The 57,671-nt window shown below is 70.6% G+C and carries 38 protein-coding genes (1 of these 38 running past the window's edge); 17 read left to right on the top strand and 21 right to left on the bottom strand.

The features are described 5' to 3' along the window. Both NR810_RS32550 and NR810_RS32545 read right to left on the bottom strand, forming a co-directional pair. A protein-coding gene (locus tag NR810_RS32550; RefSeq protein WP_257458330.1) for a pyridoxal-dependent decarboxylase crosses the window boundary here: on the bottom strand, positions 1 to 1,183 show its 5' portion. 329 nt of this gene lie to the left of the window's left edge; the window shows 1,183 of its 1,512 coding nt (coding positions 1-1,183); the start codon lies at positions 1,181 to 1,183; its stop codon lies off the left edge, out of view. A gap of 78 nt (positions 1,184 to 1,261) precedes the next feature. Next, positions 1,262 to 2,197 carry a polysaccharide lyase gene (locus NR810_RS32545; RefSeq protein WP_257458329.1) on the bottom strand — a complete coding sequence of 312 codons (936 nt, stop codon included), beginning with the start codon at positions 2,195 to 2,197 and terminating at the stop codon, positions 1,262 to 1,264. Between the two features lie 308 nt (positions 2,198 to 2,505). Between NR810_RS32545 and NR810_RS32540 the strand changes: the two genes are divergently transcribed. Next, positions 2,506 to 3,531: an arginine N-succinyltransferase gene (locus NR810_RS32540; RefSeq protein WP_204225147.1), complete on the top strand. Its 1,026-nt coding sequence runs from the start codon at positions 2,506 to 2,508 to the stop codon at positions 3,529 to 3,531. Here the strand turns inward: NR810_RS32540 and NR810_RS32535 are convergent. Beyond that, on the bottom strand, positions 3,515 to 4,489 hold the full coding sequence (locus tag NR810_RS32535) for a transglutaminase domain-containing protein (protein ID WP_407653863.1): 975 nt from the start codon (positions 4,487 to 4,489) through the stop codon (positions 3,515 to 3,517). The genes NR810_RS32540 and NR810_RS32535 overlap by 17 nt on opposite strands. A gap of 115 nt (positions 4,490 to 4,604) precedes the next feature. Here NR810_RS32535 and NR810_RS32530 point away from each other — a divergent pair, with 115 nt between their 5' ends. After that, a complete protein-coding gene (locus tag NR810_RS32530) occupies positions 4,605 to 7,772 on the top strand; it encodes an ABC transporter substrate-binding protein (protein ID WP_257458328.1) in 3,168 nt (1,055 codons plus the stop codon). 10 nt (positions 7,773 to 7,782) lie between these two features. On the opposite strand, the gene NR810_RS32525 is transcribed toward NR810_RS32530, so the two are convergent. From NR810_RS32525 to NR810_RS32500, 6 genes are all read right to left on the bottom strand, one after another. After that, on the bottom strand, positions 7,783 to 9,798 hold the full coding sequence (locus tag NR810_RS32525) for a hypothetical protein (protein ID WP_257458327.1): 2,016 nt from the start codon (positions 9,796 to 9,798) through the stop codon (positions 7,783 to 7,785). 100 nt (positions 9,799 to 9,898) lie between these two features. Beyond that, a complete protein-coding gene (locus NR810_RS32520; RefSeq protein WP_257458326.1) occupies positions 9,899 to 10,519 on the bottom strand; it encodes a DedA family protein in 621 nt (206 codons plus the stop codon). 11 nt (positions 10,520 to 10,530) lie between these two features. Next, positions 10,531 to 11,598, bottom strand: coding sequence for a radical SAM protein (locus NR810_RS32515; protein ID WP_257458325.1), 1,068 nt, complete (start codon positions 11,596 to 11,598; stop codon positions 10,531 to 10,533). Next, positions 11,595 to 11,834 (bottom strand): anti-sigma factor family protein, encoded by a 240-nt coding sequence (locus NR810_RS32510; RefSeq protein WP_257458324.1) that lies wholly within the window; start codon positions 11,832 to 11,834, stop codon positions 11,595 to 11,597. Before NR810_RS32510 ends, NR810_RS32515 begins: the two co-directional genes overlap by 4 nt. 60 nt (positions 11,835 to 11,894) lie before the next feature. After that, a complete protein-coding gene (locus NR810_RS32505) occupies positions 11,895 to 12,509 on the bottom strand; it encodes an RNA polymerase sigma factor (RefSeq protein WP_257458323.1) in 615 nt (204 codons plus the stop codon). Between the two features lie 35 nt (positions 12,510 to 12,544). Further along, a complete protein-coding gene (locus NR810_RS32500; protein ID WP_257458322.1) occupies positions 12,545 to 13,126 on the bottom strand; it encodes a DNA-3-methyladenine glycosylase in 582 nt (193 codons plus the stop codon). Positions 13,127 to 13,284: 158 nt separating this feature from the next. Here NR810_RS32500 and NR810_RS32495 point away from each other — a divergent pair, with 158 nt between their 5' ends. Together NR810_RS32495 and NR810_RS32490 are read left to right on the top strand one after the other, a co-directional pair. Then, positions 13,285 to 14,832: a 4-alpha-glucanotransferase gene (locus NR810_RS32495; protein ID WP_257458321.1), complete on the top strand. Its 1,548-nt coding sequence runs from the start codon at positions 13,285 to 13,287 to the stop codon at positions 14,830 to 14,832. 61 nt (positions 14,833 to 14,893) lie between these two features. Further along, positions 14,894 to 15,286, top strand: a complete 393-nt coding sequence (locus NR810_RS32490) for a hypothetical protein (protein WP_257458320.1) — start codon at positions 14,894 to 14,896, stop codon at positions 15,284 to 15,286. A gap of 1 nt (position 15,287) precedes the next feature. Here NR810_RS32490 and NR810_RS32485 read toward each other — a convergent pair whose 3' ends face one another. Further along, positions 15,288 to 15,608: a hypothetical protein gene (locus NR810_RS32485; RefSeq protein ID WP_257458319.1), complete on the bottom strand. Its 321-nt coding sequence runs from the start codon at positions 15,606 to 15,608 to the stop codon at positions 15,288 to 15,290. Positions 15,609 to 15,772: 164 nt separating this feature from the next. Here NR810_RS32485 and NR810_RS32480 point away from each other — a divergent pair, with 164 nt between their 5' ends. Together NR810_RS32480 and NR810_RS32475 are read left to right on the top strand one after the other, a co-directional pair. Continuing rightward, complete coding sequence (locus tag NR810_RS32480) at positions 15,773 to 18,004, top strand: BamA/TamA family outer membrane protein (RefSeq protein ID WP_326522527.1); 2,232 nt, start codon at positions 15,773 to 15,775, stop codon at positions 18,002 to 18,004. Then, on the top strand, positions 18,001 to 22,698 hold the full coding sequence (locus NR810_RS32475) for a translocation/assembly module TamB domain-containing protein (RefSeq protein ID WP_257458318.1): 4,698 nt from the start codon (positions 18,001 to 18,003) through the stop codon (positions 22,696 to 22,698). Before NR810_RS32480 ends, NR810_RS32475 begins: the two co-directional genes overlap by 4 nt. Before the next feature lie 4 nt (positions 22,699 to 22,702). On the opposite strand, the gene NR810_RS32470 is transcribed toward NR810_RS32475, so the two are convergent. Together NR810_RS32470 and NR810_RS32465 are read right to left on the bottom strand one after the other, a co-directional pair. Further along, on the bottom strand, positions 22,703 to 23,134 hold the full coding sequence (locus NR810_RS32470) for a DUF1634 domain-containing protein (protein ID WP_257458317.1): 432 nt from the start codon (positions 23,132 to 23,134) through the stop codon (positions 22,703 to 22,705). Beyond that, a complete protein-coding gene (locus tag NR810_RS32465; protein WP_257458316.1) occupies positions 23,131 to 23,976 on the bottom strand; it encodes a sulfite exporter TauE/SafE family protein in 846 nt (281 codons plus the stop codon). Before NR810_RS32465 ends, NR810_RS32470 begins: the two co-directional genes overlap by 4 nt. A gap of 249 nt (positions 23,977 to 24,225) precedes the next feature. Between NR810_RS32465 and NR810_RS32460 the strand changes: the two genes are divergently transcribed. From NR810_RS32460 to NR810_RS32450, 3 genes are read left to right on the top strand one after another with little or no spacing between them, the layout of a single operon-like run. After that, positions 24,226 to 25,080, top strand: a complete 855-nt coding sequence (locus NR810_RS32460) for a DUF2381 family protein (protein ID WP_257458315.1) — start codon at positions 24,226 to 24,228, stop codon at positions 25,078 to 25,080. 12 nt (positions 25,081 to 25,092) lie between these two features. Beyond that, positions 25,093 to 26,853: a serine/threonine protein kinase gene (locus NR810_RS32455; protein WP_257458314.1), complete on the top strand. Its 1,761-nt coding sequence runs from the start codon at positions 25,093 to 25,095 to the stop codon at positions 26,851 to 26,853. Between the two features lie 45 nt (positions 26,854 to 26,898). After that, the gene (locus NR810_RS32450; RefSeq protein ID WP_257458313.1) at positions 26,899 to 27,861 is read left to right on the top strand and encodes a DUF3396 domain-containing protein; all 963 of its coding nucleotides are present in this window, start codon (positions 26,899 to 26,901) and stop codon (positions 27,859 to 27,861) included. Between the two features lie 157 nt (positions 27,862 to 28,018). Here NR810_RS32450 and NR810_RS32445 read toward each other — a convergent pair whose 3' ends face one another. From NR810_RS32445 to NR810_RS32435, 3 genes are all read right to left on the bottom strand, one after another. Then, entirely contained in the window at positions 28,019 to 30,601 is a 2,583-nt protein-coding gene (locus tag NR810_RS32445; RefSeq protein ID WP_257458312.1) for a fused MFS/spermidine synthase, read from the bottom strand. A 38-nt stretch (positions 30,602 to 30,639) separates the two neighbouring features. Further along, the gene (locus NR810_RS32440) at positions 30,640 to 32,694 is read right to left on the bottom strand and encodes a HEAT repeat domain-containing protein (RefSeq protein ID WP_257458311.1); all 2,055 of its coding nucleotides are present in this window, start codon (positions 32,692 to 32,694) and stop codon (positions 30,640 to 30,642) included. 81 nt (positions 32,695 to 32,775) lie between these two features. After that, on the bottom strand, positions 32,776 to 33,201 hold the full coding sequence (locus NR810_RS32435) for a response regulator (RefSeq protein ID WP_257458447.1): 426 nt from the start codon (positions 33,199 to 33,201) through the stop codon (positions 32,776 to 32,778). Positions 33,202 to 33,395: 194 nt separating this feature from the next. Here NR810_RS32435 and NR810_RS32430 point away from each other — a divergent pair, with 194 nt between their 5' ends. Genes NR810_RS32430 through NR810_RS32420 form a run of 3 tightly spaced genes read left to right on the top strand, consistent with a single transcriptional unit; the run spans position 33,396 to position 37,509 of the window. Beyond that, positions 33,396 to 34,859, top strand: a complete 1,464-nt coding sequence (locus NR810_RS32430; RefSeq protein ID WP_257458310.1) for a sensor histidine kinase — start codon at positions 33,396 to 33,398, stop codon at positions 34,857 to 34,859. Then, complete coding sequence (locus NR810_RS32425) at positions 34,856 to 36,256, top strand: sigma-54-dependent transcriptional regulator (protein WP_257458309.1); 1,401 nt, start codon at positions 34,856 to 34,858, stop codon at positions 36,254 to 36,256. The genes NR810_RS32430 and NR810_RS32425 overlap by 4 nt, the downstream gene beginning before the upstream one ends. 41 nt (positions 36,257 to 36,297) lie before the next feature. Then, positions 36,298 to 37,509: a cytochrome P450 family protein gene (locus NR810_RS32420; RefSeq protein WP_257458308.1), complete on the top strand. Its 1,212-nt coding sequence runs from the start codon at positions 36,298 to 36,300 to the stop codon at positions 37,507 to 37,509. A 19-nt stretch (positions 37,510 to 37,528) separates the two neighbouring features. Here the strand turns inward: NR810_RS32420 and NR810_RS32415 are convergent, their stop codons facing one another. After that, entirely contained in the window at positions 37,529 to 39,727 is a 2,199-nt protein-coding gene (locus tag NR810_RS32415; protein WP_257458307.1) for an RCC1 domain-containing protein, read from the bottom strand. Between the two features lie 192 nt (positions 39,728 to 39,919). Here NR810_RS32415 and NR810_RS32410 point away from each other — a divergent pair, with 192 nt between their 5' ends. Next, entirely contained in the window at positions 39,920 to 40,795 is an 876-nt protein-coding gene (locus tag NR810_RS32410) for a YIP1 family protein (protein ID WP_257458306.1), read from the top strand. A gap of 1 nt (position 40,796) precedes the next feature. On the opposite strand, the gene NR810_RS32405 is transcribed toward NR810_RS32410, so the two are convergent. The 5 genes from NR810_RS32405 to NR810_RS32385 all read right to left on the bottom strand — a co-directional run bounded on the left by NR810_RS32405 (position 40,797) and on the right by NR810_RS32385 (position 48,310). Beyond that, a complete protein-coding gene (locus NR810_RS32405; protein ID WP_257458305.1) occupies positions 40,797 to 41,846 on the bottom strand; it encodes a hypothetical protein in 1,050 nt (349 codons plus the stop codon). Positions 41,847 to 41,987: 141 nt separating this feature from the next. Beyond that, positions 41,988 to 43,229 carry a hypothetical protein gene (locus NR810_RS32400; RefSeq protein ID WP_257458304.1) on the bottom strand — a complete coding sequence of 414 codons (1,242 nt, stop codon included), beginning with the start codon at positions 43,227 to 43,229 and terminating at the stop codon, positions 41,988 to 41,990. Then, positions 43,226 to 43,636 (bottom strand): hypothetical protein, encoded by a 411-nt coding sequence (locus NR810_RS32395; RefSeq protein ID WP_257458303.1) that lies wholly within the window; start codon positions 43,634 to 43,636, stop codon positions 43,226 to 43,228. Before NR810_RS32395 ends, NR810_RS32400 begins: the two co-directional genes overlap by 4 nt. A gap of 64 nt (positions 43,637 to 43,700) precedes the next feature. Beyond that, positions 43,701 to 46,412, bottom strand: a complete 2,712-nt coding sequence (locus NR810_RS32390; RefSeq protein WP_257458302.1) for a VWA domain-containing protein — start codon at positions 46,410 to 46,412, stop codon at positions 43,701 to 43,703. Between the two features lie 146 nt (positions 46,413 to 46,558). Next, a complete protein-coding gene (locus NR810_RS32385; protein WP_257458301.1) occupies positions 46,559 to 48,310 on the bottom strand; it encodes a sigma-54-dependent transcriptional regulator in 1,752 nt (583 codons plus the stop codon). Positions 48,311 to 48,495: 185 nt separating this feature from the next. On the opposite strand from NR810_RS32385, the gene NR810_RS32380 reads away from it, so the two are divergent. From NR810_RS32380 to NR810_RS32365, 4 genes are read left to right on the top strand one after another with little or no spacing between them, the layout of a single operon-like run. Further along, positions 48,496 to 52,470: a serine/threonine-protein kinase gene (locus NR810_RS32380; protein ID WP_257458300.1), complete on the top strand. Its 3,975-nt coding sequence runs from the start codon at positions 48,496 to 48,498 to the stop codon at positions 52,468 to 52,470. Between the two features lie 54 nt (positions 52,471 to 52,524). Then, positions 52,525 to 53,397: a phytanoyl-CoA dioxygenase family protein gene (locus NR810_RS32375; protein WP_257458299.1), complete on the top strand. Its 873-nt coding sequence runs from the start codon at positions 52,525 to 52,527 to the stop codon at positions 53,395 to 53,397. Further along, on the top strand, positions 53,394 to 56,402 hold the full coding sequence (locus NR810_RS32370; protein WP_257458446.1) for a non-ribosomal peptide synthetase: 3,009 nt from the start codon (positions 53,394 to 53,396) through the stop codon (positions 56,400 to 56,402). The genes NR810_RS32375 and NR810_RS32370 overlap by 4 nt, the downstream gene beginning before the upstream one ends. After that, positions 56,399 to 57,421, top strand: a complete 1,023-nt coding sequence (locus tag NR810_RS32365; protein ID WP_257458298.1) for an AAA family ATPase — start codon at positions 56,399 to 56,401, stop codon at positions 57,419 to 57,421. Before NR810_RS32370 ends, NR810_RS32365 begins: the two co-directional genes overlap by 4 nt. The last annotated feature ends 250 nt before the right edge of the window (positions 57,422 to 57,671 follow it).

Raw genomic sequence — 57,671 nt, 5'->3', positions numbered from 1 at the left:
TGTAGGACCGCAGCCCCTTCGCGCCATAGTGGCGCAGCACGAACCACAGCTTCAGCGCGCGGAAGCGGCGGCCCAGCGGAACCTGCCAGTCGCGGTAGTCGATGACCGCGCCGCTCGCGGTGGCCGCGTTGCGCAGGTACTCCGGCATGACGCTCAGCGCGTCCAGCAGGGACTTGCGGTCGCGCGTGTAGAAGGCGTTGCAGTCGAAGTTGGTGAGCAGCCACTTGTGCGGGTTGAAGGCGAAGGAGTCCACGTCCTCCAGCCCCCGCAGCATGTCGCGGTGCTCGGGGCAGACGAGCGCGGAGCCCGCCCAGGCCGCGTCCACGTGCAGCCAGCCGCCCGCGCCGGTGAAGCCCGTCCGCTCCAGCACCCCTCGGAGGGCGGGCAGCGGATCCATGGCCCCCGAGGAGGTGGTGCCCAGCGACGCGCACACGAAGAAGGGCTGGCGGCCCGCGGACAGGTCCTCGCGGATGGCCTTCTCCAGCAGCTCCGGGCTCAGCGCGTACCGCTCATCCGTTCCCAGCGAGCGCAGGTGCACGCCGTCCGACACGCCACGCACCACGCCGCACAGCATGGCCGCCTTCAGCACGGACGAGTGCGCCTGCGTGGAGGTGTAGGCCACCAGCTCCGCCTCCCGGCCGAGCCTGGCGCGCACCCGCTCGCGCGCCGCCACCATGGCCACCAGGGTGGCCTCGCTCGCCGTCCCCTGGATGACGCCACCGCCAGTGCCAGAGTCCGAGCGGAAGGAGGCCGGCAACGCCGTCAGCTCGGCCAGCCAGTCCAGCACGCGCGTCTCCATCTCGGTGGCGGCGGGGCTGGTGGACCAGAGCATGCCCTGCACGCCCAGGCCGGCGGACAGCAGCTCGCCGAGCACCGCGGGCCCGGAGGCATTCGCGGGGAAGTAGGCGAAGAAGGAGGGTGACTGCCAATGCGTGACGCCGGGCAGCACCACGTTCTCCAGGTCGCGGAAGACGGACTCCCAACCCGCCTCACCGCCCAGCCCCTCCTCGGGTGGGTGCTCGGGGAGCTTCGCCATCACCTCGCCCGGCGCCACCGCCGAGCGCACCGGGAAGGACTCCAGCCGGGACCAGTAGTCGGCGATCCAATCCACCATCCGGTGGCCCAGGCGCCGGAACTCCTCGGGGCTCAGGTGGGGCACCGCCCCTTCGCGCGCGTCGCTCATCTCGGTGTCTCCTCTTGGGGGTCCGCGCCCCTCATACGACGGCCCCCCGCGCGACGGGTAGCGTCGATTACCGGGGGACTACCGGCGCCGCATGCGCCGCAGCAGGCCACCAAGCCCCAGCAGCGCCACCGCCCAGAGCGTTCCGCCCGCGCTCGAGCAGCCGGCGTGCGGGGGATCATCGGGGAAGGTCGAAGGGGTGGGGCTGTCAGGCCACGGAGAGGTGGGGACGACGGGGGGCGGCTCTTCATCTCCAGGCGAAGTGCCCGCGTCCGGCGCCGGAGTTGGAGTGCCCGCGTCGGGTGCGGGCGCGGGAGCGGGCGGCAGCACATCGTCCAGCCGCGTCGCCTGCACGAAACCGTCATGGTACACGACCCCCACCTGCTGCACGGTGTCGCTGCGGTAGAGCCCCAGCTTCAGGTAGATGCCATCGCCCGCGTACATCGTCGCGTGCATGTACCGGGGCAGCACCCGCCGGCCGTTGTGCCACAGCTCGACGAAGCCCACGCTCGGATCCGGCGACCACTTCACGTGGAAGATGAAGTCGTGCCAGACGCCGCGATCCAGCTTCGTCGTCCAGGGGGTAACGCTGTCGGTGAGCGTGAGGCGGAGCTCCTCACCGTAGACGAAGAACTCCACCGGGGGAGAGCCGCAACAGCCGTTGTGGTGCCACTGGGTGAAGACCTGCCACGTCTTCACGCTGGGGTAGTCCGGCGCGAACATCACCTGCCAGCGGTAGTAGTACTCCGAGCCCTCCTGCTCACGGCCCTTGTAGATGAGCTCGTTGCGGTTGCCGCTGGAGTTGATGGGGTCATCCCCCTGCCGCACCGTGGCCTTGAGCGCGTAACGCCCCTGGAACGCCGGAGACTGCACCACCTGGAGCCGGTCGGTGCTCACCTGCTGGACGCTCGAGTACTGGCCGAGGTTTCCCGTCTCGAAGTCGCCCTTCCAGACGACTCCGGCCCACGACAGGCCCGGCATCAGCACGGCGAGAAGTGAAACCAGGAGTTCTCTCAAGGGCTCCCTCGCTAATGTTTTGCACCCGACGGCGAGGGCCTACGGTCCCACGTTCCTCCTTTATTTCAAGCGACTGTTATTTCTTTTGCCTTGACAGCAGAGCAGGCGTCCAGGAGGGCGTCTGCCTCCTGGAGATTGTCTTTTCAGAGACACACCGCCGTCACGAACCCGGCGGCCAGCCGGGCGAGCCGGGGCCAACGCGGCGCGTCGACACAGGAGGACATCCAGGCGGCTGACGGGATGCTGGGCTGGTGTATGGTGCGCTCCCTCTGTGGTGCCTCCATGCGAGGAGACACCCGGGTGCTCCCATGCTCGTCCTGCGCGATGTCCAGAAGACCGACCTGCCCGGCCTGAAGCGGCTCGCCGCGGTGCTCAACACCGTCAACCTGCCCAACAACGAGGAGACGCTCGAGGCCATCATCGACAAGTCCGTGAAGAGCTTCGCGGGCAAGGTGAAGAACCCCTTCGAGCGCGAGTACCTCTTCGTCCTGGAAGACGTGCGCAACGAGCTCATCATCGGCACGTCGATGATCATCGCGCAGCACGGCACCTACGAGTCGCCGCACATCTACTACGACGTGTCCGAGCGCGAGCACTACTCGGCCAGCATCGGCCGGCACTTCCGGCACAAGGTGCTCTCCATCGGCTACAACTACGAGGGCCCCACGGAGATTGGCGGCCTGGTGGTGGACCCGCCCTACCGCGCCACGCCGGACAAGCCCGGCAAGCAGCTGTCCTACGTGCGCTTCCTCTTCATGGCCATGCACCGGCGCATCTTCCGCCCGCGCGTGCTGGCCGAGCTGCTGCCGCCGCTGCTGCCGGATGGGCGCAGCCTCCTCTGGGAGGCGTGCGGCAAGAAGTTCACCGGCCTCACCTATCAGGAGGCGGACCGCCTCAGCCGGCAGAACAAGGAGTTCATCAAGGAGCTCTTCCCCTCCTCGGACATCTACGCGTCGCTCTTCCCGGACCGCGTGCAGAAGGTGCTCGGCGAGGTGGGCCCCAACACCCAGGGCGTGCAGCGGATGTTGGAGCGCGTGGGGTTCCGCTACGTGGAGCGGATCGATCCGTTCGACGGCGGCCCCCACTTCGAGGCCAACCTCGCGGACATCACCCTGGTGCGCCGCTACCGCTCGGTGAAGCTGGCCGAGCAGGACTTCGAGATGGAGGGAGACGACGTGCTCGTCTCCTTCGAGCGCGAGTCGGGGCGAAACCGCTTCCGCGCGGTGCGCACCACGGCCCGGTTGGACGACAAGAACGCGTACCTCCCGGCGCGGGCCAAGGAGCTGCTGGACGCGCCCGCGGGCGCGAAGCTGTCCGTCATTCCCTTCGACTGAGGCGCACCACGCGGTGCTCGCCGCGCAGCAGCGCCAGCCACCGCTCCCCGGCCTCCACCGAGGGAGCCCCCGGCCGAGCCACCGCGAGCGGCAGGTGCGTCTCGGAAGTGACGGGATCCAACGAAGTGGGATCCAGGTCCAACGTGCCGCCCCCCACCAGGCCCACGCGCACCCAGGCATGAGGCCGTGCGGGGCCGCCATCCACGACGAGCAACCCGTGCACCAGCGCCACCCGCTGCCCGCGCGCCGCCGCCTGGGCCGCGAAGCGCGACGCATGCGCCAGGCACCCGCCTGCCTCGCCCTCACCCTCCTCGTGGAAGTCCGCGGCGCCCGGACCCTTCTCCGGAAAGGCCGCGTGCACCTCCGCCGCGAGCGCCCGCGCCTCCACCGCCCGCCAGGCCGTCAGCCACCCCGGGCGCGGCGCGACAGGCCACGCGGGCGAGAAGGCGAGCGGACCGGACTCCCCCTCCACGGGCAGGCCGTCCGCGAAGAGCTCCGGCGGAGGTTTCAACCGCTGTCCTGGTGGCACGGCGGTGAAGCGTGACTGCCCCACCTCCAGCGCCACCATCCGTCCGTGCTCGTCATGGCGCGCGGTAAAGGGCTGGCCGAGCAATGTGCCCTCCACCTGGGCGCCCCGGATGGCGGTGACGCAGTGCGGCCCCTCGCGGCCAGAGAGCTCCTCCCGCCCCGTCACGCACCCGAGGACAGGGGGGCCTCGCCACAACCACAGGGCCTGCGGAACACTCGTGCGCCCCACCACCGTGCCCCCCGGTTGCACTTCCAAGGAGACCTCCCGTACGCGCTCCCCGACGTGCTCCCCTCGGGTGTGCAGGTGGCGAGAGGTGTAGGTGAAACGTCCTGCCTGGGAGTCGAGGGAGAGGCTAACGGTCCCCACGGGGATCCCCCTCCACGCGAAGACGAAGCGGGCGCTCTCCACCGGGGAGGGGGCGGATGGCACTCCCCCCGCGGGAAGAGCGAGCAGGAGCAAGGGGGCGAGCGCGAGCACCCCCCCAGTCTGTGCCGAATTGAGGACCCGAGCGAGAATGCAGGCTACGGTACGAAACCGTACACACATGGCCGCCAAAAAGTATCTCTTCGCCTTCATGGTCGTCGGAGGGCTCACGCTGGCCCTCGTTCTCGGCGGACTGCTGCACTTCTTCACTGGCCACCCCAATGACTGGGTGGGCTGGACGGTGCTGCTCGCGGGTTCGCCGGCGGTGCTGCTGCTGACGAGCTACGGCTTCTGGATGCTCTGGGTAGCGGAGCGTGCGCAGGACCGCAGCAGCCTGCTCACCCGGCTCGCCGAAGGTGACCTCACCAGCATGTCCTACGGGGGTGCCGGGGGGATCGGGGACCAGCGCGACGTGCGCCGGCTCCTGTACTCCCTGCGCCGCGCGCTCACCCAGGTGCAACGGGTGACGGGTAACGTGCACCGCACCTGCCAGGGGGTCTCCGAGGAGGTGCGCATGCTCCTGGATGCCGCGCGCCGCCAGGGCGGAGCGGTGGAACGCTCGCAGGAGTCGGTGGACAGCATGGGCCAGAGTCTCCAGGCCGCGGGCAAGCGCGTGTCGCAGCTGGAGAGCTTCGCCCAGGAGACGAACGGCTCGCTGGTGGAGATGACCGAGCGGCTGGGGCAGGTGGCCGAGGCGCTGCTGGCGCTGGACGAGTTCTCGCACCGCACCACGCAGCAGGTGCAGGCCATGAGCGAGCGGCTGCACCACATCGCGTCCTCGGGCGACGAGCTGGCGCGCTTCGCCAGCGAGGCGGAGGCCTTCGTTCAGATGGTGCAGACGGGCATCGACGCCGTGCGCCATCGCGCCTCGGAGACGAACCAGCTGGCGCACGCGGTGACGGCCACCGCCGAGCGCGGCGAGGTACTCGTCAACGACTGCGTCCAGGGCATGTACCGGGTGGAGGAGACGGTCCGCAAGGCCGCGGAGCTGGTGGACTCGCTGGGCGTACGCTCCACGCAGATCGGCCGCATCGTGGACGTCATCCAGGAGATCGCCGACCAGACGAACCTGCTGGCGCTCAACGCCGCCATCATCGCCGCGCAGGCGGGCGAGCAGGGCCGGCCCTTCGGCGTGGTGGCGGACGAAATCCGCAGCCTGGCCGAGCGCACCGCGCGCTCCACGCGGGAGATCGCCACCATCGTGGGCGGCGTGCGCCGGGAGGTGGACACGGCGGTCTCGCTGGTGAAGGAGGGCCGCGAGCAGGCCGGCACGGGCGTGCTCCTGGGAGACCGGGCGGCCGAGGCGCTGATGGAGATCCGCACCATCACCCAGCGCACCTTCACGGCGGTGGAGGCCACGGTGGCGGAGACGAAGCGGCTGGAGGCCCAGGGCTCCACGGTGGTGGAGGCCAGCCGCCGGGTGGCACGGCGCGTGGACGACGTGACGCGGGCGGCCATCGAGCAGGCGGGGCACGGGCGCGAGCTGGTGCACCAGACGCAGCAGATGGCCAAGCTGGCGCAGGAGGCCTCGCACAAGGCGGAGGGCCAGGCGCGCACGGGCCGCGACCTGTCCAACGCGGTGGTGCGGCTGAGCACGGCCATCGAGGAGATTCGCGCGGCGCACGACGTGCTGATGCGCGGGGACTCGGCCATCGGCGAGGAGGTGGCGCGGGTGCGCGAGGACGCGCTCCAGGTCATCCGGATCGGCGACGGACTGAGCCGTTCGGTGGAGCAGCTGGCGCACGAGGCGGCCAGCCTGGATGGAGAGGTGTTCCGCTTCCGGTTGCCAGCGCCGAACCCGGGCGGCACGCTCCACGTCGGCATCCACCAGACGGCCTTCGTCCGGGTGCAGGGCGGGTTGGATCCGCTCTTCGCCGTGGAGAACCAGCTGCTGGAGATGTGCGCCTGTGTCTTCTCGGGCCTGTTGCGGATGGACGATGGCGTGCTGGTGCCGGACCTGGCCGAGCGCTGGGAGGCGGATCCCTCGGCATGCCGCTACCGCTTCCACCTGCGGCCGGGCGTCAACTTCCACGATGGGATGCCGCTGAACGCGCGCGACGTGAAGCGCCACTTCGAGCGGATGTTGGATCCGACGGTGAAGTCGCCGGACAGGAGCCTGCTGGAGGACGTGGAGGGCGCCAAGGCGTTCGCCGCGGGCCAGGCCCGCGAGGTGACCGGCATCGAGGTGCTGGACGAGCTCACGCTGGAGATCCGGCTCGAGGAGCCCAAGGCCTTCTTCCTCCAGCTGATGACCCTGCCTCGCGCGGCGGTGGCCCGGCTGGGTCCAGGCGGCCAGGCGGTGGGCACGGGCCCCTTCCGGCAGGTGGGCTTCGACTCGAGCCTCATCACGCTCGAGCGCAACCCCACCTACTGGCGCAAGGAACAGCCCCTGCTGGATCGGCTCGAGTTCCACCTGTTGGAGTCGCGCGAGCAGGCCGTGGCCGAGCTGCGGGAAGGGACGGTGGACATCGTCTCCCACCTGTTCGCCCGGCACGTGGAGACGCTCGAGCGGGACGGGCAACAGGTGGTCGCCAGCACCACGCCCTCCACGTCGTTCCTCGGCTTCAGCCTGCGGGAGGCGCCGTACAACGACGTGCGGGTCCGCAAGGCCCTCCGGGCGGGCATGGACATCCAGGGGCTGGTGGACCACTTCCACAAGGGCGCGCGCGTGGCCCGCTCGATGACGCCCCCGGAGCTGCTGGACGACGAGGGGTTGATGCCCGAGCCGCGCCTGGACATCGGCCAGGCCGAACGCCTGCTGCGCGAGGCCGGAGTGCGGATGCTGCCACTGACCATCTACCACGCGGTGGGACGCGACACCTCGGAGGAGGATGCCGTCCTGTTCCGGCCCCTGGTGGAGGCGGGGCTCGTGGAGCTCAGGCACCAGGAGCTGCGCGCGGAGGAGTTCGGGGAGCGGCGGCGCGAGGGACGGCTGCCGGTCTTCCGGGTGGGGTGGATCGCCGACTACCCGGATCCGGACAACTTCCTCTTCTTCCACCTCAACTCGAAGGCGCAGCTGATCTACTCGATGGGCTACCGCAACGAGGAGCTGGACAGGCTCACCACGCAGGCGCGCGTCACCATCGACCCGGAGCAGCGCAAGCAGCTCTACCGGCTCGCGGAGCGGCTCGTCTACGAGGACTGCCCCACCATCCCGCTCTTCCACCACCGCGTGCACGCGGCGGCGAGCGGCCGGGTACAGGGGCTGCGGCTGCACCAGACGCCTCCGCAGGTGCGCTTCGAGGACCTGTGGTTGGACCAGCAGGACCTGGAGCAGCTGAAGAACTGAGAACCGGGCCTCAGGGGCGCTCGCGCCGCGACCCGAGGTCGAACGCCTCCAGCCGCCAGGTGCCCTCGCGCTCGAGCGTGACGTAGACGAAGCGTCCCATGTAGGCGGCACCGGCCACACGCGGTGAGCCGGACAGCGGGCACTGCATGAGTTGCTGGCCCCCGGCGAACACCTGCACGTGTGATTGGGTGCCTCCATCGAGCCGCACGCTCGTCACCGTGCTCACCGCGCCGCCCTGGACCAGCGCGGCCTCGTGAAGCACTCCCGGGCTCTCTTCCGGCAGCACGGCCGTCTCCCAGCGCACCGCGCCCGCGCGGGCATCGAGCGCGCGCAGCACGAGCCCCTCCGACTCCAGCCGGGCGAAGGCATACCCGGTGTCATCCAGCAGCAGCACGGGCTCGTCGAGCGGCCGTGTCACCCGCGTCCCCGCGTCCCAGTCCGCCAGCACCGGCGTCCCCCCGTCCGCGCCCACGAAGGCCCGTGTCCCCGCGAAGAGCCACTCCCCCGCCACGGCGAGCGAGGCCCCCGACTCCGGCACCTCCGCGAGCAGCGATACGGTCTGGAAGCCCGCCCCTCCATCTTCCGGAGTGGCGCGCGCGAGCGGCCCCCCCGAGGCGAAGAGGAACACCTCTCCGCGTGAGCCCAGCGCCACCCGCGAGCTTCCCGCGAAGCCCTCCACCAGCCCCGAGCGCAGCACCCCTCCGTCCGGAGCGAGCACCACGAGCGTCGCCTCCTGCCCCATCCCCCCATCGGGCGGCGCCCACGACACGAGCGACACCACCTCCCCCTCGGGGCCGAGCGCGGTACGCCCCGCGCCCGTGGACGGGGTGAGTCCTCCCGCGTCCAGCGGCGTGTCGAGGCCATTGAGAGGAACGCGCCACAACGAGGCCCCCGTCCCAGAGGACGCATAGGACTCGATGGCGCCCGGCTCGCGCAGCACCACGCCCGCGTCCGAGACGGCGAGCAGCGTGCGCGCCGCACCATCCGGGTAGGGTGTCTCGAAGCGCAGGAAGCCATCGCCCGTGTACGACACCAACCGGCAACCGGCATCACCGCTACACACCGAGGCGAAGAGGGCGCCGCCGTGCGAGAGCAGCACCGGCCCGCCGGGCTCGGCGGAGGGCTCGCCACCGATTGCCTGGGAGAAGGCCGGCTCGAGCACTCCCGCGTCCGGACGCACGCATCTGCCGCCGCCGCAGTGGCCCTCGCCCTGGCAGGGAGTGGCGGGCGCGCAGAGGAAGCCCTCGGGAGTCGGCACTTCCCGGCAGGTGCCGGAGACGCACAGCCGGGCGGAGACGCAGTCCACCTTGCCGCAGACGGAGAAGTCCTGGGCATCCACCTCGGTGCAGCCCTGCTTCGAGTCACACACCCCCACGCGGCAGGGATTGCCCGACGAGGGACACACCACGGGCGACGTCACACAGCCCAGGTCCGGTGCGCACGCGTCCCGGGTGCAGGGATTGCCGTCATCACACGAGCGTGGCGAGCCCACGCACACTCCGGACTGGCAGCGGCCCTTCTCCTGGCACCGGCTGTCGGGAATGCACGCCGTATCGTCCGGGGCCACCGACTCCACGCACACGCCCGGCTCCAGCGCGAAGCGGGACTCGCGGCAGGGCGCCGAGGGCACGCACGCCAACGGCCGCACGCCCTCGCCTCGTAGGGCCACCTCCTCCGTGTGGCCTCCCGCGGACAGCACCAGCGAGCCCTCCGCCAGACCAGTGCCCGCTGGAAACAACACCTCCAGCGAGCCCGAGCCGACACCGGGAGCGGACACCTCGGTCCCGGCCAGGGAGAAGGGCCCGCTCTTCACCGAGGCGGACACCGTCACCCCAGCCCGGCCCGTGCTCACCACCGTCACCGAGCGGCGTGCCGTGTCCCCCTCGAGCACCCGGCCGAAGTCGAGCGCCGTCTGCTCCACCCGGAAGCCCCCACGTGTCCCGCTCACGGGCGGCGCGTCACACCGGCAGCCACCAACGAGCACGAACGCCACGAGGAGGGGGAGCCAGGGGCGGGAACGGAGCATGGTTGCCACTTATCGCGGCCCCACGCGAGCCCTCAACGGAACCGCGCCACCGTGTCCGTCGGGTGACGTCTCGCGGGACTGGCCAGGGTCGCCCTGGGGCTCACCGCTCCGTCGCCGGCGTCTTCCGCTTCGCGAGGGCCCGGACCACCACCGCCAGCACGCCCACCACCACCAGCCCGAGGACGGCCCGCTGGTAGCGCCACATCAACGACTCCAGCCGCTCCAGGTTTCCGCCCACCGCGGCCCCCAGCGCCAGCACCAGCCCGGTGTGAGCCACCGCCGACAGCGCCCCGAGCGTGAGCGCGTTGCTGCGCGGCATGTGCGCCGCTCCCGCCGCCACGAAGATCAGTCCCCGTACGCCCGGGATGAAGCGGTTGGCCAGCAGCAACCACGGCCCCTTGTGCCGCATCTGGGACTGCACCGCCTCGAGCCGCGCATGGGTGATTCCGAAGAACGCATCACCCGGCCGCCGCTCGAAGCGTCCCACCAACCATCGCCCCACCTGATAGTTGATGAACGCTCCCGCCACGCTCCCCGCCACCACCACGAGGAACACCAGGGGCCAGGGGTGCTCGCCCCGCACGGCGTACACCCCGCCCAGCAGCGTGATGGTGTCTCCGGGAAACGGCGGCACCACGTACTCCACCGCCGCCGCCAACCCGAGCACCAGCAGCCCCAACAATCCGATGTGTGCAATGAGGTTGTCGAGGTACTCGACCATAGGCCGCTAAACTAACCAGCGGCCCCGGGGGACGGCAGCACCACTCCGCCATACTGTGAAGCTTCCAGCGTCCCGCACGCCGCCCCGATCTCCTTGCCCCCCGAGTAGCGCCGGGCAATGGGCGCCTTCAGGATCTGCAGGTGGTCCCGGAAGGCCTTCAGCTCCTCGGCCGAGGGCGGCAGGTACTTCCCCGTCGGGTCCGTCACGTCGATGAGATCCACCTTGATGGGGATGCCCTCGAACGTCTCCTTCAGCGCCAGCGCGTCCTCGGGCCCCATGTTGAAGCCGCTGATCGTCACATAGGCGATCATCGCCCGCTCACGGCGCACCGTGGCGTACTCGCGGATGGCGTCCACCAGCTCCGGCAGCGGGTGCGCCTTCTCGATGGGCAACACCTGGATGCGCTTCTCCGGAATGGCGCTCGTCACCGAGAAGGCCAGCCGGTACGGGTGCCCCTCGCGCACGTAGCGCCGGATGGCCGGCACCATGCCCGCGGTGGAGAAGGTGATGGACGGGCCGGCGATGGCGAAACCCGCCGGGTGGGAGAGGATCTGCGCCGCGCGCAGCGTCTCCGTGTAGTTGAGCAGCGGCTCCCCCATCCCCATGAACACCACGCCGCGCACGGGCCGGTCCGCCTCGGCGCGGATCTGCATCACCTGGTCCAGGATCTCCCAGGTGCGCAGGTTGCGCTGGAAGCCCAGCTTGCCCGTCATGCAGAAGTCGCAGGCCAGCGCGCAGCCCACCTGGCTGGAGACGCACACCACGTACTTCTCGTCGAAGATGGGAATGCGCACCGCCTCCACCCGGCCGCCCAGGGGCGAGGCGAAGAGGTACTTCACGAAGCCGTCATCGGCCCGGCGGCGCTCCACCACCTCCAACCGGGGCATCTCCGCGTTCTCCCGGAGGAGCTCCGCGACGCGCCGCGGCACCTGGGGCGCCTGGCACACCTCCTCCACCGAGGCGGCGCCATGGGCGAACACGGCGGCGAACACCTTGCGCACCGCGGTGGGCGAGGGCTGCGCCGCGGACAGCGCCTGCTCCAATTCCGGCAGCGACAGCGACTTCAGGTTGAGTTTCACGAGGCGGACTTGATGCGCGCGCGCAGGTATTCGGTGAGCCTGGTCGACACTTCCTGCGGCATCTGCTGCGCCAACGCCCGCTTGCACAAGCCCGGCGTCGCCTTGTAGGTGCGCAGGAAATCGATGCACGGCGCGCAACCCGACAGGTGCTCGCGCAGGTGTTGAGCCTCCTCGGGCGACATCTCGCCATCGATGAAGTCCAACAGGAGGGTGATGGCGTCTTTACACGTGTACATCCGGACCTCGGCTGTGGCGTGCCCCGTTACTCACGAAGATGCCCAGCCCCCTGATGGGTTTCACCCGCTCGTACTGCCCTGATTGTAGAACCGATCAATGGCTTCGCGAAGAGCGAGCCGTGCGCGGTGCAACCGGCTCTTGATGGCGGGAATGGAATCCCCCGTCACCTCGGCGATCTGTTCGTAACTGAGCCCGTCCAGGTCTTTCAAGAGAAAGACCTCCCGGTACCCCTCGGGCAGCCGGTCGGTCGCCTCCTGGATGGCCCGCCCCAACTCCGCGTCCAGGATACGGCCCTCGGCGCTCCGGCTCCAATCCTGGGCGGGGTACTCCGCCAGGCTCCCCCGCTCGGTGAACTCCGGGCCCTGGAGCTCCCCCTCGGCCGCCTGCACCACGCGGCGGTGCCGCAACCGCATCAGGGAGTTGTTCGCGGCGATCCGGTGCACCCATGAGCCAAAGGCCGCATCCCCGCGGAAGTCCTTGAGATGTTGGTAGGCGGACAGAAAGGTGTCCTGGGCGATTTCGGCGGCATCCGCCTCGGAGCGGGTCATCCGCAGCGCCAGTCCGTACACCTTGTCCCTGTTCGCATCCACCAACGCCTCGAAGGCGCTGATGTCGCCGGCCTGGGCCCGCGCCACGAGCTGCCGGTCTTCTTCCTTGTCGGCCTCGTCGGACATTTGGGGCGCACCCTCCCAGCCAACGCCGTCCGGCGTCAAGCGCGCTCTCGGCGCCTTCGGGCGGGTGGACGGCTCACGTGTTGACTGTCACGGACCCAGAGCCGGTAGGGTTCCAGGGCCCACTCTCCAGCGTAGTCCACCCCGATGCGCGGCCCACGCTCCACCCCGGCGTCGGGCACCGCCATTCCCGCCTCCAGGTGAAGCCGCTCGCTCGCCAGGTCCCAGCGGTTGTGCGCCAGTGTCAACCCCAGGGCACGGCACAGCCGCCCCGGCCCGTCCGTGCGGGCCTTCGGGGGCAGCCCCTCCACCGGCTCCACCGCCCGTACCAGCACCGCCGACGCCACGCCCTCCACATCCGTCACCACGTTGAAGCAGTGGTACATGCCATAGATGAGGTAGACGTACGCCCGCCCCGGGGGCCCGAAGAGCACCTCGGTCCGGGAGGTACGCCCCTTGGCGGCGTGGCAGGCCAGGTCGTGCTCGCCGACGTAGGCCTCCGTCTCCACGATGCGGCCCACGCGCCGCCAGCCTCCCTCGTCGACGACGAGATGGACACCCAACAGCTCTCGGGCCACGGTGAGCGCGGGGCGCGCATAGAAGGAGACGGGAAGAGTCACGGCGGGTGGATGGATGCCGCCCGGCCCTCCCGCCGTCAATATCCGGAGTGGAGCGAGGGGCCCGAGGCTCCCCCGGGTTGACAAGCAGCCACCAGGGCTCCCAACCGGTCGCCAGGACAGTTCACAGCGGAGGTCGGGTGGTGCATTGTGCGCCCACCATGGCTTCCACCGGCCGCATTTCCGGTCTACTGCTTCCCCTGTTCTCCCTCCGCTCGAAGACCGACTTCGGTATCGGTGACTTTGGCGGGCTCGATGGCCTCTTCCACTGGATGGAGGCGGCGCGCCAGCGCCTGTTGATGCTGCTGCCGCTGTTGCCCACGGCCCCGGGCGATCCCAGCCCCTACGCCACGCGCTCGGCGTTCGGCCTCAACGCGCTCTTCATCAACCTGGAGATGCTGCCCGAGTTCCACGCCACCGGCGGCGAGGCGGCGCTCTCCGACGAGGACAAGCGCATGCTGGCCGAGGCGCGCTCGGCCCCCCGCGTCCGCTACGACCTCGTCTTCCGCCTCAAGGGCGCCGCCTTCCGGCGCTCCTTCGAGCACTTCGAGCGCACCGAGTGGCCCCGCAGCCCGCGCGCCCAGGAGTTCTCGGCGTGGCGCCAGCAGCAGGGCGAGTGGCTGGAGAGCTACGCGCTCTACACCGCCATCTCCCACGAGCGGAACCAGTCCCCCTGGTGGGAGTGGCCGGAGCCGCTGCGCGACCGGAACCCGGAGGCGCTCGCCGCCGAGACGGCGCGGCTGGAGCGTGAGGTGCGCTACCACGCCTGGCTGCAATGGGTGGCCGAGGTGCAGTGGAACGCGGTGCGCGGGCTGGCCAAGGCGCGCGGCATCCTGCTGTGCGGTGACGAGCCCTTCATCATCGGCCAGGACAGCGCGGACGTCTGGGCCCACCGGGACGTGCTGCGCCGCGACGCGCGCCTGGGCGTGCCTCCGGACGCCTTCTCCGAGACGGGCCAGGACTGGGGCCTGCCCTACTTCGACTTCGAGCAGATGGAGAAGGACGGCTACCGCTGGCTCAAGTCGCGCGCCGCCAAGGCGGCCAGCTACTACGACCTGCGCCGGGTGGACCACGCGGTGGGCTACTTCCGCCAGTGGATCCGCGACGAGAAGACGCCCAAGGGCCGCTTCGTCCCCGACAGCGAGGAGGCGTGGAAGCGTCAGGGCGAGCACCACTTCCGCCTGCTGTCGCAGAACGCCGGCATCGTCGCCGAGGACCTGGGCGTGATTCCGCCCTTCGTGCGCACCATCCTCAAGGACCTGGGCCTGCCGGGCTACCGGGTGCTGCGCTGGGAGCGCGACGACAACGTCTACCGCAACCCCCATGGCTTCCCGGCCGTGTCGCTCGTCACCACCGGCACGCACGACACCGAGCCCGTGGCCGAGTGGTGGGAGATGGCCTCCGAGGAGGAGCGCCGGAACACCGCGCGCGTCTACCCCGAGTTCCAGGAGGCCACCGTGACGCGCGAGTTCACCCCGGCCATCCACCGCGCCATGCTGGCCTCCGCGCTCAACGCGGGGAGCGACCTGTGCGTGCTGCCCTGGCAGGACGTGCTCGGCACGCGCGACCGCATCAACCTGCCGGGCTCCATGAACGACGCCAACTGGGCCTACCGCATCACCCAGAACGTGGAGGAGCTCCTCACCCTCGAGGAGACGCGTACGGCCGCCGAGCGGCTGGCCCTCCTCACCGCCTCGGCCCGTCGCTGAGGCCAACCACCGGCCCGGGCCGCCCCCCATGGCGGCCCGGTGCCCACCTTCCGGGGGACGTATGAAGATTCGCCTCCTGTCGCCAGCGCTGCCAGGCCTCGTGGCCCTGGTCGCGGCCTGTGCGGAGCTTCCCACCCCCGAGGAGCGGCTCTGCCAGCGCTACTGCTACGGGCAGCTCCAGGCGGTCCCCAGCAACGGGGCGGCGTCCTGCGCGTCGTCCGACGGCGACTACTGGGACGAGTGCGTGCGCACCTGCCAGAAGGACCTCGACTCCGCGGGCGAGGCGTGCCGCACCCCTCTGGCGCAGGCCTACGGCTGCGGCGCGGACCATTCCTGGTTCTGCGTCCCCAAGGAGGGCGGAGGCCGCACCCTCACCCAGTTCGACACGTGCCGCGAGCCCTGGGACGCCGTCTACGCCTGCGAGAAGGCCTCCCCCGACGCTGGCACGCCCTGACCTATCTGGGCTCGATGCACTTCACCTGGCCGGGGAAGCCATCGAAGATGGCGCACTGGCGCCCTTCGTTCTCGCACTGGAGCCGCTCGCACACGTCCAGGAAGAGACACAGCGCGGGTGAGCGGCCGTAGTCGAAGAACACCTCCAGGCAGGCCTGCCCCTCATAGGGACAGCCGAACGTGGTGCAATACTGGAGACCCGCCTCCGGGTCCCCCAGCGTCTGGCCTTCCTTGACCCGCACCGCTTCGTCCGGGGACACCCCGCAGGAGGTGAGCACCACCAACGCCGCCGCGCCCAGGAGTCCTCTGATTGCCCATGGCATACGGGCCAACTCTGTAGCAGGCAGGCGCGCGATGCACGTCCGAAGGGCCTCCGGGCGCGCGCCACCGGACAGAGTGTCCCGAATAACGGTGTCGAATGTCCGTTGGAGGAGAGCACTCCCGCCGGACGAGTCAACCGACCAACTTCCAGGCTATGTACCCGTGTGTGGACGTCGCGGCCCGTCACCATCGTCAGCTTCTCCTTGTCCTCGTCCTCCTCGCCTTCTCGGCCGGGTGCGCCACCACCTCCTCGGGTGCCCAGGCACCGGACCAGCCCAAGGTGGTGGGGCTCGACATCCAGGGCACCGACCAGGTCAAGTCCTCCGACATCAAGGAAAAGATCGTCACCAGCAAGACACCCTGGTGGGAGCCCTTCAACCCCTTCGTCTCGCCGAACTACTTCGACCCCAACACGTGGCAGGCGGACCTCAAGCGCATCCTCCGCTACTACGAGTCCGAGGGCTTCTATCAGGCGAAGATCCTCTCCGAGGCGGTGCGGCCCAGGGGTGACGATGCCGTGGCGCTCGAGGTGAACGTGAGCGAGGGCCAGCCCACCCGTATCACCGCCATCGGCGTGACGGGCCTGGAGGCGCTGCCCGCGGCGCACCAGGAGAAGGCCCTGGAGGAGCTGCCCCTGGTGCAGGGCAACGTCTTCCGCGAGGAGGACTGGGAAGCGACGAAGGAGGCGGTGCAGCAACGGCTGCGCGAGCTGGGCTACGCCGAGGCGACGGTGGGCGGCGAGGTCCGGGTGGACGTGGTGACGCAGGGAGCACAGGTGGACCTGCGGGTGGAGCCGGGCCCGCGCTACCGCTTCGGCACCATCTTCGTGGCCACGGACGCCAATCCGCAGGTGAACCCGCGGCGCATCATCGAGCAGGCACAGGGCGCCGTGCACAAGGGGGACTGGTTCAGCGAATCGGCGCTGGCCGAGGCCCAGGCCCGCGTCTTCCGCATGGGCGTCTTCGGCGCGGTGAAGGTCAACCGCGGTGCGCCGGACCGCGACTCCCGCACGGTGCCGGTGGTGGTGGACGTGCGCGAGGCCCCCTTCCGCTCCATCCGCCTGGGAGGCGGCGTGGGCGTGGACGCGGCCCGGCAGGAGGTGCGCGCACTGGGCGAGTGGTCGCACCGCAACTTCTTCGGTGGCCTGCGCCGGCTCACCGTGGGCGGCCGGCTGGGCTACGCCTTCATCCCCAACATCACCGCCGCCTTCGACAAGATCGACATCGACGGGGATGGCGTCGGAGACGAGCCGAACATCACCACCCCGCACGGCCTCGTCGGCCAGCTCTACGTCCAGTTCGAGCAGCCGCGGTTCCTCGCCCGCGACCTGCGGTTGCAGGCATCCCTCACCGGGGAGCGGGGCCTCGAGCAGGCCTACAACTTCATTGGCGGGCGCGGGCGAGGCGGTGTCGTCTGGCAGCCCCACCCGGACTTCTCCCTCAACTCCAGCTACAACCTGGAGGTCTACCGGCTTCAGGGTCAGCGGGGCCTGCAGGACCAGACGACCGTCCCGCCCCTCGTGCTGGGCTGCCCGGCGGGCAACGGCCAGTTGGACACCTGTAACATCTCGGTGAGCTACCTCGAGGAGATCGCCGAGTGGGACCGCCGCAATGATCCGCTCGCGCCGAGCAGTGGCTACTACGCCGCGCTGTCCCTGCAGGGGGGTGGTGGACCGCTCCTGGGGGATTACACCTTCGGGCGCGTGCTCCCGGAAGTGCGCGGCTACATCAACTTCGGCCCGAAGGACCGCTTCGTCCTCGCGACGCGGCTGCGGATGGGCACCCTCCTGACCCCCGTCATCACCAACGAGACGGGCGAGCGCGTCCGGCAGGAGAGCGCCATCGTCAACCGCTTCTTCGCGGGAGGCGGCTCCTCCATGCGCGGCTTCAACGCCCGGCGGCTGTCGCCCATGAACAGGAGCAACCCGAGCGCGGAGCAGCCCTCCGACCAGGTCGTCCCCATCGGTGGCAACAGCCTCGTCGAGACCTCCGTGGAGCTGCGCTACAAGCTGTTCAAGGACGTGGAGCTCGCCGCCTTCCACGACTCCGGCCTGGCTGGCGCCGGCTCGCTGAACCTCGGTCCCCGCCAGGACGACATCCGCAAGGAGAGCGGCCGCATCTTCGGGGATTACCACTACCAGGCGGTGGGCATCGGCGTGCGCTACTTCACCATCGTGGGGCCCATCCGGCTGGACATCGCCCGACGGTTGAATATCGGCAAGCCCCTGCCCATCTTCGACCCCACGACGGGCCAGGCCGGCGAGACCGTCAACGGATTCAAGGACTGTTTCGGACTCGGAGCGAACAAGGGCAGTGACGGGAAGAGCGTCGCCGTCCCCTACGCGGGAGCCCCGGAAGGACTCTGCACGTTCTTCCTGTCGATTGGAGAGGCGTTTTGAGCAGCAGCGGCAGCGAATCGGGTCCCGCGACTCCCCCATCTCCTCGGCGCCGCCGGGGACGTTGGCTCCTCTGGGGCCTGCTCGGCTTCCTCGGGCTCGTGGTGGTGCTCGTGGCCGGCGCGCTCGTCTACCTGACGGGAGCCGCCGGTGAGGCCCGCGTGCGCGCCCTGGCCGTCGAGCAGGCGAACAAGCAGCTCTCTGGCCGCCTGGAGGTGGGGGGACTGGACCTGGGTCCGCGCTCCGCCGTCCTCACCGGGTTGAAGTTGTACGACCCGGAAGGGGAGCTGGTGGCGGAGGTGGAGCGGGTGGAGGTGCAACTGGGCCTCGCCCCGCTGCTGCGCAAGCACGTGGTGCTCCGCTCCGCGCGGGTGGAGCAGCCCCACCTCTACCTCCGTCAGGACGAGCGCGGCCTCAACCTCTCCCGTGCCATCGCCCCCCGGGAACCCAAGCCGGAGGAGCCCGCCAATACGCAGCGCGGCACCCTGCGCTTCACCCTCGAGGACCTCCAGCTGGAGAACGGCTCCGTCGACTACGTGGCCGAGTCGCCCGAGGGCAACCGCGAGGTGCGCCTGGACGACCTCGATGCCAACGGCGCCGCGGCCTGGGTGGCGGCCACCGAGGGGCTCGACGTGAAGCTCGACGCCACCGCCAGCCTCGCCCGTCCCACGGCGGGCCCGGTGCGCCTGTCCCTCGAGGGACAAGGTGAGGAGGGCAAGCTGAACGCCGACGTGGACTTCGATGCCCCCGGCCTCGGCCTCCAGGCCCGCGGCGGAATGGAGGGCGAGAACCAGGCGCACGCCGAGGTGCGCCACCTCACCCTCGGCCCGGAGTTGGCGCGCGCGCTCGTGCCCGCCTACCCCGTGGCCGTCCCCGTCACCCTCTCGGGCACCGTGGACCAGAAGGGGGACACGCTCCAGGTGGACCTGGGCGCCCGGGCCGCGGGTGGCACCGCCGAGGTGAAGGGCTCGCTGGACATGGAGCAACTGCGCACGGAGGGCCTCACCGCCCGCGTGCGCGAGCTGGACCTGGCAAAGCTGCTGGGCGGAGGACCGAGCACCCAACTCGCCGCGGACCTGCGCGTGACGGGGGGCGGCAAGAGCCTCGAAACGCTCCAGGGGACGGTGGATTTGACCATGCCGACCTCGCGCATCGCCGACCGGCCGCTCGGGCCGGTGGAGCTGCACGCGAGCGCGAACAACGGCCGCTTCGAGCTCTCCCAGCTCCAGGCGCAGGCGCCCGGCGCCAGCCTCACCGCGCGCGGCGGAGGCACCCTGGAGGACCTCCGCATCGAGGGCCGGCTCGTCGCCTCCAACCTGGACACCTTCGCCAACACCGTGGGCCGGTTGGGCAGCGGAAAGCCCCTGCCCCTGTCGGGCCATGGCGCCCTGGACTTCACCGTGTCCGGCTCCGCCCGCCAGCCCGCCATCGCCCTCTCGGGCGGCTTCGAGGCGCTCGCCTGGGCGGACACCTCCGTGACGGGCCTCGAGTTGGACGCGCGCGTGCCGGACGTCACCCAGCCCCTCACCGCGGACGCCACGCTCGAGGCCACCCGGCTGACCACGGCTGGCCGCACCTTCGAGGACCTGAAGGCCTCGCTCGCCACCCAGGGCCGGGCCCTGGAGGCCAGCGTGACCACCGGGGGCACGACGAACCTCCTCCTGTCGCTGCGGGGCACCGTGGACAAGGACAGCCAGGGCCTCGGCATCGACGCCCTCGCCCTGCGCTACCCCGAGGCCGGGTGGACGCTCCAGCGCCCCACGCACGTGAGCTGGGGCAACGGCGGCGTGGAAGTGGCGCCGCCTCTCACCCTCTCCTCCGGGCCCCAATCCCTCTCGCTGGCCCTGGCCATGGAGGGCGAGCGCATCACCGCGCGCACGGAGCTACAGGCCTTCGACCTCGGGCGGTTGCCCAAGGCGTTCCTTCCGCCCTCGCTCGACGTGGACGGACAGCTCTCGGGCCATGTGGCGGTGAACGGGCACATGTCCCGGCCAGACGCCGACCTGGACCTCACCCTGCGGGGTGGCCGCTACCAGCAGTACAAGGACCTGGACTTCGACCTGCGGGGCAAGTACCTGCGAGACCGCGCCACCGGCACCTTCGCCGCGAGCGCTCCCGCCGGCCGCGCCTCCGCCCGGTTCGACGTGCCCGTGCAAGGGCTGATGAAGCGCCGCCGCGAGCCCGTGAGCCTGGAGCTGACGATGGACCAGGTGGACATCGGCCCCGCGCTGCGCATGGCCGGGCAGCCCGAGTCCGCCACCGGCATCCTCTCCGGCTTCGTGCGGCTCCAGGGGCTGGCGAACGACCCGCGCCTGGAGGTGTCGCTGAAGGGCTCGCAACTGCGCTACTGGGGCGTCCCACCCCAGCAACCTCCACCGGTGGTGCTCGCCCCCGGCGCGCTCCCACCCGAGCTGCGCGGTGAGCCGCTGGGCTTCGAGCTCGTCGCTCGCTCCGACGACAAGGACGGCTCGCTCAGCGCGCGCCTGGACCTCCGCGGCATCGGCTCGACGGCCTATGCCGCGGTGGAGACGCCCTTCTCCCTGGGCCGGCTGATCTCCAACCCGCCCACCGCGTCCCAGTTCATGGAGACGCCGATGCGGAAGATGGAGGCCCACGTGACCGAGGCGCCGCTGGGGCTGCTGTCGCAGCTCGGCTTCGCCAGCCGGGCGGGCGGCCTGGTGTCCATGACGGCCAACCTCACCGGCCCCCTGCTCGCGCCCGTGGGCGAGCTGAAGGTGGAGGCCCGGCGGGCGACGATGAATGGCATCGAGCCCCTCGACGGCACCCTCACGCTGTATACGGACGCCTCCAGCGTGAAGCTCCAGCTCGTCGCGCGGCACGAGGCCTCGTTGCTGGCGGAGGTGGACGCTCTCATCGACGCGCCCATCGCCGCGCTGCAGGACCAGGAGGTGGTGGGACAGATACCCTTCAGGCTCCACGCGCGCAGCGGCCCCGTCCCCCTGCGGGAGCTGCCCGGCATGGCCTCGCAGCAGCAGACACCCTCCGCGCCCCAGCAACCACTCCAGGGCATCCTCTCCCTGGAGCTGGCCGCGAGCGGCACGCTGGATGACCCCAAGGTGGAGCTCACCTCCGGCATGCAGCAGCTCGGCGTGCGCCAGTTCGCGCTCGGCCAGGCGCGCCTGCACTACACCTACGAGGACACCCGCTCCGTGTTGGATGCGCTCCTCACCTCGCCCAATGGCGGCACGCTGCTGGTGAAGGGCCAGGCGAAGCAGACGCTCTCCCTGCCCGCGATGCGCCGGGGCGTGGACTTCACCCGCGCCCCCTTCGAGATGGACCTGGACGCGCGGCAGTTCGACCTGTCCTTCCTCTCCGGCTCGCAGATTCCCATGGTCCGCACCATCGGCGGCATACTGCAGGCGGACGCGCACATGGGCGGCACCATCGGGGCCCCCAGCTACCGCGGCACCTTCCAGTGGAAGGACGGCCGGCTCGCCCTCGATGGCTACGGCGACTACCGGAACGTGCAGGTGGCGCTCGACGTCACCGACAAGCACCTGGAGCTCACCGAACTCTCCGCCCGCAGCGGCTCCGGCACCCTGCGGTTCACCGCCCAGGCGGACCGGAAGACCACCGACGGCAGGAGCGGTCCGGAGAGCTACTACGATCTCACCGGCGAGGGGGAGATGAATGACTTCCCGCTCGTCTCCGACGACCAGCTGATGGCCACCCTCACCCTGCGCACCACGCTCAAGGGACTGGTGAGCGACAAGCAGGTCTACCTGAGCGACGTCTCCCTCCCCGAGGCGCACGTCAATCTCCCGGAGGAGAAGCGCAAGGACGTCCAGTCGATGGATCGCCCCGAGGGCATCGTCCTGGTGCGCAACGGGGTGGCGCTGGAACCGGACAAGCGCAAGAAGGCGCCCGCCGGCGGCGCCGCGCCCGGCACGGCCACGGGTGGAGCGGGCACGCAGGAGGAGTCGCAGCTCCGGTACGAAATCATCGTGAATGCCCCGAGGAACCTGTGGATCCACGGCACGGACATCAACGCGGAGATCGGCTTCGATCGGGGCCTGCGCGTGCAGTACCAGAACGACGAGCTCTCCCTGGGCGGCACGGTGAAGGTCCTTCGCGGCGAGGTGGAGGTGCTGGGCCGGCGCTTCACGGTGCAGAACTCCAGCTACGTGCGCTTCACCGGCCCACCGGCCCAGCCCTTCATCAACGCCACCGCCGAGTACGACAACGAGCGCGCGGGCGTGAAGGTGTTCGTCGCCATCCGCGGGCAGGGCAAGGACTTCACCATCAAGCCCACGAGTGATCCGCCGCTGCCGGAGACGGAGATCTACACCCTGCTGGCCACGGGCCGGCGCACGCTCCGGGCAGGCTCGGGCGCGTCGATGAACCAGGGACAGGTGGCATCGGTGCTGGGCTCGGTGCTGGCCTCGCAGGTGCGCAACGCGCTGGCGGCGAAGCTGCCGCTGGACGTGTTCACCCTCGAGGCCGGTGACGATGGCCTGGCGGGGACGCGGTTGGAGGTGGGCAAGTACCTCACGGAGAAGCTGTACCTGGGCTACAGCGGCCGCCTGGGGACTCCGCAGAACCAGTCCACCACCCGGCGGGAGAACGCCAACACCGTGCGGCTGGAGTACCAGTTCACCCCGAGCTGGGGCTTCCAGCTCGAGTACGGCGACCTCCAGGTGGGTGGCGCGGACGTCATCTGGAGCAAGGAGTACTGACGCCCTACTCCACCTTGCCCAGCAGGAAGGACAGCAGCAGCAGGGTGAGGACGACGGACGTCACCGTGACGAAGGCCCGGTCCCGCTGCCGTCCGAAGACGAGCAGAGAGAGGGCCACCCGCAGCACCGGGGTGGCCATCAGCACCAGCAGCCCCACCATCACGAAGGCCTGCCCCCGGGCGTTCATCGCATCCGCGAGTACGTCCGTCAGGTCATGAGGACCGCGCTCTGGAGCCGTGAGGCGCTGGAGTGCCTGCGCCGAAGAGAAGTAGTCACGGTGGTGGAAGAAGGTCAGCGACATGCCGAACGTCACCAACGTGAGGCTGACCACCACACCGGCGCGCAGCAGGTTGCTGATGAGCACCTCGGGACCCGCGCCCTGCTCCAACGCGCCCGCGGTAGCAGGGGAAGTCGAGACGGAAGGCTCCACGCTCACGGACTCACTCCCTTGCGCAGCATCTGGAAGGACACGCCCAGCAGCACCACCACGAAGAGGCCTCGCAGCCAGGAGCTCTTCACCTTGGTGAGGAAGTGAGAGCCGGTGAAGGCGCCCAGCACCACACCGGCGCATACGGGGCCAGCGATGAACGGGTCGATGTCACCGCGCGCGAAGTAGACGCCCGCGCTGGCCGCGGCGGTGACTCCAATCATGAAGTTGCTGGTGGCGGTGGACACCTTGAGGGGCAGGCCCATGGCCAGGTCCATCGCCGGCACCTTCAGTGCCCCCGAACCGATGCCCAGCAGCCCGCTCACCGTGCCCGCCGCGTACATGAGGCCCAGGCCCGTCAGGGGTCGGGTGACGCGGTAGGGAATCTCGCGTCCGGCCTCCTCGTCCCAGTAGCTGCCGTGCAGCCCCAGGCGGTCCGCGAGCGCATCGGGCGGAGGCGCTCCGGCCACGCACCTGCCACCGCGCAGCTTGCCCAGCATGGCGAGCGCCGAGTACCCCATCACCACGCCGAAGACGACGTACAGCCAGCGTCCGCTGATGACGCCCGCGAGCGAGGCGCCCGTCAGTGCCCCGGCGGTGGTGGCCAGCTCGAGGAACATGGCCACGCGCAGGTTGGTGAGCCGCTCACGCACATAGGCGGCCGCGGCGCCACTGGAGGTGGCGATGACGGACACGATGGAGGCCCCCACGGCGTAGCGGATGTCCACGCCGAGCAGCAGGGTGAGCACCGGCACGAGGATGAGGCCTCCTCCGAGTCCCAGGAGCGAGCCCATCAACCCGGCTCCGAGGGACACGACGAACACCACGACGGTGAAGAGGAAGGGCGTCACAGCGGTGGCGCCATCCTTCCGCCATCACCCCGGAGCGCGCAACGCGAGAACGTGCGACCGGATGCGCTCGGCTGGCTGACCGCTCTCCATGGAGAGACCCACCCGGGTCAGGCACCGCCTCCGACTCCGAGCCGAAGCACCACCCGCGGAAAGAAACGGCGCTTGATGGCTACGCCTCCCACGTGGAGCATCTGCTAGGGTGAACCGCAGAGGTCAACCACTCTGACACTACCATCACCCCTTCTCCTGGTGCTCCTCACCCAGTCCCTGGCGACCCCCTCGGCAGCGCAATCCCAGCCCTCCGCCCGAGAGCGCCAGGAGCGGCAGATCATCCTCCCCAGCAACCCGGACGAGCCGGTGCCGGAGGTGCGGGTGGCGGCCAACATCGCCACCTACCTGCGTTTCGACGCCCCCATCGACAGGGCCTCGGTGGAGGTAGAGGGGCGGGCAACGCGCTTCCGGGTGGTGGACACGGGGGATCGCACCCTCACCCTCGAGCCCGCGGTGGAGCCGGGCTCCGGAGAGAAGCTGGGCGTACGGGTGCGCTACAAGGACGGAGCCACCCCGGCGTATGCGACCTTCTCCCTCGTCTCCCACGCCTCGTTGGTGGACAAGGAGGTGCAGGTGGTGCGCCGCCCGCGCACCGTCGAGGCGCTGGAAGCGGCGCTGGCGGAGAAGGAGGCGGCGCTCGCGGCGCTCCAAGCCGCGAGTGGACCTGCCGGGCTCGTCTTCTCCGGGCGGCTCAACAGCGACGGTGTACAGGCCCGGCGCATGGAAATCCTCCCGGGTGCGCAAGGGGGATTGAAGGTGTTGAAAGGAGATGGGTATCGCGCCGGCCCCTGGGCGCTCGCCGTCATCCGTGTACGCAACCTCCCGGGGCAGAAGCCCTGGGAGCCAGGGGAGGCGAAACTCACCCGGGCGGACGGCACCCCGGTGAAAGTGCGCTCCGTGGACATGAACAAGGCGCAGCTCGCGCCCGGTGAGGAGGGCCTCGTGGCTGTAGAGACGGAGGCCCCTTTCTGGAAGGTGAGCGAGGCCCTCCACCTGGAGCTGCTCGACAAGAGTGGCCGCCGGCGCCTCTCCATCCGCGAAGTGAATCTGTAGGAGCGCTGACCCATGACGATGGAAGCCCTGCATCCGGACCATCTCAAACCCGGTCACATGGTGGGGCCCTGGCGCATCGTCCAGGTGCTGGGCCGTGGCGGCTCCTCCCGCGTCTTCATGGTGGAGCGCGACAACAAGCCCTACTCCTTGAAGATGGGGCTACTGCCTTTCTCCGAGGCCCGGGAAGAGCTCTCGGAGGAGGAGTACGTGGAGGAGAAGAGCGCCTACCGGCGACTGGCGCGCGAGGCGGCGGCCCTCTTCACCTACGCCTCCCACCCCAACCTGCTGCGCCTGCACGCGGTGGACTGCTGGCCCAGCCCCAGCAACGGCTACCCCTTCCTCGTCACCGACTACGTGGACGGGGACAACTGGCACGAGTGGCGCTGGCGCAGCCCTCCTCACGCCGCCAGGCTGGTGGACACCTTCTCCAGCGTGGTGCGCACCGTGGGGGTGCTGCACCAACGCGGCGTGTACCACCGGGACTTGAAGGCGGAGAACCTCCTCATCCGCCGCGAGGACGGCCGTCCCTTCCTCATCGACTTCGGCACCGTGCGTCTGCCTGGGACCCTCACCAAAACCATGGGCGTGCCCGAGGGCGTCATGCACCTGCTTCCGCCCGAGCTCCTGGCCTACACGCGCACCGAGGCGTGGAAGAAGGGCGTGCCCTTTCACGGGGGCGCTGCCGCGGACCTGTACGCCCTGGGGGTGCTGCTCTTCCAGGCCCTTACGGATTTGCACCCCTTCAACCCCGAGTTGCCGGACGAGCAGCTGGTGGCCGCCATCGCCACCGTGTCCCCAACAGCGCCCCACCTCCTCAACCCCTTGGCACCGCGCGCCCTCAGCGGCATCGCCATGAGGCTGTTGGAGAAGAAACCCGAGGACCGGTACCCCAGCACCGGGGCACTGCTGCAGGCGTTGGAGCAGGCAGCCGAGCAGGAGAGGAAGTCAGCCGCCTGGAAGGTGCCGCTCTTCGAGGCCGAGCAGGGCCCGGTGGAGCCAACGCCCCATGAAGAGGTGTCTCCGCAGGCCCAGTCGCCCGAAACGGCGCGCGCGGCCCCGGAGGAGGCTCCGCAGCCGCAGGAGGCCCCGGCTACTCCTGGCAGTCCCCGGCGCGCAAGGTGGCCCCGGGTCCTCCTCGTGGGCCTGACTGTGGTCGGCCTTGTCTTGTGGCTGGCACGCTCCACACTCGCGGCCCCACCCGAGGCGCTGCCGCCTGGGTCTGGCCGCTCCGAGAAAGGAAGCCCGCCCGTGTCCACCACTCCCCCCTCCACCTCCTCGAGTTTCCTCGCCGCCTGGCTGTGCGCTGTCGTCGGCATCGGCTGCCCCGCCGCCCAAGTGAAGCCTCCGGAGCCCATGGACTGCCCCAAGGAAGCGGCCGAGGCCATGTTCCAGGAGTTGAAGGTTCGGACGGCCAGCCCTCTTCAGGCCGTCGTGGACATCAACCAGCCCGGCGATACCAGCGAGGTGGGCATCTACCAGGACGGCCCCGTCATCGGACGCATCACGGAGGGAGACGGCAACCTGCCCGAGGGGACGTTGCTCCACGGCCGCCTCTGGACGGGCCCCGGCATCTACGACATCGCCGGGGATGTGGAGCGCCCGGCCGTCCTGGGCCGCTACACGCTGGCTGTGCTGCCCGATGGGCGGAAGTACCCCGTGTGCATCGTGTTGGGAGACAGGGACGGGCGTGTGCCCAAATGGGAAGGCTCCAAGGAAGGGGCTGCCGTGCTGAACCGCGAGTTGCCGGTGAGCGCCGTCCCACGCTGGCCGTGAAGCTGCCTGAGTCTCAGGGATATGCTTTCGGCCCAAGAGCTCAACGTGCGGGATGAGAAACTGCTCGCGCGCGAGGTCATCCGGCTCTGCTTCTACCTACCGCATGACCATCCGGACATCGCCTCGGGTGTGAGTCTCGCCCTCGACAGCTACATGCGGGCCGTCGACGAGGCTTCCGAGATGATCAACGAAGCGTTCGTCGATGATGACGAGGGCGGCCCTCTTTCAGCTGAACGGTGGAACGAAGTCCGCCAACGCCTCCGGCCCGAGCGTCACTGGCGCTTCGCCGATGACTACAGCGAGGCCTACGCCCAGCGAGTGGAGAAGAGACGCTATGAAACGCAAATCTTCCTCGGAGGCGAGGAGGGGAACGGCTACAGCTTTTGTTACCGGGCTCGCATCCCATGGCGCTCACCTGAGCTCACCCAGGTGAGCGTACTGACGGCGACGCTTCCCACCGAGTACCTGGAGGCCCATGGTCCGACGAGCGTCGCCGGGCTCGCTCACGCCCTGGCTTCACAGCTTCGGTTCGCCACGGGCCACGCGGGGCTTTCACTCCAACTCCATTGGCCCTCGCACTCCACGGATGACGCCCTTCGCGCCGCGGCGTTTCGTCATCCTGGCTTCGACCTACGCCCGACCTGGCAGTGGGAGGAGGATGTCGGCCTCCATGTCGATGGGGTCCACTGGCTGAACTTCTTCGCTCCGCCCGTGCTCGAAAAGCTCGGTGGAGTGCGGGGCCTCGAAGAACGGCTCCGCTCCCCCGGAGTGACTGTCCAGGAACTCGTGGACGGCCGCGTGGTCGTCACCCTCGGAGAGTGGCCCGAAGCTGGCGACCTGCACCAGGGACAGACCCTTCCTGCCTACCGGGAGCTCGCGCACGTCCTCGAACCCTTGCTCGAGCCGCTGCACAAGGCCTCGCCAGTCACCTGGATGGCCGCGGGAAATTCGTCCCTGCGCTTCACCGAAGACGAGGCGCTCAGGTGGTGGCGCCGGTTCCTCGACTGACACGACAGGAGTAAGTTCTTTCAGAGGGGCTCTTGCGAAGAGAGCGGGGCACCTTCCAGCCGCGGAGCGTGCCGACTGGTCCGACCATCGGACCAGTTGCTCCCGAACGTGACCGGAACCACCCCCTGAAAGAACTTAGTTCGGATGGCTTAGCCAATCAGCGCCCCGCTGGCCGTAGGCAGTCCAGTTCCAGGTCCAGCAGGAAGGACAGGAAGGCGTTGTCGCCCACCGCCGCGCGAGCCTCCTGCACCCGCGCCCGCGCCGCGTCCCACGAGCCCTCGCGCTTGAGCCGCGTGGACTCCAGCACCCGCCGGTTGGCCTCCAGCTCGCGCGAGAGCCGCCCCGCATCCAGCTGCTCCGCCCGCGCGAGCGCCGGGGGCTGCGCCAGCGCGAGCATCGCCTCCGGGTCGAAGGGCTTGTCCGCGTTGAAGAGGAAGTACTCCACCGCCGGCTCGTCGTCCGTCACCGGCTGGTAGCCTTGCGTCCAGCGCCGCAGCGCCTCCGTGCCCGCCACGTACGTCCCCATGAGGCCATAGGGTGAGGTGAAGCCCACGTCCGCCAGCGAGCGCGCCACCGAGGCCTGCGCCCACCGGGCCTCCCAGCCCGCCACATCCACCGCCAGCGGCCGGTCCGACGCCACCAGCACCGCCTCGTAGTCCGAGGGAATCCACAGCGTCACCTCGGGGAAGACCTCCAGCAGCGAGACCACCAGGCCCCGCGTCAGGTTGTCCGGCTGCTGCTGCAGGGGGATCCACTGCGCCAGCACCCCACCCTGAGCCAGCCGCTGCTTCACCTGCTGGTAGAACTCGGTGGTGTAGAGGCTCACCACGCCCGCGGAGCGGGGCGGCGGCGGCTCGAAGGAGATGACGTCGTAGCGGCCCTGCGTGGACAGCAGGAAATGGCGCCCGTCATCGAACACCACGTGCGCCCGCGGATCCTCCGCCACGCCGTGGTTGTGCTCGGCGAAGTGCGGCGCGGCGGCCAGCACGTCCGGGTTGGTGTCCACGATGGTGAGCGAGGCCAGCCCCGGGTGGCTCGCGAAGGAGCCCGCCGTGCTTCCCGTGCCGAAGCACACCTGCAGCACCTGCTTCGGCTCCGGGTGCAGCAGCATGGGCAGGTGCGCCAGCGTGGCCATGTAGCGCTTCCTCGGCAGCGCCGTGTTCGCATACGACACCGAGCCGAACAGCAACTGCTGGTGACGGAAGCTCTTCTCCCGGCACCCCGGACCACACGCGTACAGGCCCGAGTCACACACGGACGCGGTGTCGTACTCGAGCACCGCCAGCGACCCGTCCACGCCTTCGCGCACGAAGCGCACCCGCGAGTCCGAGTGCTCGGCGAAGGCGCGCACCAGCAGGTCTCCCGGTACCATCACCACCGCCACCGCGAGCAGCGCCGCCCCGGCCCACATGCTGCGCCGGGCGCTCGGCCGCGCCTCGGTGTCCAACACCTGCACGCCCAGCGCGAGCGCCATGTTGAGCGCGCACACCCCCACGAACGTCCACTGCGTCCCCACCGCCGGCACCAGCACGAAGCCCACCAGCAGCGAGCCGACGATGCCGCCCAGTGTATTCACCGAGTACAGCAGGCCCACGTTGCTGGCGGCGCTCGCCACGTGCCGGGTGGTGAGCTGCACCACCAGCGGGAAGATGACGCCGATGAGCGAGGCGGGCACGAGGATGACGAGCGCCGCGTGCAGCAGCATGCCGACGTAGACGGCGTTGGGGCCCCAGCCGCCCACCAGCCCGGAGAGCACCTGGCTCACCGGGCGGGACATGCCCAGCAGCGCCAGGGACAACAGGCCCGCGAAGGAAAGCATCGCCTCCACGGAGACGAAGAGCTCCAGCTCACGCACCCGCCCGGCCAGCCGCAGCGAGTAGACGAGCCCTCCGATGACGAGCCCCAGCAGGAACGTCACCAGGAGGATGGTGAAGGCATACGTGGAGGAGTCCAGCGAGGTGGAGAGGACGCGGAACCAGAGCACCTCGTAGGAGATGGACGCGAAGCCGCACAGCGCGAAGGCGGTGACGAGCAACGTGCGGCGCGCACCGTGGAAGGCAGCGGAAGCGTCGGGAGCCGCCTCGGCGGGGGTGGACGCGCTGGCGGGAAGGGGCTCGGGGCGCAGCCGCAGGTGCAGGAGGAACACGGCGAGCCCCACGAGCAGGTTGAGCCCCGAGGCGATTGCCGCCGTGCGCCACAGCCCCACCGCGCCGATGAGATAGAAACCCGCCAACCCGCAGCCGAGCGCCGCGCCCAGGGTGTTGAGGGCGTACAGCACACCGAAGGAGCGCCCCAGCCCCTCCAGCTGACGCGCCACGAAGCGCACGAGGACGGGCAGTGTGCCCCCCATGAAGAAGGTGGGCGGCAACACCAGCAGGAAGGCCAGCACCCCGCGCACCGGCAGCGGTCCTCCACCCGGCAGGCCCAGCGCGGAGAGCCACTCGGGCAGGGTGGCCAGCACATGGGTGATGCCCAGCGCGAGCACGCCCGTGGCGGCCTCCAGCAGCCCGTAGGCCAGCAGCGGGCGGCTCAACCTGTCCGCGAGCCGCCCCAGCGCGAGACTGCCCAGGACGAGCCCCGCCAGGAAGGCGGACACCACCAGGCTCGCGGCGAACGTGGTGTGGCCCACCACCAACGTCAGGTAGCGGACCCAGATGACCTCGAAGACGAGCCCGCTCATGCCGGAGGCGACGAAGAGCAGACCCACGGCGGCGAACACTCTGGCGGAGATGCGATTCACGGGAGGCGCGAGTCTACCCCGAGACCCGCCTCCGCGCCTCACCGCCCCGGGCCACGCCCGTTCTTCATGAGGTTCATCCGCTGCCGGGCACCCCGGTGCCGCGGGTCGAACCGCAACGCCTCCTCCAGCCGGTCCCTCGCCCGCACCATGTCACCCTGGCGGGCGTAGGCATCGGCCAGCAGCACCAGCACCTCGGCGTTGTACGGCTGAAGGTCCAGCGAGCGCTCCAGCTCGCGGATGCCGGTGGCCAGGTCGCCCCGGCGGAACGCCATCTGGCCGAGCACCACGTGTGGCACCGGCAGCCCCTCGGAGTCGGGATGGCGCGCCAGTTCCTCCAGCGCCGCGGTCCCGCGCGCGTCCCCCACGCTGGCGAGCGGCACGGCGGCGGCCTGGCGCACCCAGAGCGACTTGTCCTTCAGCAGTGGGGCGAGCGTGTCCGCCACTTCACGCGTGCCCGTGGAGGCCAGCGCCTCGGCGAGCTCCGAGCGCAGCGTGGAGTCCGTCGCCGTGGCGAGCGCCGCCTTCAGCGCGGGCACGGCGTCCTTGCGGAAGCGCTGGGCCAGCAGTTGGGCCGCCACGCCACGTAGGGTCGGAGCCTCCTTCTTGTCCGCCAGCACCTGCTCCAGCGGCTGGCGGCTGGCCGCGGCGGTCTTCTCGGCGATGGCGTCCGCCAGCCGCATCCGCCGCGCCTGCCGCTGCTTCGCCTTCGGCCACCACTTCTCCATCGCCGCCACCATCGACTCGGGCGAGGCCTTCTCGTGCGTGTGGCACGCGTTGCACGCGTTGGGAATGCCGTGCTTCACCGTGTTCTGGGGCACCGGCACGTCGAGGGCGTGGTCCGCGAAGTGGTCCAGCACGCCCGAGATGGTGGGCGGCATGTGGCACGCCAGGCAGTCCCGCGCCTCCGCCGAGGCGTGGTGCGTGTGCTTCTCGCCCTCGGCGAACACCTTCGCGTGGCAGCCCTGGCAGCTCGCGGAGCCCACCGTCACGCCCTGGGCGAGGTGCTTGGGCTGCTTGACTTCATTGGCCGCGTGCTCGCCGTGGGGCGCGGTGTGGCAGGTGAGGCAGGTGGCGCCCCCCTGCAGGTGGCACCGGGACTGGGAGAGGGCCTGGTACTCGAAGCTGGACGTCTTGGGGCGCCCATCATCGAAGTAGTCGCCGGAGCGCTGGTTTCCGAGGGTGACCACCATGGGCTGGTAATGGTCCTCGTACGAGTCCCCCGGGTGGAAGCGGTGCCGCGCATCCAGCAGGGGGAAGAGCGTGCGGTGCGGCCCGTGGCACTGCCCGCACACGGCCAGCTCCTCGCGCGGCGGCAGCTTCGCCGGCTGGACGATGTCCTTCTTCAGTTGCGTCTCCGCGTGACGCGCGCCGGGGCCGTGGCAGCTCTCGCAGGCCACGCCCGGGTCCGCGAAGCCGGTGCTCCACTGGTGGGCCTGCCGGTCGTACGTCGCGTTGAGGCCGGTGACGTGGCAGTCCAGGCACGAGTGCTGGGCGTTGCGCTGCCAGTTGGACCAGAAGAAGGGATGGTCCGTCGTCAGCGCCCCCTGCTTGGTCTCGGAGTAGTCCACCCACTCGCCCTTGCCGGTGACGTGGAAGTAGATGGGCAGCACCTGCCAGCGGCCGTCGGGCATGACGGTGACGGGATCCTGCATCCGCTTGCCGCCCACCACCCAGTGCACGGGGTACTCGAAGGTGCCACCGGTGGGCCCCCGCGTGCTCATGAAGGAGTGCTCGTCCCTCCGCGACATCCACGCCTCGCTGGACTCGCCCTTGAAGTGCGTCTGGGAGAAGTCACCCACCACGTAGCGCGGGGTGGCCTCGGAGAGCGCACGGGCATGCCAGTCCTTGCTCCACGCGGCGTGCTCGTCGTCATGGCACTCGGCGCACTTCTCCGAGCCGACATAGCCGGTAGCGGAGGACTGAAGCTTCACCGTCACCTGGGGCGCGGGCGGGGCGGGGCGCACGGCCGCTCCCGTCGAACCGATGGGCGCGGCGGGCGGGGCGTTCGGCGCGGCCGGGCGCCAGATGACGGCCCCGGCGGCCAGGAGGAGCACGACGGCGACCGCGAGGGCGAGCGTACGGGAGCGGAACATACGAGGGGGGGCCGCGAGCGAGAGGGTACTACCGGCACGCTACATCAACATCGAGCGCCCTGCTGTGACAGGGCTTCCATCTCACCGGACCGGGAGGCCAGCGCGGGCCAGTTCGTGCAGCGTGGACTTCAACTCCTCGAGGTCCACGGGCTTGTCCAGCACCGCTTTCACCCCGAGCTTCCGAGCCTCCTCACGCGTCTCGTCGTCGGTGAAGGCCGACAGGATGACCACCGGGCAGGCAAGACCACAGGCCCGCGCCTGGACGAGCACCTCCAGCCCGGTCCGCCCCGGCATCCGCACATCCGAGAGGATGAGATCCGGCGCCAGCAGGGGGCCGCCGAACACCTGGGTCAGGGACACGTAGTCCGACAATTCGAAGCCGTCCTCCAGTGCCACCACGGCATAGCCGGCCCTCGCCAGTGTCAGGGTGAGGAGCGCACGCATCTCGTCATCATCCTCGGCCAGGAGGATGCGCGGCGGGCGGGGTTCGGTCGGCAAGGGAGGCATCATGGCGAAGGACCCGAACGAAAAGTCAGCTGCCTCTTCACAGCATGACCCATGCCAGCACGCCGTCCCTCCCACGCGATGCGTCCCTTCGGGAATGACGCGGGGCAAGCCGCCCCATGGGGCATTCTGCCCCGAGTCCGTCTTCCCATCTTCCGACCATGGACCCCGGTGGGCGCGCGCGTTGTAGTGGATGAATGAAGCTCGCCCGGAAGATCACCCTCGCCCTGGTCCTGCTCGCCTTCGCCGTCATCGCAGGGCTGGAGACCGTCGAGGTGCAACGCGAGCTGGCCCGCTCGGCGCTGGACATGCGCAACGATCACCGCCTGCTCGGCTACACGGTGGGCGGCTCGTTCGTCCGGACCTGGGAGCTGGAAGGCGAGGAGGAGGCCCGGGCGGTGCTCGCGGACGCCAACCGCCTCCAGGAGCAGGTGCGGCTGGGCTGGCTGTGGCTGGACATGCCGGAGGCGGCACGTCTCCCTCCCGTTCAGCTCCAGGCGCTGCGCTCCGGGTGGGACACCTCCTTCGAGGACCAGCAGCAGGAGACCGGCCTGCTGCGCTCCTTCACCCCCATCATCGTCGGGGAGCGGCGGGGAGCCATTGAAATCACCGAGCCCCTCACCGAGCAGCGGCAGCACGTGCGCCAGACGGTGGTGGGCACGGCGGTGGCCACCGGTGCCATCACCCTGGCCTTCCTGCTGGTGGCCATGGCCATGGGCAGAAGGCTGGTGGGCCGTCCGGTGGAGCAACTGGTGGGGCTCGCGCACCGCATCGGCCAGGGGGAGCTGGGGGCGCGGGTGTACCTCACGCAGAAGGACGAGCTGGCCACGCTCGCCGAGGCGATGAACCGGATGGCCTCCGGACTGGCCACGGCGCGCGAGCAGGTGGCGGCCGAGACGGCGGCGCGACTGGCCATGCTCGAACACCTGCGGCACGCGGACCGGTTGGGCACGGTGGGCAAGCTCGCCTCCGGCGTGGCCCATGAGCTGGGCACTCCGCTCAACGTGGTGCTCGGCCGGGCGAAGATGATCGCCTCCGGCGAGGCCGAGGGAGACGAGACGAAGGAGTGCGCCCGCATCATCTCCCAGCAGGTGCAGCACATGACGGCCATCATCCGCCAGTTGCTGGACTTCGCCCGGCGGCGCACGCCCCGGCGCGCTCCAGAGGACCTGAGCGAGCTGGTGGAGCGGACGTTGTCGCTGCTGCGGCCCATGGCGACGCGGCGCAACATCGTCCTCACCCACGAGGCGCCGGGGCCGGTGAACCTGGAGGTGGACGCCGGGCAGATTCAACAGGCCCTCACCAACCTGGTGGTCAACGGCATGCAGTCGATGAAACGCCCGGGCACGCTGCGGATCCGGCTGGGGAGGGAGCGCGCCCTGCCCCCGGCGGACCTGGGGGGACCGGAGCGCGAGTGGGTGCGGGTGGACGTCACGGACGAGGGCGAGGGCATCTCTCCGGAGGTGCTGCCCCGCATCTTCGAGCCCTTCTTCACCACCAAGGACGTGGGAGAAGGCACGGGCCTGGGCCTGTCTGTCTCCTATGGACTCATCCGGGACCATGGCGGCTGGATTTCCGTGAGCAGTGAACCCGGACGCGGTAGTTGCTTTTCCATCTTCCTCCCACTCGAGGCGAAGGAAACAGAGGAGGCCAAGGCATGAGCGCGACGAAGGGCCGCATCCTGGTCGTGGAGGACGAGCGCGAGATGCGGGCGCTGTTGGAGAAGGGGCTGGCGCGCCGGGGCTTCGAGCCCACGGTGCGAGGCAGCGCGGACGAGGCCTTTCCCCTGTTGGAGACGGAGGACTTCGACACCGTCCTCACCGACATGAGGATGCCGGGCATGGACGGGCTGGAGCTGTGCGAGCGCATCGTCCTCAACCGCCCGGACATCCCCGTGGTGGTGGTGACGGCCTTCGGCAGCCTGGAGACGGCGGTGGCAGCCATCCGGGCCGGCGCGTACGACTTCGTCACCAAGCCGGTGGATCTGGACGCACTGGTGCTGGTGCTGGAGCGGGCGGTGCAGCACAAGGCACTGCGCGAGGAGGTGCGGCGGTTGCGCCGGGCGCTGGGCGGCGTGTTCGCGGACGGGGGCGTGGTGGGCGAGAGCCCGGCGCTGCGCCGGGTATACGAGCTCATCGACCGGGTGGCGGACTCGGACGCCTCGGTGCTGGTGACGGGTGAGAGCGGCACCGGCAAGGAGGTGGCCGCCCGGGCGCTGCACGCGCGTGGCCGGCGCGCCTCGGGGCCCTTCGTGGCCATCAATTGCGCGGCCATGCCCGAGGCCCTGTTGGAGAGCGAGCTGTTCGGCCACGCCCGGGGCGCCTTCACCGACGCCAAGGCGGCGCGCACGGGCCTCTTCGCGCAGGCGAACGGCGGCACCCTCTTCCTGGACGAGGTGGGGGAGATGCCCCTGTCGCTCCAGCCCAAACTGCTGCGGGCGCTGCAGGAGCGAACGGTCCGCCCGGTGGGAGGGGACACCGAGGTGCCCTTCGACGCGCGCATCGTCGCCGCCACCAACCGCGACCTGGAGCTGGCCGTGGAGGAGGGCCGCTTCCGCGAGGACCTGTACTACCGGCTCAACGTCATCGGCCTGGAGCTGCCTCCGCTGCGGGCCCGGGGCAACGACGTGCTGCTGCTGGCCCAGCGCTTCCTGGAGCATTTCGCCACGCGCAGCGGCAAGCGCGTGGTGGGCCTCACCCCCGCCGCGGCCCAGCGCCTGCTGGCCTACACCTGGCCCGGCAACGTGCGCGAGCTGCAGAACTGCATCGAGCGCGCCGTGGCCCTCACCTCCTATGAGGAGCTCACCGTGGAGGACCTGCCGGAGCGCATCCGGGACTACCGCGGCCACAGCAACTCCGGCCAGGAGAACGACGTGTCCGAGCTCGTCTCCCTCGAGGAGATGGAGCGCCGCTACATCCAGCGCGTTCTGGAGGCGGTGGGCGGCAGCCGGACGCTGGCCTCGCGCATCCTCGGCGTGGACCGCAAGACGCTCTACCGCAAGCTCGGCCGCCGCAACGCCGGGGCCGCCGAGGACAAGGACGAGAAGTCCTCCACCTGAGCAGCTCCCCCTTCCCTTCCCACCCCCCAGGAGAAGCCATCATGAACACGACCCCCAACCGCTATGACCTCTGGGCGCCGGAGACGCGCGCCAACCCCCTGCCCCTCTACGCGCGCATGCGGCGGGAGGCCCCCGTGGTCCGGCTGTTCGATCCCACCCTGCAACAGCCGGTGTGGGTGGTGACCCGCTACAAGGACGCGGTGGAGCTGGTGCGCGACCCGCGCTTCACCAAGGCCGTGGAGAAGCTCCCCGAAGACTCGCCCAACCGGAAGATGCGCACCGCCGATATGGAGGCCATCAACCAGCACATGCTCTCGGCGGACCCTCCGGACCACACGCGCCTGCGCTCCCTGGTCTCCAAGGCCTTCACCCCGCGCCGCGTGGAGGAGCTGCGCCCACGCGTCGCCGAAATCGCCAGCCAGCTCCTGGACAAGACGAAGGCCCAGGGCTCCATGGACCTGCTGGACGCCTTCGCCTTCCCGCTGCCCATCACCGTCATCGCCGAGCTGCTCGGCGTGCCGGTGGAGGACCAGGACCGGTTCCGGGACTGGACGACCACCATCATCAGCCCGCCGTCGGCTGGGAACCTCGAGCCGATGCGGGAAGCGGGCAGGCAGTTCATCCAGTACTTCCAGCAGTTGCTGGTGCGGCGCCGGACGGACCCCCGGGACGACCTGCTCACCGCGCTCATGTCCGTGGAGGAGCAGGGGGACCGGCTCTCGCCCCAGGAGCTGATGAGCATGCTGTTCCTGCTGCTGGTGGCGGGCCACGAGACGACGGTGAACCTCATCGGCAACGGTGTCTGGGCACTGCTGAACCACCCGGAGCAGTTGGAGCGGCTGCGCGCCAACCCGGCCCTCATCGAGTCGGCGGTGGAGGAGATGCTGCGCTACCGCGGCCCGGTGGAGACCACCACCCATCGCTGGGCCGCACAGGACACCGAGTTCCATGGCCAGGTGATTCCCAAGGGGGAGACCATCCTCGCCTCGCTGCTGGCGGCCGACCACGACCCCGAGCAGTTCCCGGAGCCGGAGCGGTTCGACATCACCCGCGAGCCCAACCGGCACATCGCCTTCGGCTTCGGCATCCACTTCTGCCTGGGAGCGCCCCTGGCGCGGCTCGAGGCAACCATTGCCATCAACCAACTGCTGGAGCGCATGCCCCGTCTGCGTTTCGGTGTGGACCCGTCCGAGCTGCGCTGGCGTGACGGCATCCTCGTGCACGGCCTGCAGCGCCTGCCCGTGGCCTTCTAGGCAGCGGGCGGAGCCGTCGTTACGGCGCCACGTGGCACCGCCGCGGCCCACCCGCGCGATGCTCCAGCGCTGGCGGGCCCGAGAAGCGGCAGGGCAGCGCCACGCGAGCGGGCGTGGGCTGCACCACCGACAGGCCGGCACCGAGCATCGCGGAGCTCCCCCAGCCCCACACGGAGCCATCCGCGCGCACCGCCAACGCGTGGACGCTGCCCGCCGAGATGGCCACGGCGTCCGTGAGGCCCACCACCTGGACCGGAGAGGACCGGGGCTCGCTCGTCCCATCTCCGAGCCCGAAGAGATTGTTTCCCCAGGCCCAGACGGAGCCATCCTCGCGCAGCGCCAGCGAGGAGTCTCCTCGGGCCTCCAGGGAGACCACGCGCGAGAGGCCCGGTACCGGCGCTGGTGTGGCACGGGAGGCCAGGGAGCCATCGCCGAGCTGGCCCTGGGAGTTGCCACCCCAGGCCCAGACGGAGCCATCCTCGCGCAGCGCCAGCGCGTGGTAGGTACCGGCCGAAATGGCCACCACGTCCGAGAGACCCGGCACCGGAGCGGGCTGTGTCCTCGAGGAGGGCGACCCGACCCCAAGCTGGCCCTGGGAGTTGCCACCCCAGGCCCAGACGGAGCCATCCTCGCGCAGCGCCAATGAGTAGAAGGGGCTGGCCGAGACGGCCACCACCTGGTCCAGCCCGGCGGTCTGGACCGGGCTCATCCGCGGCTGTGTCGTCCCGTCACCGAGCTCTCCCTTGGAGTTGGAGCCCCAGCTCCACACGGAGCCGTCCGCGCGCACCGCCAGCGAGTGGGACCCACCTGCCGAGAGGGCCACCACGTCCGTGAGGCCCGCCACTGGCACCGGCGCGACACGGTAGGTTCTGGTCCCATCGCCGAGCTGGCCGTAGGTGTTGTTGCCCCAGGCGCGGACGGAGCCGTCCATGCCCAACGCCAGCCAGTGGGTGTCACCGGACGAGACGGCCTTCACGCTCGTGAGGCCCGCCACCTGGGCCGGTTCCGAGCCCCAGCTCCAGACGGAGCCATCCTGCCTCACCGCCAACGAGCGGGACGGGCCGGCCGAGAGGGACACCGCGTCGGTGAGCACCCGCGTCTGGATGGGGGTGAGCTGCTGATCCGTTCCCGTGCCGAGCGCGCCCCCCGAATTGTTTCCCCAGCTCCACAAGGTGCCATCCCGGCGCAGTGCCAGCGAGAAGCCGTCGCTCACCGAGAAGGCCCTCACGTGGTCCAGCCCCACCTGGACCGGGCGGATGCGCAGTTGCATCGTCCCATCACCGAGTTGGCCCCCGGTGTTCTGTCCCCAGGCCCACAGGGTGCCATCCCGGCGCAGCGCCATCGAATGGAAGAAGGCATCATCCACGGCCACCATGTCCGTGAGGTCCTGCACCGGGTGGGGCGTGGCGATGTAGTTCTCGAGTCCATCCCCCACCATGTCCAGGGGATCCTCGCCCCAGAACCACACGGTGCCGTCCTGGCGCACCGCCAGCGCGCGCTGGCCATGGGTGGCGAGGGCCACCACGTCCGTCAGTCCCGGCACCGCGGCGGGTCGAGCCCTGTAGGACGGAGCCGCGGTCCCGAGCTGGCCATCGAGGTTGTCGCCCCAGGCCCAGACGGAGCCGTCCGCGCGCAGCGCCAGCGAGAGGTACCCACCGGCCGCGACCGCCACCACTTCCGTCAGGCCCGGCACCACCGAGGGCTCGCCCCGGAAGGTGGGCCAGGACTCCGGCTCCACCCCGAGCTGGCCCCGGAAGTTGTCGCCCCAGGTCCAGACGGAGCCGTCCGCACGCAACGCCAGCATGTGACGTTCACCGGCCGCGACCGCCACCACGCCCGTGAGGCCCGGTACCACCGCGGGCTCGGGCCGGGAGTACGCGGACATCGGCTCCACCCCGAGCTGGCCCGCGTCATTGGACCCCCAACTCCACACGGAGCCATCCACGCGCAATGCCACGGAATGGAAATCACCGGCCGCGACGACGATGACTCCATCGAGTCCCGGCACGCGCACCGGGAGGGAGTGCTTCTTGTAGTTCCCATCCCCCAGCTGGCCAAAGGCATTGGACCCCCAGCCCCACACGGAGCCATCCGGAGCGACCGCCAGCGAGTGGGCGCTCCCGGTCGCGAGCAGTCCCTGACCGGCGAGGGCCCGTCCGCTCCACATCATCATACAAATGGCCAGCAGGAGCCGCGTCACACCGGCGCCAGCGCGCATGCGCTCTCTTCTCATTGAATGGTGACCTTCGGGTTGGTTGGGCGTTTCGAGCGCCGCAACGCATGAGCAGAAACCGTGCCCACGCCTGGCTGCTCGCGTCCGCTCCAGTTCCCGGGGAGTTGCGCACGGCACCTCGCGGGGGAATGACGAAACGCGACACCGGGTGACGAATCACGGCAGGATGGGCGGCGCATGCCCATTTCGTGTCCACGCTGCCAACAGGCCATCACCCCCGGAGCCACCTCCTGTACCCACTGTGGCGCCCCGCTGCTCATCGAGGTAGCCCCAGGCGGCGCGGAGCCGGCATGCGCCGCCCACCCCACGCTGCGCAGCCTCGCCATCTGCGACAGGTGCGGTGCGTTCGCCTGCGCCATGTGCCTGCGCGTCGACTCCCGGGGACAGGTGCTCTGCGATCGCTGTCACGGGCGCGCGCCGGAAGTCCCGCTCCCGTGGGACAGGCGCCAGGAGCTGGGCACGTTCATGGCCTTCTGGAAGACTTTCGTCGAAGTGCTGCTGCGCCCGGGCAACCTCTCCGCGGTCCGGTCCGAGGGGAGCGTGGGCAGCTCGCTGCTGTTCGCGCTGCTGTGCTCCCTGCCAGGCTGCATCATGACCGGCGTCACCTACCTGGGCATGTTCACCTTCATGAGCCGGCTGTTCCCGACGCCGGACACGGACCCCGACACGGAGCGGATATTCCAGTGGGCGGGGGTGGCCACGTTCGCCTTCCTCGTGCTCATCGGTCCCCCGCTGACCCTGGCCTTCACCCTCCTGAATACGGGCGTGGACCACCTCGTCCTGCGCATGGGCGGCATCACCCGGGACTTCACGGTGACGCTCCGGGCCAACGCCCTGTCCCAGGCCCCCATGGTGCTCGGGGGAATCCCCTTCATCGGCGCGCAGGTGGCGCCCTTCTGGATGCTGGTGGCGCGCGTCTTCGCCTACCGGGGGCTGCACCAGACGACCTGGGGCGTGGCGACGGCCGGTGCCCTGGCCGCGCCACTGACCTTCTGCATGCTGTGTGGCGGTAGCTACATCGCGCTCTTCCTGTTCGCGATAGGCCGCTCGTAGCTCACAGCGCGTAGGTGGCGTAGCAGGTCCCCACCGGGCCGCTGCCCGTGCTCGGCGCGTTGGGCGCGGACAGCCACGCGCCCTCGGAGCCACACTGGTGCCACTGCAGGTCACCACTGGACTGCACGCACGTGCGCGCCGGCACCGACCGGCCCAGCGTGGCCGAGCCACACCACGGCCAGGAAGCGGTGCAGGTGGTGGGCTTCGTGGTGGTGCCCGCCGTGAAGGTGCCGTCGGCCTGGCACTGCCGCCAGATGGCGTCCGAGGAGCTCTGCACGCACACGCCCACGGCCACGTTGGCGTCCACGGTGCCGGAGTAGCACGTGACGGTGGAGCCGGTGCCCCAAGCGTACTCGCCCTTGAACTGGTTGTACTTCACCGCTACCAGGGACGAGCCGCCGATGTCGGTGCGGCCGCACTGGATGGCATACGCGCCCACCCAGGGCGTGTACGTGTAGAGCGCCGCGGTGGCCTTGTTGGCCGGCTTCACCGAGCACGGGTCCGAGGTGCTCTTCGTCACACCTGGCTTCCACCCGGAGATGGTGGCGCGGCCGGCGTCCAGGTCGACGAGGTAGCCGCGCATCTTCTTGGCCGAGCACTCGATCTGCTTGCCGAAGCCCGCATAGGAGGTGGAGCACCCGCCGCTATCGGGACAACCACAGCCAGTGGCCTTGGCCAGGTTGGCGGAGGTGCCGCTGGTGATGAGGCTCGACTCCGTCTGGATGCGCGCCAACATGTACAGCGGGCTGATGGTCTGGGCCTTGGACTGCTCCACGATGAGGGCCGCCGCCGTCTTGTTGCTCCACGCCGGGTCCTTGTAGGTGGCCAGGTACGAGCCCTTCTGCACCAGGAACTGCTGCACCTGCGCGGTGGTGATCCACTGGCCACCGGTGATGTCGGTGTCCTCGAGCAGCCGGTGCATGTCGTACTCGGTGGTGGCCGGCTCGAGCACCTCGCCGGTGAGCGCATCCACCACGGCGTCGTCCTCGGAGGGGCCACAGCCCACCAGGTACAGCGCCGGTAACAGGAACAGCGTGTATCGCAACTTCATCGCGTGCCTCGGGTAGGTCCGCGGAGCCGGGCGGACAGCCCGGACCTGCGGTGGGGGAGGACACGTCTTAGCACCAGGAAAATTCGTCTTCCTTGTTTTTCGAGAATACGGGAGACAATCCACATCCACGCCCCTGGCCCCTCATCGGGGCATGGGGAGGTCCTTCTCGAACACGGGGCTGTCGGCGAACGTCACCACGAGACCGATGCGCGTGGACTGGAGGGCCTCCCGCTCTCCGGTACCCACCCCCTGCGCGTTCAGGCCGATGGCCCACTGGTTGCCGAGCCGCATGTGTCCGCTCAACGCGTAGGAGACGCGCTCCGTCTCCGTATCGCCGAGCTTCGCGAGGGAGCGGACGTACTCCAGCCGGAGCGTGCCCGCCTTGCCGGCGTACGCGAGCGACGCGCCCGCGTCGACCCACTTGTCCATGCGGACGGTGGGCAGCGGCCGGTCGAACAGCACGCGGCCCTGTAGCGTCAGCTCGATGCCGGGCTCGGACAACCACTCGAAGCTCACGGCGCCGAAGCCCCGCTGGATGAGCAACCCATCTCCCTTCTCGGCGTTGAGGCCGGGTGTCACCCAGCGGCCTCCCGCCGAGGCGAAGAGGGCATTGGAGCCCGAGTGGGCATCCTTCGCGCAGCGCGCCATTCCGCTCTCGATGAGTTGGAGAAGCTCCTTCCGGGCGGCTTCAAGCTGGGACAGCTCGAACTCATAACGGGCCTGGGCCACCTGCTCCGTCTCGCCCCGCTTGCGGGGACGCGGCTGTGGAGGAAGTTCGAAGGTGGACACGGGCGGCTCCGTGGTGACGCGCGCGAGGCACTGGCTGTAGAGGGGACCGTAGATGCTCTGGTCTCCCAGCAGTTCGGCGGTGATGCCCGTGGCGAGGGTGCCGAAGCGCCCCATTGGATAGGTAATGCCCTCATAGGGGGTGCCGGGGAGGGCCGCGAGCGTGACCGCGCTGTCCTGGAAGACCCGGGTGAGCAGGTGGGTGCGCGCGTCGACGAACTGCTGGTACGTCTCGCGGTTGCCCTTGAGCACGATGTACGGGTTGAACTGGAGCGCCACCGAGGTGCTGCCGCCCTGGAAGGGCGCGCCCAGACTGCGCAGACTGGCCATCAGCGCATTGGGATTGGAGGGGTGGATGAGCTCTCCCGCGGCGGCGGGATCCAACCCCGCCGCCACTTCCGAGCCACCCAGGAGCATGCCGGGGAACTCGAGCGTGACCGTGCCCGCGTCGAGCACCCGCTCGGGGCGCAGGAACACGCCGCCGTCACCCGAATCGGTGTCGGAGACGACCCCCGCGTCCGTGCCCCCGTCCTGGGCGAGGGCGGGCGCGGAGAGGGAGAGGAACAGGAAGGCGAGGAAACAGGCGCGCGGGCTCATGGCTCGTCCACCCACCACGTGAGATTGATGATTTCAGAGTGAGCGCCGGGGGTCATCTTCACCTCGTCCCACAGCGGCTCGTCCACGCCCGCGTCCGGAAGCACGAGCCGGGCCTTGAAGGTGAAATCGGCGCCCGCGTCGTTCGGCTGGGCCACGGGAATGATGACTTGAACGAAGGACTCACCCGGCTCCATCGTCAGGAAGTTCGGGTCATTGAAGGCAATGGAGCGCGCGCTGGAGATGAACAGCGGCGGCTGCAGCAGCGCCTTCCGCGTGCCACACAAGCCTCGGACATACAGCGTGAGACTCACGCCATTGAGACTGCCGGCCGGAGCCTCCACTTCGAGACGAGCGTTGGTACGGCGCTCCCGAGCGACAGTAAGGGTTGTCTGGAGTTTGTCTGCCATGCGTCCCCCTGTGTGAGGCTCCAGCTTGCGCCAACGCGGGGTAGGTGGCCAGTGAAGACTCGGGTCAGCGCCCCATCCTGCGACGGGCGCGCTCGCGGGCCGCCTCCAGCGCCGAGTCCACGCCGTCCCCGGCGGCGCGCGCGTCGCCAGGCTTCGTCTCCTCGGGGGTGGCACTCGGGGCGGCCGGAGCCGTCGGACCCGGCGCCGCCACGGCCGCCACCGAGGGAGCCACCGCGCGCCGGGGCCTGGGTCCCGACAGGAAGCGGCGCACGGCCACCTCGGCCAGGAGCGCCGCCACCGCCAGACCCACCAGCCACGGTGCCAGCGGCACGCGGCCCTCGGACTCGGGGGCATCCTCGAAGAGGCCCGCCATGGACAAACGCTCCACGCCACCGCCCACGGCCGCCACCCCGCGCAGCACCTCCAGACCCTCCTGGGAGTTGCCGGGCTCGAACTCGGGCGCGTAGGGCAGCGTCACCGGAGGGGCCCGCAGCACCCGCGCGCCCAGCTTCACCACCGGGTGCCACGTGCCGCTGCCCGGCAGGGTGTACTCGGCCGCCACCCGGTCCTCGTCCTCCCAGCGCATGGGCACCTCCACCGGCTGGCTCCGCCCGTCTCCCGGCAGCAGCACCAGCGAGGGCAGCGCGCCCGGCAGCGCCTCTCCCGGAGCGAAGTCCAGCGTCACCCGCAGCAGGTTGCCCCGCCGCTCCGAGCGCGCCACCGCCTCGCCCGCCTCCCCCGTCCCGCCCATGGCCCAGCGCACCATGCCCTCCAGCGCCGGGCGCAGGCCGCTCCAGGAGCGCAGCTCGCCGGTGAACTCGCCATCCACCTCGGCCATGAAGGCCACCGTGCGCCCCGCGCCGCGCGGCCATAGCGCCAGCACCGGCGCCGCGTTGTCGTCGAGCGTCCGCAGGGCCACACTCGCGCGCGGCCGCAGGTACGTGAGGTTGTAGCCGCCCACCTGGGGCAGCCCCAGCGCCGGCAGCCTCCCGAGCAGCGGCAGGTCCGGCGCGGCCTCCAGCGAGGCGGGCTCGTCCACGAAGGTGGCCCGCGCCACGGCGATGGTCTCTTGGCTGAAGATGCGCGGCAGGCTCGTCGCGTCCTCGGCGAAGTAGATGCGGCCTCCCCCCTTGGCGGCGATCTCCCTGAGCAGCGCCGCGTCCACGTCCTTCTCCGAGCCCAGGCCGATGACGGACACCGTCACCTTCTCGCCCTGGAGCCTCGCGAGCGTCTTCAGGTAGTCGTCCGGCTCCTCCGAGTCCGCCGCGTCCGAGAAGAGCAGCACGTGCCGCGTGGCCTTGTCGCTGCCGAGGATCTGCTCCTTGCCCTCGCGCAGCGCCTCGCCCACGTAGATACCGCCACCACCGCTGAAGCCGCGCGACACCTCGTTCAGCGGAAGCCCCTCCTCCACGGGACTCATGGGGAAGATTTCGTGCACCTCGGTGTCCACCATGTGCACGGACACCTCGTCCTTCTCGTTGAGCAGCGAGAGGGCGCCCACCACGCCCTCGGCGGCCAGCTCCATCTTCGTGCGCCCGTCCGGGACACGGACGCCCATGGAGCAGCTGCAATCCATCAGCACGCTCATGGCGAGCGCCGTGCGGCGCTGCTCCTCGCGCATCTCCAGCGACACTGGAAGCAGCGGCTCCACGGGCGAGCGGCGGTAACCTCCCTCGCCGAAGCTGGAGCGGCCCCCCGTCATCACCAGTCCGCCACCGGCCTGCTCCACGTAGGCCGCGAGCGCGCCGAGCCCCGGCTCACCGAGCCGGTTGGCGTCCACGTTCTCCAACACCACCGTGCCCACGCCGTCCAGCGCATCCAGTGTCAGGGGGAAGGGCGCGCGCACCTCCAGCACCAGCCCCGCCGTGCGCAGGGCCTTGGACAGGGTGCCCTCGGGCTGATCCGTGAGCAGCAGCACCCGGGGAGGACCCTCCACGCGCAGCACCGCCTGCCCCACGTCGTTCTCCACCACGCCGTCTCCCGGCGCCTCCACCGTCAGCCGGTAGGCCGCGAGCCCCGGCTCCTCCACCAGGTCACGGAAGGGCAGCAGGTTGGGCCCGGCGCGGAACTCGAAGGGCCCCTTCACCAGGACCTGGCCGTTGCGCTCCAGGCGCACCGTGCCGGAGACGGGCTGCGAGGCCTGCACCACTCCCGTCATCTGGAAGGGCTCGTGCGCCTTCACCAAGGACGGCACGTCCAGCGAGAGGACGGCCAGGTCGAGCGGCGCGTCATCGCGGGCGAGCTGGCGGAAGTCCACGGGAATGCCTCGGGCGGCGAGCCGCCGGGCCGCGCCCCTCGCGTCCGCGCCGGTGGCCCGGCCATCGGACACCACGAGCACCCGGCCGGTGCGGCCCGGGGGAATGAGGGCGCCCGCCGCGTCCAGCGCCGCCGACACGTCCGAGGCCTCCGCGTCCACGGGCCGGGTGAAACCACCGAAGCGCCCCGACTCGGAGAGCGGCTGCTCCACCCGGGCCTCGCGCCCGAAGGAGATGACGCCCACCCGGTCCCCGGGCCGCCGCTGCGTCTCCAACAGGCCCACCAGCTCCGAGGCCACGCGTCCCGCGTCGGCGGGCATGGAGCGCGAGCGGTCCACCACCACCACCACGTCGCTGCCCGCGCGGCGGAGCAGCAGCTCGGGGCCGGCGAGCGCGCCCACGCCGAGGAGCAGCAGCGCCCAGCGCAGGGCCATGGGAGGGCCGGGACGCCGGCCGAGCTTCCACAGGAAGAGGCCCAACGGCAGGAGGAGCACCAGCGCCTGGGGCAGGGAGAAGCTCATTCGGGGTCACACCATGCTACCCACCGGAATAGGGCCGTGAAAGAGGGTGCACCCCTACCGGGGGCGAGACGCCCCCCCCCGCGCCAACGACCACCGCGCGAGCGGCCCCTGAGCCGCTCCAGGTAGCTCCGTGAGAGGAGCCCCCCTCAGGAGGACTCGCCGCCGCCCGCCTGCGTCAGCGCGGGCGGCACCGCCTGCCCCAACTCCAGACACAGCGCCTCGGCCTTCTTCAGCTCCTGCTTCAGCGCCTTCTGGTGATTGCGGCTCTTCACCAGCGACTCCCGTCCCAGCAGCCGGAAGGCCTCGTCCCGCCCCACCTGCAGCACCGCCTCGGCCAGCACGAAGCCCCGCAGGCTCTCGGCCAGGTCGATGTCGAGTGGAGTCTGCCGCCGTTGCGCCTCCAGCACGAAGGCCCGCGCGGCTTGGCTCAGCGCATCCAACAGGGGCGAGTCCTTCGCCCCTCCTTCATAAGCAAGCGCCTGCTGGATGTGGGCCTCGCGCAGCACCAACTCCGAGGTGGTGCTCCCCTGCTCCACGAGGGCCAGCGTGTAGGCGCGGCGGATGAGGTTGTCGAGTTGCCGCAGGTTGCCTGGCCAGGAGCCCTGCTCCAGCCACTTCTCGGCTTCCGGCGCCAGACGCGCCTCCCCCCCCGAACGCTTCTCCCGGTGGTGGCGCGTCAGCATGTAGCGCGCCCAGGGACCAATCTCATCCCGCCGCTCGTCCAGCGGAGGGAGCCGCACGGGCAGCACGTTGATGCGGTAGTACAGGTCCTCCCGGAAGGTGCCCTTGCGCACCGACTCGAGCAGGTTCGCGTTGGTGCCGATGATGAAGCGCACGTTGGCCCGCTGCTCACTCCCGGCGTCTCCGAGCGTCCGGTAGGTGCGCTCCTCCAACACACGCAACAGCCCCGCCTGGGCCTTGAGGGACAGCTTGTCGATCTCATCGATGAAGAGCGTGCCGCCCTCGGCCCGCGCCAGGCAGCCGGGGTTGTCCTTCACCGCTCCCGTGAAGGCCCCCTTGCGCCAGCCGAAGAGCTCCGCCATCTGCAGCTCCTCGGGGATCATCATCAGGTCCAGGCTCTCGAAGCGGCGCGGCTGGCGCGGGGAGCGCTCGTGGCACCAGCGAGCCAGACGGGACTTGCCGGCCCCCGTGGGGCCACTGATGAGGAGCGTCTCCTCCTGTTGAGCGAAGACGCGCAGCACCGCCATCAGGCTGGCCATGGAGGAGCCGACGACGGGCAGGTACTCGTCCGTCTCCGGCATGGCGCCCGGGCGCGGCGGCAAGCCCTTGAGGAAGGGGGCCGCCAGGTCCACGGCGAGCTGCAGCCGGGGACCCACTCCCAACCAGATGAACTCCTGGCCGAGCGCCGCCATGCAGCTCGCCTCCAGGGCGATCATCCCCTCGATACGCCCGCCGGGCAGACGCAGGGGCAGGACGCACACGTGTGTGGCCTCACGGCTGAGCAGCCGCTGCTGGCTCTCGGAGGAGAAGGCCGCCCCCAGGAGCGGCCTGGAGAGGCTGAGGGCCGGTGCCTGGTGGGGCCGCAAGGTGCCCAGTCCCACGTCGATGGAGACGGCACAACCGTGCTCCACCACCGCGCGCCAGGCGGAGGCGGAGGCCAGCAGCGCCGTCTGGGGCCCATTGGCCAGGGGGCGCGCCACATCCCCCGGAGACGGGGTCTCCATCGCCTCCCGCTCCAGCGCCATCAACCGGCTGTAGGCATCCTCCGGCCGCAAGTGCACCACCGCGCGCAGCAGCGAGCCCTGTCCAGCGAAGCGGCTGGCCTCCAGCGCCTGCCCAGCCATCCGCAACAGCGTGCGCAACGTCGTGAGCGCGGCCTGCTCGAAGTGCCTCGCGGAGAGCAGCGCGGTGGTGAGGGATGAGAGTTCCTCGGTCATTGCCTCCCCTTGTCTCGGTGCGGCGTTCCCATGATGGGAGATCACCCAGGATGACATCCCCGCCCCCGACCAACCAGGAACCACGAGTACAACCGTTGAAGTCGTCAGCCTCTCACTCTGTTGGAATCATGGAAGCAGCCGCACCGCGAATCGAGCGGTCAGCGGACTGCTAGACTCCAGCCCTCATGGACAGTCTCTCCACCCGCCAGGCCCCGGCCGAGCCACTCGCGCCACAGGCCCCCTTGCTGCCGGCGGGCACCATCATCGCTGGCCGCTTCACCCTGGAAGCCCTCGCGGGCCACGGCGGCATGGGCACCGTCTATCGCGCCACGGACGCGCTCTCTGGCCAGCGCGTGGCCCTCAAGCTGCTGCACCCCTCCCCTGACGCCACTGCGCCCCGGCGCTTCACCCGCGAGGCCGAGCTGCTCTCCGCGCTGCGCCACCCTGGCATCGTCGCCCATGTCGCGCACGGCCACTCCGAGCAGGGGCTGCCCTTCCTCGCCATGCAGTGGCTGGAGGGCGAAACCCTCGCCCAGCGCCTCTCCCACGCGCCTCTGAGCCCGCGGGAGACGCTCGCCCTTCTGCGCCGCACCACCGAGGCCCTCGCCGCGGCCCACCAGCAAGGCGTCATCCACCGCGACCTCAAGCCTTCCAACCTCTTCCTGCGCCATGCCCGCACCGAGGACGTGGTCCTGCTGGACTTCGGCCTGGCCCGCCACGTGCTGCCCTCCACCGTGATGACCGCCAGCCAGATGTTGCTCGGCACTCCGGGCTACATGGCGCCGGAGCAGGTGTCGGGCCAGGGGCAGCTCACCCCCGCCGCCGACGTCTTCTCCCTGGGTTGTGTCCTCTACGAGTGCCTCACCGGCAAGCCCCCCTTCTCCGCGCCCCACCTGATGGCCGCCCTGGCCAAGATTCTCTTCACCGAGCCCGTGCCCCTGCGCGAGCTGTGCCCCCAGCTCCCCTCCGGCTTCCAGGAGCTGCTCGGGCACATGCTGGCCAAGGAGCCCGCGCGCAGGCTTCCAGAGGCCTCCAGCCTCATGAAGGCCCTGGAGGAACTCCAGACGCGGTTGGAGGCGGGGCCCGGCGTCGCCGCGCCCCAAGGCACGCGTCCGCCCTGCCTGTCCCATGCCGAGCAACAGCTCGTCACCGTGATGCTGGCCGCTCCACGCGCCACCGCCGGGCATGCCCCCGGGCCGCAGGACTCGCGGCTGGCGCTGCGTGACTCCCTGCGCGCCCTGCTGGCCCCCCAGGGAGCCCGCGTGGAGCTGCTGGCCGATGGGGCCCTCGTGCTCACCCTGGTGGCCTCCCGCGGCTCCGCCACCGATCCCGCGGCCCTCGCCGCCCGCTGCGCCATCTCACTGATGGAGCGCTGGCCGGAAGCCGCCGTGGTGCTCACCACCGGCCGTGGCGCCCTGGACGACCACCTGCCCGTGGGGGAGGCCATGAACCGCGCCGGCCTGCTGCTGCGCCAGGTGGAGTCGCTGCCCCCGGACTCCACTCCGGTGCTGTTGGACGAGGTGACGGCGGGGCTGCTCGGCCCCGGCTTCCTGCTCACCCGGCATGACTCGGGCGTCATCCTGCTGCGGGGCGAGCAGTTGGGCGTCGACGAGTCCCGCCCCCTCTTGGGCAAGCCCACCCCCTGCGTGGGCCGCGAGCAGGAACTGGCGCTGCTGGACCTGGCCTTCACCCACTGCGTGGAGGAATCCACCGCGCAGGCCGTGCTGGTGACGGCTCCGGCTGGCGCCGGCAAGTCCCGGCTCCGCCATGAGTTCCTCCGCCGCCTGGAGCGCCACCAGCCGCCTCCCCTGGTGCTGCTGGGCCGTGGAGATCCCATGAGCGCGGGCTCGGCCGATGGCCTGCTCGCCCAGGCCTTGCGCCGGTTGTGCGGCCTCTCCGGCGGAGAGCCGCTCGAGGCCCGCCGGGGGCGGCTGTTCCAACGTCTCGGCCAGCACCTGCCCGAGGCCCAGGCCCGGGAGGTGGCCGAATTCCTCGGAGAACTGTGTGGCATTCCCTTCTCCGATGAGCACAGCCCGCGCCTGCGCGCGGCGCGTGGGGATCCGCGACTGATGAGCGCCCAGGTGGACCGGGCGCTGGTGTCCTTCCTTCAGGCCGAGTGCGCCCGGCATCCGGTGCTCCTGGTGCTGGAGGATCTGCACTGGGGCGACATCCTCACCCTCCGGCTGGTGGACGAGGCGCTGCGGGAGCTGTCCGAGCAGCCCTTCATGGTACTGGCCCTGGCGCGGCCCGAGGTCGATCAGCTCCTCGCCTCCTCCCCGGTATCGAGGCGCCTGCAGCCGATGCCGCTGCGAGGATTGAGTCGCAAGGCGGGAGCGCGCCTGGTGCGCGAGGTGCTCGGCGCGGACGTGCCCGACTCCGTCATCCAACAGCTCGTCGAGCAGGCCGCGGGCAATGCCCTCTTCCTCGAGGAGCTCATCCGCGGGGTGGCCGAGGGACGCGGGGGCAGCGCGCCGGAGACGGTACTGGCCATGCTCCAGGCTCGCCTGATGCGGCTGGAGCCCGGAGCCCGGCAGGTGTTGCTGGCCGCCAGCATCTACGGCCGCACCTTCTGGTCCAACGGCGTGGGCGCGCTGCTGGGCGAGAAGCGCTCCCCCGAGCAGTTGGACGGACAGCTCCGGCAACTCGTGGAGTTGGAATGGGTGGAGCCGCAACCGGCCAGCCGCTTCCCCGGCGAGGCCGAATACCGCTTCCGCCATGCGCTGGTGCGGGACGCGGCCCATGGGCTGGTGGCAGACAGCCACAAGCCCGTCGGGCACCAGCTGGCGGGAGCGTGGTTGGAGAACGCCGGTGAGAGCGACCCGCGCGTGCTCGCCGAGCATGCCGCGCTGGGCCAACAGCCCGAGCGCGCCATCCACCTCTACACCCGGGCCGCCGAGCAGCTCTTCGAGCGCCACGACATGCGAGGCATGGAGCGGTGCATGGAGGCGGCCCTGCGACTGGGCCCCAGCGAGGAGGCCTGGGTGCGGCTGCATGCGCTGCGGGCCACCGCGGCCTTCTGGATGGACGACCTCGCCACCCTGTACGAGGTGGGAAGCGCCGTGCTGCCCAGGCTGAAGCCGGGCGAGGCCCGGTGGAGCCATCTGCTCGGTGGGCTGGGCATGGGCTACGGCCAGAGCGGGCAGAGGGAGAACCTGCTCGCCCTGTACCGGCTGTTGCTCGACACCGAGCCGGAGCCCGAGGCCCGAGGCGCCTACCACCTCGCGCTGTGCTTCATGGGCACCATGACATGCTACATGGGCGCCATCGCCGAATCCGACGCGCTCTTCGAGCGGCTGGAGCGCACGGGCTCCGAGCTCATCACCTGGGACGCCATCGTGCGCGGCTGGAGATGCGTCGTCCATGGCTTCCGGAGCCTGTGCTTGGAGGGAGGACCCTGGCAGGCGCTGACCTGGACCGGGAAGGCCCGCCAGGCCTTCCGCGAGGTCGGCTCGGACCGCGACGAGGTGGCGGCCCTCGCGTGGGAGTCCCAGGCGCTGCTGGCGCTCGGAGACTTCGAGGGAGCCCTGGCGCTGGGACGGCAGGGCCTGGAAGTGGCGACACGGGTGGGGCAGCTCTTCGGCATCGCGCATACCCGGAACAACCTGATGCAGGTGCTGGCGGCCAGTCCCGAGCCGGCCCACCAGAAGGAAGCCCGCGCCCTGGCACTCGAGTGGGTGGAGGCGCGGCTCTCCAACCGGGTGCACCTGGGCTCCGCGCAGCTGGTGTTGGCGCGGGTGGTGGCGGGAGAAGGCGCCATCACCGAGGCCGAGGCCCTGGTGCGCCTGGCGTGCGAGACCCTGGCTCCATTCGGGTCTTTCATCGTCCTCGCTCGCTGGGTGCTGGGGGGGATACTGCTCGCCCAGGGACGCTCGGCCGAAGCCCGCCACGAGGTGGAGCTCGCGCTTCGGGAGCTGAAGGAAACAGGCGACGGAGGAATCGCCAAGGTGGGCCTGCTCCAGGTGCTGGCCGAGTCCTGCTTCGCCGAGGGCGCCACCTCCGAAGGAGAGGAAGCCCTGCGCAGTGCCCTGAGGTGCGTGCGTGCCCGCGCCGGTGAGATGCCCGACGCCGCCATCCGCGAGCGCTTCCTGCGGCGGGTGCCCGAGAACGTCCGCGTCCTCGAGCTGGCCCGCCAGCGCTGGGGCGAAACCCTCGGCCTGTAGACCCCCACCTTCATCGGCCCACCCACCTTGTGGTTTCCTTCATGGGGCACCCCCATGAGCCCGGACACCCCCTCTCCGTTTCGCATCCAGACGCAGCCACCGTCCGACCCCGAGGCCTTCCGGCGGGCGCTCTACGCCGGGGCCCTCTACAAACTGGCGCCTGGTGAGGCCTCACTGCGACTGGTACGAGAGGTGAACGGGCTGCTCGCGGAGACCTTCCGGGACGTGGGTGATGTGCGCGAAGCCCAGTTCCACCTGCCTCCCGCCGAGCACCTCGAGCGTCTGGGACGTGTGCGCCGCGTCCTGGCCGGGGATGCGCGGCTGCACCAGGGGGCTCGCGCGGTGCTGGCGGCCGCGGGACTGGAGCCGGGCGAGTACGCCATCGACGTGCCCCGGCTGCGCGGCGTGCTGCACCGCGGACATGAGATTCCCGCCGCCGCTCCGGCCTACTTCGTCCACCGCGACACCTGGTACGCCAACCCGCGAACGCAGCTCAACTGGTGGCTCGCGCTCCACGACGCCTCGGAGGAGGAGACGTTCACCTTCTTCCCCGAGGTCTTCGAGCGGCCGGTGCCCAACTCCTCCGCCGCCTTCGACTACCGGACGTGGCTGGCCCAGGCGGGGTGGCAGAACCCGAAGCGGAAGGTGAACGCCGAGTATCCCACGGCCACCGTCCCACTCGACGGGATGCGGGAGCTCGGCTTCGCGTGCCGGGCGGGCGAGGTGCTCGTCTTCTCCGCGGCGCACCTGCACGGCACGCGCCCTCACATCTCGGGGCGCACGCGCTTCAGCGTCGACTTCCGTGTCGTCCATCTCGAGGACCACCGCCGGGGCCTCGGCGCTCCCGACGTGGACAACCGCTCGACCGGCTCGGCGCTCGAGGATTACCTCCCTCCCACGGCGGCCTCCGCTGGAGGCTCACCCTGAGCCCGCCCGCCGGTACCTTCCTGGAGCACCTGCGCGCCATCGCCACCGCGCACCCGCACCGGGTCGCACTGGAGTCGGAGGACACCCGCGTCACCTACGCGGAGCTGCTCCAACGGGCCACCGCGCTCGGCGCGCACTTGAGGCGGCTCGGGGCGGGGCCCGAGCACATCGTCGGGCTGTTCATCGAGAAGTCCCCCGAGTACGTCATCGCCCTGCTCGGGGTGTGGTGCACGGGAGCGGCGTTCGTGCCGCTGGAGCCCACGCTGCCCGCCACGAGGCTCGGCTTCATGGCGCGCGACTGCGGGCTCCGGCTGGTCCTGGCACGTCGAGGCGTGGAGCCCCGGGTCGAGGGCCTGGAGTCCCGTATCGTCCTGCTCGAGGACGTCCCGGAGCGAGCCCCGGCCGACGAGCTTCCGGGCGAGCCGCCGCGCCCCGACGACCTGGCCTACGTCATCTACACCTCGGGGACGACGGGGACGCCCAAGGGCGTGCTCGTGCCGCACACGGGGCTGGTCAACCTGCTGCTCGCGCAGATCCGCGCCTTCGCGCTCGACGAGACGAGCCGCGCCACCCTCTACCTGTCAACGAGCTTCGACGCGTCGCTGTCGGACATCGGCACGGCGCTCCTGTCCGGCGCGACGCTCTGCCTGCCCCCCGCGCATGCGCTCCAACCCGGACCCGGGCTGATGTCGCTGCTGGCCGGATGGCGCATCACGCACGCGGATCTGCCCCCGTCGCTCCTGCGGGCCTTCGAGCCGGAGGCACGGCCCCCCACGCTGCGCGTGCTCGTCATTGGAGGCGAGCCCTGTCCTCCCGAGCGGGTCCGGCTCTGGGCGCGTCACCTGCGCGTGGTGAATGTCTACGGCCCCACCGAGGCCACCATCTGCACCAGTCTCTGTGTGTGCGACCCGGAGACGTGGACGCGCCCGCTGCTCGGCCGGCCGATTCCGAACATGCACTGGCGCGTGCTCGACGAGCGGGGCGAGCCCGTACCGCCGGGTACTCCCGGGGAGCTGTACCTCGGAGGGGTGGGGCTGGCACGCGGATACGTGAACCGTCCCGAGCTCACGGCGGCCCGCTTCATCGAGCACGGTGGCGAGCGCCTGTACCGGACGGGGGACCGCGTGGTGGAGGACGCGGAGGGGGAGGTGGAGTTCCTCGGCCGGGTGGATCGTCAGCTCAAGCTGCGGGGGCTGCGCATCGAGCCGGAGGAGGTGGAGGCGCACCTGCTGCGCCACCCGGGCCTCCAGGACGCGGCGGTCCTCCAGCGCCCGCTCGGAGCCGTGGGAGACACGGCACGCCCCGTGTTGGTGGCCTACGTGGTGCCACGTACCTCTGGGGAACCCCCAGCTCCGGAGGTGCTGCGCGCGCATCTCGCGGGCGTACTGCCCCGATGGATGCTGCCGCAGCGCTTCGAATCGTTGGAGCACCTGCCACGCACGGTGACGGGGAAGGTGGATTTCGAGGCGCTCTCCCGCCTGCCACTCACGGCGCGGCGCGAGTCGCGGGACCACGAGCCGCCCACCACGGAGCGGGAGCAACTGCTGTGCGAGCTCTGGGAGCGGGTGCTGGGCGTGGAGCCCGTGGGAGTGACGGACGACTTCTTCGCGCTGGGTGGAGATTCGTTGGGAGTGCTCCAGGTCGTCGCGGCGGCCGAGGCCCACGGGCTGCCGCTGCGGCCGGTGGCGATGCTCCAATACCCGACGATCGCCGAGCTGCTGGCCCACCTGGACGCGAGCGAGCCGAGGCCGGCCGATGACGGAGGCATGAGCGCGGAGGAGTTGCGCGCGGACGTGGCACTGGGGCCCGAATGGGAGCCCCTCCTGCGTGCGGCGCGGGAGCGGCCCGAGGCACCTCCTGGTGGCGGCATCCTGCTCACGGGGGCCACGGGCTTCCTGGGCGCGCGGCTGCTGCACGAGCTGCTGCGACGCACCAGGGCCCGGCTGCTCTGCCTCGTCCGAGGCCGGGATGATCAGGACGCCCGGGAGCGCCTGCTGCGCGTCCTGGAGACACGGGGCACCCCCGCCTCCCTGGACGAGGCCGCGCGCCTGGTGGCGCTCCGGGGAGACGTGGCGCGCCCACGGTGGGGCCTCGAGGAACACGCGTGGGAGCGGCTCACCCGCGAGGTGGGTCACGTCTACCACTGCGCGGCCCAGGTCAACATGGTGCTCCCGTACCACGCGCTGCGCGAGGCGAACGTCGGAGGCACGGAGCAGGCGCTGCGCCTGCTGGCCGAGGGAAGGCGCAAGTCGCTGCATTACATCTCCACGCTCTCGGTGTTCGTGTCCACGGACAGGAACACGGGGCGGCTGGAGGAGACGGACGAGCTGCGCGGCCCCCAGCGTGTCTTTGGCGGCTATGCGCAGACGAAATGGGCCGCCGAGCACCTCCTGCGCTCCGCCCGGGGCGACGCGGGACCCATCACGTACTACCGGCTCGGCCTCGTCACGGGGGACACGCGGACGGGGCACGCCTCTCCCACCGACTTCCTGTCCCTGTTCTTCCGTGGGGTGGCCTCGCTCGGTTGCGTGCCACGTGGCGCGGGCGAGGGGCTCGCGGTGGACGTCACGCCCGTGGACCACGCGGCGGCGGCGGTGGCGCACCTGTCCCTGCACGCGACACCGCCGGAGCCCTCGCGCACCTTCCACCTGGCCAATCCCCGGCCGCTGTCACTGCCCGTGCTGGTGGAGGCCCTGCGCTCCTTCGGGATTCCCCTCGCCACCGTGCCGGAGGAGGAGTGGCGGGCGCGGCTCGCCGGGCTCTCCCGGGAGGGAGGGGATTCGGCCGAGGCGGCCGCGTACCTGGCGCTCTGCCGGGGGCTGTCCGGGGGAGCCTTCGAGCGGCACCGGACGTTGGATCTCTTCCAGGCGACGGGGGCGGAGTTCGGCATGGAGCACGCGCGCGCGGGGTTGGCGGGCTCGGGGCTCGAGTGCCCGCCGGTCACCGAGGCACTGCTACACACCTATCTCCGGTATACGTTCGGGCGAGCCGAGAGCACATCATGAGCACGAAGAGCATTCGAGTCGCGGGGGGGGCGCGCCAGGGGACGGGCATGGTCCTCGGGAAGTTCATGCCGCCGCACCTGGGGCACGTCTTCCTGGTCGAGTTCGCGCGCGAGTACGTGAAGGACCTGACGGTGGTGGTGGGCACGCTGAAGGCCGAGCCCATTCCCGGGGAGCTGCGCTACGAGTGGATGCGGGAGCTCTTCCCGGACGTGCGGGTGGTGCACCTGACGGACGAGAACCCGCAGTATCCGCACGAGCACCCCCAGTTCTGGGACATCTGGCGGGACAGCCTGCGGCGGGTGCTGCCGGTGAAACCGGACTACGTGTTCGCCTCGGAGGGGTACGGCGCGAAGCTGGCGGAGGTGTTGGGAGCCGAGTTCGTGCCGGTGGACATCGCGCGGGGAGCGGTGCCGGTGAGCGGAACGGCGATCCGCAACGACCCGTGGACACACTGGCGCTACCTGCCGAGGTGCGTGCGGCCCTACTTCGCGCGGCGCGTGTGCGTCTTCGGCCCGGAGTCGACGGGGAAGTCGACCCTGACGAAGCGGCTGGCGGAGCACTTCGAGACGGTGATGGTGCCCGAGTACGCGCGGATCCTGCTGGAGCACAAGGGTCCCGACAAGATGGAGCTGGCGGACATGACGCGCATCGCGCGCGGGCAGGTGGCGGCGGAGGACGCGCTGGTGCGCGGCGCGAACCGGGTGATCATCTGCGACACCGACGTGCTGACGACGACCATCTGGAGCGAGGTGTTCTTCGGGGAGTGCCCGGAGCTCATCCGTCAGGAGGCGGAGCGGCGCGACTATGATCTCTACCTGCTGACGGACGTGGACGTGCCGTGGGTAGCGGATCCGGTGCGCTACCTGCCGAACGAGCGGATCTCGTTCCTGGAGCGTTGCGAGAACGCCCTGAAGTCGAGAGGCCGGCGCTACGTGAAGCTGAGCGGCTCATGGGACGAGCGCTTCGAGCGGGCGAAGGAAGCGGTGGAGTCGCTCCTCAAACCCGGCACGGGCACCTGACGAAGAGCATCCACGAAGAATCCCGAGGTCCCGTGTATGTCCCCTCTCCCTCTGGGAGAGGGCTAGGGTGAGGGTATTTCCCCATACTGAGGGCCCCACGGGAATCGGGACACGGAGGCGACCACCCTCACCCCCCGCCCTCTCCCAGAGCTGAGCATTAGCCACATTTGGCCAACCGGGGGAATGGTGCGCCGCATTCCATGACTTATAGAGTCATGAGGAAGGAGATGACGGCAGCAGTAGCTTCGCT

This window comes from Archangium lipolyticum (assembly GCF_024623785.1).
Lineage (GTDB): Bacteria > Myxococcota > Myxococcia > Myxococcales > Myxococcaceae > Archangium > Archangium lipolyticum.
This window is presented reverse-complemented; position numbering and strand designations above follow the sequence as displayed.

Bases quoted from the DNA above. Each gene is read 5' to 3' on its own strand.
- NR810_RS32405 (WP_257458305.1), bottom strand. From the start codon at position 41,846: ATGAAGTTGCGATACACGCTGTTCCTGTTACCGGCGCTGTACCTGGTG.
- NR810_RS32530 (WP_257458328.1), top strand. From the start codon at position 4,605: ATGGCCGCCAAAAAGTATCTCTTCGCCTTCATGGTCGTCGGAGGGCTC.
- NR810_RS32520 (WP_257458326.1), bottom strand. From the start codon at position 10,519: ATGGTCGAGTACCTCGACAACCTCATTGCACACATCGGATTGTTGGGG.
- NR810_RS32485 (WP_257458319.1), bottom strand. From the start codon at position 15,608: ATGCCATGGGCAATCAGAGGACTCCTGGGCGCGGCGGCGTTGGTGGTG.
- NR810_RS32495 (WP_257458321.1), top strand. From the start codon at position 13,285: ATGGCTTCCACCGGCCGCATTTCCGGTCTACTGCTTCCCCTGTTCTCC.
- NR810_RS32435 (WP_257458447.1), bottom strand. From the start codon at position 33,201: ATGCCTCCCTTGCCGACCGAACCCCGCCCGCCGCGCATCCTCCTGGCC.
- NR810_RS32415 (WP_257458307.1), bottom strand. From the start codon at position 39,727: ATGCGCGCTGGCGCCGGTGTGACGCGGCTCCTGCTGGCCATTTGTATG.
- NR810_RS32380 (WP_257458300.1), top strand. From the start codon at position 48,496: ATGGACAGTCTCTCCACCCGCCAGGCCCCGGCCGAGCCACTCGCGCCA.
- NR810_RS32440 (WP_257458311.1), bottom strand. From the start codon at position 32,694: ATGTTCCGCTCCCGTACGCTCGCCCTCGCGGTCGCCGTCGTGCTCCTC.
- NR810_RS32490 (WP_257458320.1), top strand. From the start codon at position 14,894: ATGAAGATTCGCCTCCTGTCGCCAGCGCTGCCAGGCCTCGTGGCCCTG.
- NR810_RS32395 (WP_257458303.1), bottom strand. From the start codon at position 43,636: ATGGCAGACAAACTCCAGACAACCCTTACTGTCGCTCGGGAGCGCCGT.
- NR810_RS32385 (WP_257458301.1), bottom strand. From the start codon at position 48,310: ATGACCGAGGAACTCTCATCCCTCACCACCGCGCTGCTCTCCGCGAGG.
- NR810_RS32365 (WP_257458298.1), top strand. From the start codon at position 56,399: ATGAGCACGAAGAGCATTCGAGTCGCGGGGGGGGCGCGCCAGGGGACG.
- NR810_RS32540 (WP_204225147.1), top strand. From the start codon at position 2,506: ATGCTCGTCCTGCGCGATGTCCAGAAGACCGACCTGCCCGGCCTGAAG.
- NR810_RS32525 (WP_257458327.1), bottom strand. From the start codon at position 9,798: ATGCTCCGTTCCCGCCCCTGGCTCCCCCTCCTCGTGGCGTTCGTGCTC.
- NR810_RS32390 (WP_257458302.1), bottom strand. From the start codon at position 46,412: ATGAGCTTCTCCCTGCCCCAGGCGCTGGTGCTCCTCCTGCCGTTGGGC.
- NR810_RS32410 (WP_257458306.1), top strand. From the start codon at position 39,920: ATGCCCATTTCGTGTCCACGCTGCCAACAGGCCATCACCCCCGGAGCC.
- NR810_RS32505 (WP_257458323.1), bottom strand. From the start codon at position 12,509: ATGTCCGACGAGGCCGACAAGGAAGAAGACCGGCAGCTCGTGGCGCGG.
- NR810_RS32420 (WP_257458308.1), top strand. From the start codon at position 36,298: ATGAACACGACCCCCAACCGCTATGACCTCTGGGCGCCGGAGACGCGC.
- NR810_RS32375 (WP_257458299.1), top strand. From the start codon at position 52,525: ATGAGCCCGGACACCCCCTCTCCGTTTCGCATCCAGACGCAGCCACCG.
- NR810_RS32455 (WP_257458314.1), top strand. From the start codon at position 25,093: ATGACGATGGAAGCCCTGCATCCGGACCATCTCAAACCCGGTCACATG.
- NR810_RS32400 (WP_257458304.1), bottom strand. From the start codon at position 43,229: ATGAGCCCGCGCGCCTGTTTCCTCGCCTTCCTGTTCCTCTCCCTCTCC.
- NR810_RS32510 (WP_257458324.1), bottom strand. From the start codon at position 11,834: ATGTACACGTGTAAAGACGCCATCACCCTCCTGTTGGACTTCATCGAT.
- NR810_RS32425 (WP_257458309.1), top strand. From the start codon at position 34,856: ATGAGCGCGACGAAGGGCCGCATCCTGGTCGTGGAGGACGAGCGCGAG.
- NR810_RS32430 (WP_257458310.1), top strand. From the start codon at position 33,396: ATGAAGCTCGCCCGGAAGATCACCCTCGCCCTGGTCCTGCTCGCCTTC.